Origin of the sequence: Micromonospora phaseoli (genome assembly GCF_900109115.1) — a bacterium.
GTDB lineage: Bacteria > Actinomycetota > Actinomycetes > Mycobacteriales > Micromonosporaceae > Micromonospora > Micromonospora phaseoli.
The window spans coordinates 205,865-261,706 of the sequence record NZ_FNYV01000003.1; the positions used below are offsets into that span (position 1 = coordinate 205,865).

The window sequence follows — 55,842 nt, forward strand, 5'->3', positions numbered from 1 at the left end:
GTGCTGGTCGCCGATCCGGGCCGGCGGCAGCAGCCCCGGCACCGAGGCGGAGGCGAGCACGGCCGGCACCACCAGCCCGCTGACGAACCAGTGCTCGGCGGCCCGCTCGATGTTCGCCGCACAGCACCGGAACGGGACCGCCAGGTCGGCGAAGGTGGTCTCCGCGCCCAGCTCGCTCTCCAGCAGCTTGCGCAGCGGCCGGGGCGAGTGCAGGTGCGTACGGGCGGCGAAGCGCCGCAGCTGCCGGGCCACCGAGTCGCCGTACACCTCGCTTGCCTCCGGCGAGGCCCAGAGCCGTACCAGCCGGTCGGTCACCGCCTCGGACGGGTCGGCGGCGACCAGCGCGCCGTTCACCGCCCCGATCGACGTGCCGAGCACGATGTCCGGTCGGATCCCGGCCCGGAACAGGGCGCGCAACATGCCCACCTCGACCGCGCCCAGGACACCGCCGCCCCCGAGCACGAAAGCCACCGGTCCGTGCGCCATGTCGTTCATCCTGGCACGCCCGCGCCCAGCGGACCCGTCCGCGCTTCCCGCCCTCGGTATCGAGCGGGTCGACCCGATCGAAGGGCACGCATGGTTTCCGGGGCGGCACCCGCCGCGCGCGGGCCCGTTGACAGGGAGGGAACATTCGCGCAACCTGATACCGCTTCCACCGGAGAGGCAGGTGCGACCCGTGAAGCCAGCACTGCAGCCCGGCCGGTTGCTGGCCACCCGATACCGGCTGATCGACCAGATCGGCGCGGGCGGCATGTCGGTGATCTGGCGAGCCCACGACGAGGTGCTCGACCGGGTGGTGGCACTGAAGGTGCTCGCCCCGTCGCTGGCCGCCGACGTCCGGTTCCGCGACATGGTCCGCGAGGAGGCCCGAGCCGCCGCGCAGCTCGTCCACCCGAACGTCACCTCGGTGCACGACTACGGCGAGACGGTCTCGCCGGACGGCTCCATCACCTCGTTCGTGGTGATGGAGCTGCTCTCCGGTGAGGAGTTGGAGTTCCGGCTCACCGAGGGACCGCTGCCGTGGCCCGAGGCGGTGCAGGTCGGCGTTCAGGTCGCCGACGCGCTCGCCGCCGCCCATCGGCTGGGCATCGTGCACCGGGACGTCACCACCGCCAACGTGATGATGACGCAGGTTGGCGCGAAGGTGCTCGACTTCGGCATCGCCACCCGGATCGGCGCACCCGACGACGACGAGGACGGCGCCACCTTCGGCACCCCCGCGTACGTCGCACCCGAACGGCTTGACGGCGCACCGGCCCAGCCGGCGACCGACGTCTACTCGCTGGGGGTGTTGCTGCACGAGACACTGACCGGCCGGGTGCCGTATCCGGCGGACACCTGGGACGAACTCAGCGCCGCACTGGCCACCGGCGTACCGCCCACCCTCACCGAGGTACCGGGCCTGCCGCCGGTGGTGGCCGAGATCTGCCTGCGCTGCCTGTCCCGCGACCCGGCCGACCGGCCGACCGCCCGACAGGTGGCCACTGTGCTGCGTGACCAGATGCTGCCCGCCGATCCGCAGGCCAGCACTATGCTCGCCCCGACCATCACCCTTCCCGCGGTGGAAACCGCCCGGGCCACGGCCGCCGTGGGCCCCGCCTCGACCGCGACCGCCTCGACCGCGACTCGCTCGGCCACCGCAACCAAAGCATCAGACCCCGCCGCGAGCTCGGACGGGGCCATCGGCGGCCCGGACGGAACCATGGGTGGCCCGGACGGAACCGAGGGGGGCACGGACGGAACCGACGGCGGACGGCGCAGGCGGCGTCCGGTGCTCGTCGCAGCGGGCGTCGCGGTGTTGATCGGGGCGGCCCTGACGGTGTCTGCGCTGCTGCCGGACGACAACTCCTCGCCGCACACGCTGCCGAGCACCGGTCCGACGGCGACCGGCGGGCCGGCCCTGCCGGACGCCACCCCGAGCGTGCAGCCGTCCGTGGCGTCGCCGAGCGCGTCACCCCAACCGCCGGCGGCGACCGCCGTACCGAGCCCGCCCGGCACCGGGGACACCCTGATCGAGGCTGCGAACCGGTTGGAAGCGGTGATCGGTGCCGGGCTCGCCGACGGCGGCATCCGCGACGATGTCGGCGTCGACCTGCGCAACGAGCTGCGCAACCTCACCCAGGCAGTGGCCGGCGGGGAGGGCGAGCTGGGTCCTGGGGTGGCCCGGTTGCGGGAGAAGGTCGCCACCCGGCTGAGCGAGGACGGGCTGAGCCCGGCGTACGCCCGACAGTTGGACGCGGCGATCACCGCGCTCGGCGCCGCGCAGGTCTGACGGCGCGGCCCAGCTCAGGCGGGTCTGACCCGGGCCGGTTCACACACCGCCGTTCTCGGTGTCGCGGCGACCAGGAACCGCCGGTACACCGCCTCGTACTCGGCGGCCATCCGTTCCACGGAGAAGGTCCGGGCCACATGCGCCACGCAGTCCGCCGGGTCGAGGCCGGCCGTGGCCCGCAACGCCGCCGGCAACTCGTCCGGCCGCTCGCAGATCAGCCCGGTCACCCCGGGGCGGACCAGTTCCGGCACCGCGCCCCGGTTCAACGCCACCACGGGCGTCCCGGAGGCCATCGCCTCCAGCATCACGATGCCGAACGGCTCCTCCCACTGGATCGGCATCACCAGGCAGCGCGCCTCGGCCAGCAGCAGCAGCACGGTCTCCCGGTCGGCGTCGAGCACGACCCGGACGTCCGGTCCGAGCAGCGGTCTGATCACCTCGTGGTAGTAGCGCCGCTCGGCGGGTTCGCTGCACTTGCCGGCCAGCACCAGCGGCAGGCCGGCCGCTCGGCAGGCGCGGATGGCCAGCTCCGGCCCCTTGTCCGGGCTGAACCGGGCCAGCCACAGCACCGGCCCGTGGCCGGAGGTGTTCTTACGCGGGAAGTCGCCGACATCCATCGCGTTGTGCACGGTGCCGACCCAGGGCAGGTGAGGGTTCAGCCCGCGCTGGGCATGCGAGATCGCCACCAGGCCGACTCCCCGGTCGGTGTCGCTGAGCACCGTGCCGTACTCGCCCACCGGGTTACCGTGCACGGTCGCCACGGTGGGCACCTGCCGCCGCCCCGCGACCAGCGGGCCGATCGTGGTGTGGTCGTGCACGATGTCGAAGTCCACGGCGCTGACCAGGTGGTTCACCCGGGCCAGGTGGGCCAGTTCGGGAAGGGCCTCACCGAGCCGGTCGTACTGCAGCTCGTCGAGCGTGGCGAGATAGTCGCCGGAGGTGCCGTGCGCCTCACCGGCGCCCATCAGCGTCACCGCGTGCCCCCGGACGACCAGGGCGTCCACCAGCCCGGCCACGACCTGCTCCAGCCCTCCGTAACCCGGTGGCGGCACCGACAGCCAGGGCGGCACCACCATCGCGATCCGCAACCGGCCATCCCGCGGAACGTTGTCGGCCACGTGCCCCTCCCCGTCGCTCTCCGGTGGCGTCGGACCCGATCCGCCGTACGGCAGGCGGGTCAGAGCGTCTTCCCGGTCCCGACAGGGGCAAACCACCCCGGGAGGCCGCCGACCGGCGGGATGAGCCGGGTTCACCCGGATCGGGTGAACCCGGAAAGGAGGAAGGGCGGCGGGTGGTGCGGCCAACCCCCTTGGCCGCACCGCCCGCCGCCCCGGAGGGAGGAAGCAGGTTCTTCGTTACGACGCTTCGAGGAGCGTCACGGTTGCCGTCGCTTCGGCACCATTTCGCTGGTACGTCACCTCGACCTGGTCACCGACCTTGCCGGCCTGTACGGCGGCGACCAGGTCGCTGGAGTCATTGATCACCTTGTCGCCGAACCGGGTGATCACATCGCCCTGTTGCAGTCCGGCCCGCTCGGCGGCGCTACCCGGATTCACCGCACCGACCAGCGCGCCGCCGTCGGGCGCGGCGTTCACGCTCACCCCGAGCGTCGGGTGGCTGATCTTCTCGCCCCGCTGGAGCTTGTCCGCGACGTCCTTGGCCTTGTTGCTCGGGATGGCGAAGCCCACCCCGATGTTGCCGGTGTTGCCCTGCCCAGCGGTGGCGATCGCGGTGTTGATGCCGATCACCTCACCCCGGGTGTTGACCAGTGCACCGCCGGAGTTGCCCGGGTTGATCGGGGCGTCGGTCTGCAGCAGCCCCGAGATCGAGCTGACCGCCTGGCCGGGGAGCTGCTGTCCGCTACCGGCCTGGATGGTGCGGTCCCGGGCGCTGAGAATGCCCGCGGTGACCGAGCCCTGCAGCCCCAACGGGCTGCCCAGGGCGAGCACCTGGTCGCCGACCTGCATCGCGTCGCTGTCGCCGAAGGTGGCCGGCTGGAGATCACTCAGACCGTTCGCCTTCAGCACCGCGAGGTCGGTCTTCGGGTCGGTGCCGACGAGCTGGGCCTCGGCATTGGTGCCGTCGGCGAAGATCACCCGGACGGTGTCACCGCCCCCCGCGACCACATGGTTGTTGGTCAGCACGTAGCCGTCGGCGCTGAGGACCACACCGGACCCCTCACCGCTGCCGGTGCTGATGGAGACGACGCTGTCCTGCACCGACGCGGCGATGCGCGGCAGATCGGCGCCGTCGATGACCGGCGCGGCGCTGTAGGTGCGGGTGATCCCACCACCGTCGTTCACGGCGAGGGCCAGCGCGCCGCCGGCGACACCACTGCCGAGCATCAGCGCGAACACCGCGACGCCGGCACCGGCCAGCTTGGCGATCCGGCCGGGACGCAGCCCGCCCGACGGGGCAGGCCCCCACGGCGCCGGCTGCCCCGGATAGCCGCCGGGCGACCCGGGCGACTGCGCCGGGTATCCCGGGTACCCCGGGTGCGATGTCGGCTGCGCGCCGGGGGCGCTCGGTGCGCCGGTCGACTGTGCGCCGCTCCAGTTGGGCTGCTGGCCCGGGTACCAGGGCGGGCCCGGATGACGCGGGCCGGGCTGGCCAGGGTGCCCGGACTGGTATGGGTACTGGTGCGGATACTGGTGCCCGCCGGCCGGCGCCCAGGTGGCCTGCCCGGAGACCGGCTGCGACGGCGGGGGCGAGCCCGCGACGGGCAGGCCCTGCCGGGTCGGCTCGTCCGGGCCGCCGGCACCGGACGCCGGCGAGTCGACGGCACTGACCGCAACGGTCGGTGCCTCGGCGGTGGGGGTGGCACCGGACGCCGGAGTGGACGGGGAGTCGGACCGCGCGTAATCGGCGCGGGACAGCTCGGGTTGCGACGGCTCGGCGTCGGTGGGGGCCGGCCGGCGCGGGTCGGACTCGTACTCGGTCATGTCCCTACCTTCTCCCATCGCTCTTGGACCCGCCTTAGGCTGGCCTGAGCATTAGCTGAAAGTCACTCCTGCTCGCTGTCTGTGGCCGGTGCGAGCGGCAGGCGGACCCGGAACGTGGAACCACCGCCCGGCGTCTCGGTCACCTCGACCGTGCCCTGGTGCACCGTCACCAGGGCCGCGACGATCGCCAGGCCGAGGCCGGTGCCGGTGTTGCCGCCGATTCTGCGGGTCCGCGAGGCGTCCGCCCGGTAGAAGCGTTCGAACACCCGTTCCGCCTGCTCGCCGGTGAGCCCCGGGCCGGTGTCGCTCACCTCGATCACCGCCAGGTTGCCCGGCTCGGCGCGCAGCCGCAGCGTCACCGCCGCCTCGGTCGGCGTGTGCCGCAGCGCGTTGGTCATCAGATTGCCGATCACCTGGCGCAGCCGCGCGTCGTCGCCGCGAACCACCAACGGGCCGGAACCGGGCTCGATCTCCAGCTCGATCCGCCGGTCCGGCGCCATGGCGCGGGCCGCCTGCAACGCGTCGGCGGCCAGCACCGGCAGCTCCACCGGGGCGAGCGAGAGCGGGCGTTCGCGGTCCAGCCGGGCGAGCAGCAGCAGGTCCTCCACCAGCAGACCCATCCGGGCCGCCTCGTCCTCGATCCGACGTAGCAGGTCGGAGGTCTGCTCGGGTTCCCGGGCGGCACCCTGGCGGTACAGCTCGGCGAAGCCCCGGATGGTGGTCAGCGGCGTACGCAGCTCATGTGAGGCGTCCGCGACGAACTGCCGCATCCGTTCCTCGGAGCGACGGGCTCGCGCCTCGGAGGCTCGGGCGCCCTCGGCGGCCTCCCGGGCGACGGCCTCGGCGGACCGGGCCGCGAACTCCGACGCCGCGCGGGCGGTGAAGGCCATCTCGATCTGGCTGAGCATCGCGTTCAGCGCGCGGGACAACCGCCCCAGCTCCGAGGTCGGGCAGGGCTCCCCGTCCTCCGGGTCGGGCACCCGTCGGCTGAGGTCACCGCCGGCGATGGCGGCGGCGGTACGTTCGATCTCCACCAACGGTTTGAGGCTGGTCCGGACGATCGCCGCGCCGATCGAGGCGAGCAGGACCAGCACCGCCCCGCCGACCAGCAGGTCGATGTAGATCAGCCGCTTGACCGCTCGGTCCACGTCGGTGAGGTGCTGCCCAATCGCCGCCCACTGCCCGTTCGGCAGCTCGGTGTAGAGCATCCGCCAGCGCACCTCGCTGCCCCGAGCCCGCGTGTCGAACGGCTTACCGGACTTCTGCTCGAAGCCGGCGGCGTTGTCGGGCCAGGGCGGCAGGTCAGCGGTATCGAACCGCCGGCTGTCGAAGCCATATCCCTCGACGAGGCCGGTACTGCGGTTGGTGACCACCACGAGGTAGTCGGTGGGAATGCCGAGCGTGCCCTGCTGGGCCGTGATCACGGCGCTCTCGATGTTGAGGGCAGCGCCCGACAACTCGGCATCCACCTGGTCGACCAGGTAGCTGCGGAGGAAGATCGTGGTCAGCGAGGCGATCACCAGCAGCGCGGCGGCGACCAGGGCGAGGACGGCCGCGACCAGCTTGACCCGCAGCGGTACCGAGCGGAGTCGGAGCTTGCCCTGCTGTAACGGGTTCACGCCGCTGGCTTGCGCAGGACGTATCCGACGCCGCGCAGGGTGTGGATCAGCCGGGGCTCGGTGTTGTCGATCTTCCGGCGCAGGTACGAGATGTACGACTCGACGATGTTGTCGTCGCCCCGGAAGTCGTAGTTCCAGACGTGGTCGAGGATCTGCGCCTTGGACAGCACCCGGTTGGCGTTGAGCATCAGGTAGCGCAGCAACTTGAACTCGGTCGGCGAGAGCTGGACCCGCTGGCCGGCCCGGTACACCTCGTGGGTCTCCTCGTCCAGCTCCAGGTCGGCGAAGGTGAGCCGGGCGGGGGCCTGCTCGCCGGTGCTGGTCCGCCGCAGCACCGCCCTGATCCGGGCGGTCAACTCCTCCAGGCTGAACGGCTTGGTGACGTAGTCGTCGCCACCGAGAGTGAGGCCGCGGATCTTGTCGTCGGTGGCGTCCCGGGCGGTGAGGAAGACCACCGGGGTACGCGTGCCGCCCTCGCGCATCATCCGGATCACCTCGAACCCGTCGAGATCCGGCAGCATCACGTCGAGCACCACGAGGTCGGGGCGATGGTCCCGGGCCGCGCTGAGCGCGGCGCTGCCACTGGTGGCGGTGGCCACGTCGAAACCCGCGAAGCGCAGACTCGCGGAGAGCAGTTCGAGGATGTTGGGATCGTCCTCGACGACGAGCAGTCGCGCCTCGGTCTGGGTAGCGGCCATGCCGCCCATCATCCGCGCGGTCGCTGCGCCCGCGCTGGGCGGATACTGAAAATAACCTGTGAGCAGCTGTGCTGCCTCTGTCAGGCAGCCAGCCGCAGCTCCCGGGCCGTCGTCGCCGACGAGGCCGGCGAGGCCGACGGTACCGCGGACGACGGCACGAGATGCACGGCCGACTCGGCGACCCGGGCGAGCGCCCGGCGGTCGGCGGAGCGCCCGGGGTGCAGCGGCGCGCCGATCTCGACGCTGACCGTCAACTCCCGGACGGCGAGCAGCCGGCGCACCGACCGCAGCAGAGTCTCGTCGCCGACGAAGGCCGTTGCGGTGGTCATTTCGCCGGTCACCGCGCAGCGGTAGCCGATCCGCAGTGGCACGACGGGTGCGCCGGCGTCGATCGCCGCCTGGAACATCGCCGGCCGGAACCCGCTGGACGGGCGGCAGCCGGCGTCCGCACCACACCAGGTGGTCCCCTCGGGGAAGACAGCGACCGACCGGCCCGCACCCAGTGCCGCGGCGACCCGGTCCACCGTGGCGGGCAGTTCGCGCGGGCGGGAGCGGTCCACGAAGACGGTGCCGGCCGCGCGGGCCAGCAGTCCGACCAACGGCCACCGGCCCACCTCGCGCTTGGCCACCAGCCGGGCCGGGGAGATCGCCAACACCGCCAGGATGTCCCACCAGGAGACATGGTTGGCGACCAGCAACGCACGTCGCCGGGGCAGCCGACCACGCACCTCTAGGCGTACCCCGCAGGCCCGCGCCGTGGCCCGCGCCCAGCCGCGCAGCGCGACCTGCCGTTCGCGGGCGGGCAGCACCGGAAGCAGCGGCACCAGCCCGACCCCGAGCCCCACCATCGCGAGCAGGGCGGCGGCCCGACCCAGTTGCCGGGCCACCGACACCGCCGGCGACCGGCCGGGCAGCGGCAGGCAGGCGGGCCCGCAGCCGGACATCGGCCGCCACAGCGGGTGCGCCGGCGTGGTCATGGCTGCCCGCCGAGGAAGTGCCGCAGGTAGCGGGGGTTCATCCGGTCCATGGAGAGCAGCACGTAGAAGTCGGCCACCCCGAAGTCCGGGTCGTACGTCGGCTCACCGCAGACCCAGGCGCCGAGCCGGAGGTACCCGCGCAGCAGCGGGGGGACCAGGTTCACCGATCCGGCGACCGCTTCACGCGGCACGCCCGGCTCGGCGAACCAGGGCCGCAACGGTCGTACCCGCAGCGGCGGCGGCGCCAGGTGCTTCGCCCGTGTCCGGGACCACACGTCGGCGACGGCGAGACCGCCGTCGGCCACCGGCACGGAGGCGCACCCACCGAGCCAGCGCAGCCCGCGCAGGTGCAGGTAGCGGGTGATGCCGGCCCACATCAGGTTGATCACCGCACCGGTCCGGTGTGCGGGATGCACGCACGAACGACCCGCCTCGACCAGCTGCGTACGCAGCGGGTCGAGGGCGGTCAGGTCGAACTCGCCGTCGGCGTAGCGCCGGCTGGTCCGACCCGGTGGCAGCAGGCGGTACGTCCCGACCACCTCGCCGGTGCTCTCCTGCCGCACCAACAGGTGGTCGCAGTACGGGTCGTGGGCGTCCCGGTCGAGGCCGGCCGCGTCCGGGGACACGGTGGCGCCCAGCTCGCCGGCGAACACCTGGTGACGCAGGCGTTGCGCGGCCTCGACCTGGCTGGGTTCGTCGGCGATCGAGAGGGTGTAGCCGCTGGTCGTCAGTGCTACGTCCGCGGCGGGCAGAACGGCCATGCCCCTTGTGTAACGCCCAGTGGGTTGCCGGCCCTGGTGGCCAGCGGTGTCGATCCGGTGAACGCCGGCCGGCGACCGGTGGCCGACCCGCCCGCGATGCCCGTGCGGGGAGCGTGCGAGGCTGCCGGTGTCCCGGCGACGAGGCCGGGTGGCACGGCGGAGGGAAACCCGATGATCATCGAGGCGTGCTTCAACGGGCCACCCGGATCCGGCAACGGCGGCTGGAGCGCCGGTGTCTTCGCCACCGCGTACGGCGGGCCGGGTCTCCTCGAGGTGACCCTGCGCCGACCGCCGCCGCTGGACACCCCGCTCGCGCTGGTGGACGGCGAGGTGCGCGACCCGGCCGGCGAGGTGGTCGCCCGGCTGCGCCCGGCGGCGGAGTTCGACGACGACCCGGTGCCGCCGGTCGACCTGTCGACCGCCCGCGCCGCCTCGGCCGCGTACCCGGGGCTGGTGGACCACCCGTTTCCCGGCTGCTACGTCTGCGGCCCGGACCGCGCCGACGGCCTGCGGATCTTTCCCGGACGCCTGCCGGACGGCCGGACGGCCGCGTCGGTGCGGGTACCGCAGCAGGTCGACGCCGCCATGGTCTGGGCCGTCCTGGACTGTCCCGGCGGCTGGGCGGTGATCGACGCCGGCCGCCCGTACGTGCTCGGCCGGATCGCGGCGCGGATCGAGGCGCTGCCCCGCCCCGGCGACGAGTGCGTGGTCACCGGCGCGGTGATGGCTGTCGAGGGCCGCAAGGCGCAGGTGGCGACCAGCCTGTACGCCCCGGACGATGCCCTGCTCGGCCGCGCCCGGGCCACCTGGATCGCGGTGTAGGCATCGCCGTCGATCGGCTCGTACCTGGGGATGAGGCGACTCCTGCCTGAGGCGGATCACGATCTCCAGAGCGAGCCCGATTGATTTGGTTGACCAGTACCGTCACGCTGTGCAACGGCGCATTCCGGCGCCAACACGGGAGGAGAACGATGACCGACGGGCAGTCAAGCCCCACCAATGACGCGCAGATCGTGGTTTCCGGCCTGACCAAGCAGTACAAGAACGTGCTCGCGGTCAACAATCTGTCGTTCACGGTCGAACCGGGTCGGGTCACCGGCTTCCTCGGCCCGAACGGCGCGGGCAAGACCACTACCCTGCGCATGCTGCTGAACCTGGTCACCCCGACCGCCGGCACGGCGACCATCGGCGGCCGCCGGTACCCCGACCTGGCCGACCCGCTACGGCACGTCGGCGCGGTGCTGGAGGCGTCCAGCGCCCACAAGGGCCGTACCGGCGTCAACCACCTGCGGGTGATCTCCGCAGCCGCCGGGCTGCCCCGGCAGCGGGCCGACGAGGCGTTGGCCCTGGTCGGGCTCACCCCGGCGGCGAAGCGCAAGTTCAAGGGCTACTCACTGGGCATGAAGCAGCGGCTCGGTATCGCCGCCGCGATGCTCGGCGACCCCCGGGTGCTGATCCTCGACGAGCCGGCCAACGGGTTGGACCCGGAGGGCATCCGGTGGATGCGCGGGTTCCTCAAGGGCCTGGCCGCCGAGGGCCGCACCGTACTGGTCTCCAGCCACCTGCTCTCGGAGATGCAGCTACTGGCCGACGACGTGGTGATCATCGCGGCCGGGCAGCTGGTCCGGCAGGGCACGGTCGACCAGGTGATCGGCTCGATGGCGCAGGGCGTCCGGGTGCGGGTCCGCACCCCGCAGGCCGACGCGCTGACCGCCGCGTTGGCGCAGGGGCCGGCCACGGTCGAGGCCGACGGTCAGGGCGCGCTCCTGATCGCCGGGGTGGACGCCCCGACGGTGGGCCGGGCGGCGCTGACCGCCGGGGTGGAGCTGCACGAGCTGACCACTGAACGACCCGACCTGGAACGCGTGTTCCTGGAGCTGACGGCCGGAAAGGCGGGCATCCGATGAGCAACCTCGTCCGCGCCGAACTACTCAAGATCCGTACGACCAGCACCTGGTGGTGGCTGGCCATCGGGGCGTTCCTGTCGATCGCCCTGGCCTTCGCCTTCAACGCCTGGCTGGCCAGCGAGACCCTCAGCGGCGGCGGTGAGGAGTTCGGCTACACCGGGGACGCCGCCTCCGCGCCGGCCCAGGCGGCGAACCTCTACACCTCCGGCCAGTACCTCGGCCTGATGTTCGTGATGCTCATCGGCATCCTCATGGTCACCAACGAGTTCTTCCACCAGACCGCGACGACGACGTTCCTGGCCACCCCGCGACGCACCTCGGTGATCGTCAGCAAGCTCATCGCGGCCAGCCTGCTCGGCTTCGCCTTCTGGCTGGTCACCACGGTGATCGACCTGGCCGCCGGTGCGGTGTTCCTGTCGCTCAACGACTACGGCACGCAGCTCGGCGAGTGGGAGGTCCACCGGGCACTGCTGCTCAACCTGATGGCGTACGCCATCTGGACGGTGCTCGGTGTGGGCATCGGCACCCTGATCACCAACCAGCTGGGCGCGGTGATCACCGCCTCGGTGCTGTACCTGATCGGTACCCAGGTGGTGGGTCTGCTCTTCCTGCTGCTGTCGAACCTGCTGGACAACATGGCCGTGATGAAGTGGCAGGTGGTCTGGCCAGCCGCCGCGTCCCAGATCATGATTACGCCGGGCGAGAACGAGATGCTGCCCGCCTGGTGGGTCGGCGCGCTCGTGCTGGTGGGCTATGCCGTGGTCAGCGGCGTGGCCGGAATCCTGATCACCCGGCGGCGCGACATCTCCTGATTTCGGGGCCGCGAGCGGCCGACGGGCCTGGTTCACCGGTGGACGACCGACGAACCGGGCCCGTCGGCCCTCGGACGGACCCGCCGGAGCGGACCCGCCGGCCGTGGCAGCGAGCAACGGGATACCCAGCGCTTACCGAACTTCCGGCATCTATTGTGAATCGGACCACGCGACGGAGGCGGAAATGCCTTGCGGCCCGGTACGGCGTAGCCTGGGAAACCACCCGTGCGCGTCCGTCCCGACGTCACCGGACCCCACCGCGTGATACCCAAACCCGCGTGAAAGAGGCGATTACCGGCCGTGTCGACCCAGCAGACTTCGCAGGAGAACCCACTGGCGGGTTTCGGCCCGAACGAGTGGATCGTCGAGGAGATGTACCAGCGCTACCTCGCCGACCCCACCAGCGTCGACCCGGCCTGGCACGACTTCTTCGCCGACTACCGGCCCGGCCCGGGCACCGCCCGGGCAGCCGACGGTGACGGTGACGGCCAGTCAGCCGCCACCACAGCCGAACCGAAGGAAACAGCCCCGGCCAAGGCCCAACCCGCCGCCAAGAGCGCGCCGGCCACCAAGAGCGCGCCGGCCACCAAGGCCGAGCCGACCGTTGCGGCGACCCCAGCCAAGACCGAGAGCCGCCCCTCGCCCGCCCCGGCGAAGGCCAAGCCGGCGGCCGCCAAGGCCGAGCCGGCAAAGAGTCGGCCGGTGCAGACCGCACCGACCGCCGCCGGGCCGCAGACCACGCCGTTGCGCGGGGTCGCCGCCAAGATCGTGCAGAACATGGACGCCTCCCTGGCGGTGCCGACCGCGACCAGCGTCCGCGCCGTGCCGGCCAAGCTCCTGGTCGACAACCGCATCGTGATCAACAACCACCTCGCACGAGGCCGCGGTGGCAAGGTCAGCTTCACCCACCTGGTCGGCTACGCCCTGGTGCGGGCACTGGTCGCCCACCCGGAGATGAACAACTCCTTCGCCGAGGTCGACGGCAAGCCGGCGATGGTCCGCCCGGAGCACGTCAACCTGGGCATCGCCATCGACCTGACCAAGCCCGACGGCAGCCGCAACCTGGTGGTCCCCTCCATCAAGGGCTGCGAGAAGATGGACTTCCGGCAGTTCTGGCAGGCGTACGAGGACGTCGTCCGACGCGCCCGCCGCAACGAGCTGACCATGGAGGACTACTCCGGCACCACCATCTCGCTGACCAACCCCGGCGGCATCGGCACGGTGCACTCCATGCCGCGACTGATGCAGGCGCAGAGCGCGATCATCGGGGTCGGCGCCATGGAGTATCCGGCGCCGTACCAGGGCATGAGCGAGGCCACCCTGGCCGAGCTGGCGGTCAGCAAGGTCATCACGCTGACCAGCACCTACGACCACCGGATCATCCAGGGCGCCCAGTCCGGCGAGTTCCTCAAGGCAATGCACGAGCTGATGCTCGGTGAGCACGGCTTCTACGACCAGATCTTCACCTCGCTGCGCATCCCCTACGAGCCGGTGCGCTGGATGCGCGATGTCGCGGTCGACAGCGAGGGCCAGATCAACAAGACCGCTCGGGTGCACGAGCTGATCCACTCGTACCGGGTTCGCGGCCACCTGATGGCCGACACCGACCCGCTGGAGTTCAAGATCCGCAAGCACCCGGATCTGGACGTCCTCCAGCACGGGCTGACCCTCTGGGACCTGGACCGCACCTTCCCCGTCAACGGCTTCGCCGGCCGGCAGCGGATGCGGCTGCGCGAGATCCTCGGCGTGCTGCGCGACTCGTACTGCCGACGGCTCGGCATCGAGTACATGCACATCCAGGACCCGGCGGAGCGCCGTTGGATCCAGGAGCGGGTCGAGCGCAAGTACGAGAAGCCGCCGGCCGACGAGCAGAAGCACGTGCTGAACCGGCTCAACGCCGCCGAGGCGTTCGAGACCTTCCTGCAGACCAAGTACGTCGGCCAGAAGCGCTTCTCGCTGGAGGGTGGCGAGTCGCTGATCCCGCTGCTCGGCGAGGTGCTGGAGGCGTCCGCCGAGGGCGGGCTGGACGAGGTCGTCATCGGCATGGCCCACCGGGGCCGGCTCAACGTGCTGGCCAACATCGTCGGCAAGCCGTACGAGAAGATCTTCTCGGAGTTCGAGGGGCACCTGGACCCGCGCTCCACCCAGGGCTCGGGCGACGTGAAGTACCACCTCGGCCAGAACGGCAAGTTCACCACCCCGGGCGGCGACCACTCGGTCAAGGTCTCGGTGGTGGCGAACCCGTCCCACCTGGAGGCCGTCGACCCGGTGCTGGAAGGCATCGTGCGGGCCAAGCAGGACCGCATCGACCTCAAGCTGGAGGGCTACACCGTGCTGCCGCTGGCGGTGCACGGCGACGCGGCCTTCGCCGGCCAGGGCGTGGTGGCCGAGACGCTCAACCTCTCCCAGCTGCGCGGTTACCGCACCGGCGGGACGGTGCACGTGGTGGTCAACAACCAGGTGGGCTTCACCACCGCCCCGGAGTACAGCCGCTCCAGCCTCTACAGCACCGACGTGGCCCGGATGATCCAGGCGCCGATCTTCCACGTCAACGGCGACGACCCGGAGGCCGTGGTCCGGGTGGCCCGGCTGGCCTTCGAGTACCGGCAGGCATTCAACAAGGACGTCGTGATCGACCTGGTCTGCTACCGGCGACGCGGGCACAACGAGGGGGACGACCCCTCGATGTCCAACCCCCAGATGTACCGGATCATCGACTCGAAGCGCTCGGTCCGCAAGCTCTACACCGAGGAGCTGATCGGGCGGGGCGACATCACCGTGGAGGATGCCGAGGAGCTGCTGCGCGACTACCAGTCGCAGCTGGAGCGGGTCTTCAAGGCCACCCGCGACGCGGCCAGCGCGCCGCGCCAGGTCAGCCGGCCGCCGCGGCAGGACGAGCCGGAGCCGCAGGTGCAGACGGCGACCGAGGCGTCGGTCGTCAAGGCCATCGGCGAGGCGCACGTCAACCTGCCCGAGGGCTTCACCCCGCACAAGCGGATCCAGCAACTGCTCGACCGGCGGGCCCGGATGGCCGTCGAGGGAAACATCGACTGGGGCTTCGGCGAGATCATCGCCTTCGGCGCGCTGCTGCACGACGGGGTGACCGTCCGGCTCGCCGGGCAGGACTCCCGTCGGGGCACCTTCGTGCAGCGGCACGCCTCCGTGGTCGACGCGGAGACCGGCGACGACTACCTGCCGTTGAAGGCGCTGACCGGCGACGGCGAGCGCTCCCGGTTCTTCGTGCACGACTCGCTGCTGTCCGAGTACGCCGCGATGGGCTTCGAGTACGGCTACTCCGTGGAGAACCTCGACGCGTTGGTCTGCTGGGAGGCTCAGTTCGGCGACTTCGTCAACGGGGCCCAATCGGTGATCGACGAGTTCATCTCCTCCGGCGAGGTGAAGTGGGGCCAGCGCTCCGCGGTCACCCTGCTGCTGCCGCACGGTCACGAGGGACAGGGCCCGGACCACACCTCCGGTCGCCCGGAGCGGTTCCTCCAGCTCTGCGCCGAGGACAACATGCGGGTGGCCATCCCGACCACGCCGGCGAACTACTTCCACCTGCTGCGGCGCCAGGCCCTCTCGCCGAAGCGCAAGCCGCTGGTGGTGTTCACCCCGAAGTCGCTGCTGCGGCACAAGCTCTGCGTCTCCTCGGTGGAGGACTTCACCACCGGCACCTTCGCCCCCGTGCTGGCCGACCAGGCCGCTCCGGCCCCGGAGCAGGTCAAGCGGGTGCTGCTCTGCTCCGGCAAGGTCTACTACGACCTGTTCCAGGCCCGGCAGGAGCGTGGCGTCAGCGACACCGCGATCCTCCGGCTGGAGCAGCTCTACCCGATGCCGGTGGAGGAGATCCGGGCCGCCCTCGCCCAGTACCCGAACGCGGAGGACTTCGCCTGGGTGCAGGAGGAACCGGCCAACCAGGGCGCGTGGTCGTTCGTCGCGCTCAACCTGCTGGAGCACCTCGACGGGGTCCGGCTCCGCCGCATCTCCCGGCCGGCCGCCGCCGCTCCGGCCGTCGGCTCGGCCAAGATGCACGAGGTCGAGCAGGCCGCCCTCATCGAGGCTGCTCTCCCCCGGCCCTGACGCCATCAGACGCGCGCTGGGGCGGACCACCCGAGACGGGGTCCGCCCCAGCGGCATGTTCGAGGAGATCATGTGTACTTCACCGACCGCGGCATCGAGGAGCTGGTCCAGCGCCGAGGCGACGAGGAGGTCACCCTGGAGTGGCTCGGCGAGCGGCTGCGTGACTTCGTCGACCTGAACCCCGAGTTCGAGACCCCGATCGAGCGCTTCGCCACCTGGCTCGCCCGCCTCGACGACCCCGACGACGAGTAGCCGGAGCACCCGGTAGCGTGGCGGCCATGCCGCGCAGCTCCCGCAGATCCGCCCTGGTGGCGGGGGTCGCGCTGACCTTCCTGCTCTCCGGATGCGGCACCGAGGCAGCCGGGGAGCCGCCGACCGGGACGTCCAGCGCCGGCGGTTCGGCGGTGCCGCTGCCGCCCGTCTTCTACCTCGACCCGCACGGTGCAGCCGCGTTGCAGGTCACCGAGTGGGAGCGGGAGGGACGGGCCGAGGAGGCCGCGACGCTGCGCCGAATCAGCACCCGCCCGACCGCCCGTTGGCTGGTCGGCGACTCCGAGGCGGTGGCCGAGGAGGTGTCGAACTTCCTGGCCGGGGCGAGCCGCTCCGGCCAGACCCCGGTGCTCGTCACCCACAACATCCCGCAGCGCGACTGCGCTCGGCAGGGCTCGGGCGGCGCCGGGTCGGCCGAGGCGTACCAGGACTGGATCCGACGGGTGGCCAGCGGGGTGCAGGGACGCCCGGTCACGATCATCCTCGAACCGGGCGCGGTACCGGACGCGGTGCAGCGGTGCGTCGACGACGTCGACATGCGACTCGCGCTGTTGCGTGACGCGGTCGCGGTGCTCGGCAGCACCGGCAGCGCCCGGATCTACCTGGACGCCGGCCACCCGGCCTGGATCAAGGACACCGCCCGGTTGGCGGCGGCCCTGCGCCGAGCCGGCGTCGACGAGGCCGACGGGTTCGCGCTCAACGTCGCCAACTTCATCGGTACGCCACAGAACGTGACCTACGGCCACCAACTTTCCGACGCCCTCGGCGGCACGGCCACGTTCGTCGTCGACACGAGCCGCAACGGCAGGGGCGCGTACCCGCGCGAGCACGTACGCTCCGCGCCGAGCTGGTGCAATCCGCCGGGCCGGGCGCTCGGCGCGGACCCCACCACCGACACCGGTCTGGACCGGGTCGACGCCCTGCTCTGGATCAAGTATCCGGGCGAGTCCGACGGTGCCTGCCGCCCGGGCGAGCCGCCCAGCGGCGCCTGGTGGCCCGAGTACGCCCTCGGTCTCGCCGAGCGCGCCGGCTGAGGAGCGCCGGGCACGCTCCGGTGAGGCTGAGGGGCCGGGCACGCTCCGGCGAAGCTGGGGGGCGCGGGACCGAGGTCAGCGGCGGACCTGCCGGACGGCGGCGGTGCCGGTCGGGACGGGCACCGGTGGCCGGGGGCTCCCCGGCCCGCCGGGCTGCTCCAGCCCGGTGCGGGTCAGCTTCTGCCAGCCCAGCCGGCCCCCGGTCAGCGCGGTGGCCACCGACTGGAGCAACACCAGGTACATGAGTTGGCGGTAGACGAACTGCTGCAACGGCAGCACCCAGAGGACGCCGAGTTTCTCCTTGTCGAGGCGGAACGCCACGATCGCGGTGAGGAACTGCAACCCGAGCATGGCCAGCCAGGCCAACGCCGTCTCGGTCCGGTTCAGGAAGATCAGGCCGTAGATGGCAAGCAGGTCGATGACCGGCGCGGTCAGCGGCAGCAACACCCCGAACAGGGTCAGGAACGCCAGGCAGCGACGGCTGAACCGGCCGGAGGCGCCCTTGTCGAGCACCGAGCGGCGGTGCTTCCACATCGCCTGCATGGTGCCGTAGCTCCACCGGTACCGCTGCTTCCACAGCTGACCGAAGCTGGTCGGCGCCTCGGTCCAGGCACGGGCACTCTCCTCGTACACCACCTTCCAGCCGGCCCGGCCCAGGGCCATGGTGATGTCGGTGTCCTCGGCCAGCGTGTCGTCGGTCATCCCGCCGGCGTACTCCAGGGCCGCGCGGCGGAACGCGCCGATCGCACCGGGAATGGTGGGCATGCACCGCAGCGTCTCGTAGAGGCGGCGGTCGAGGTTGAAGCCGATCACGTACTCGATGTGCTGCCACTTGGCGATCATGCCGCGCCGGTTGCCCACCTTGACGTTGCCGGCGACCGCACCCACCTGCGGGTCGCCGAAGGGCTGGACCAGGCGGCGGAGCGCGTCGGGCTCGAAGACGGTGTCCCCGTCGACCATCACGATCAGGTCGTGCCGGGCGAGGGCGACGCCGGTGTTCAGCGCGCTGGGCTTGCCGCCGTTGGGCTTGCGGACCACGCGTACGTTCGGCAGGCCGAGACCGGCGGCGATGTCGGCGGTGCCGTCGGTCGATCCGTCGTCGACCACCACCACCTCGATCCCGCCAGGGTGGTCGCCCGCCGCGAGCGAGCGGACCGCCGCGGCGATCCCCTCCTTCTCGTTGTACGCGGGCACGATCACCGAGACCGGCTCGGTGACCGGCGGCCCCCAGGCGAAGTCCCGGCGACGCCGCTGGCGGGCGTGCCGCAGCGCCAGCACGAACAGCAGCACGGTACGGCCGATGGTGAGCGCGCCGACGAGGAGGAAGAGCCCACCGAAGAGAGCGAAGGTGCCGTCGGCGGCACGGACCGCCGTGATCAGCACCTGGCCGCGCCGGCGCTCTCCGGCCGACGCCGCCACCGGACCGGCCTCGGTCCCGGTGACGCCGGCATCGACCAGCGCCAGGTTCAGCCCGCCGCTGACCGTGGTGAAGGTGTAACCCCGCTCCTTCATCATCGGGATGTACCGCTCCAACGCCTCGATGGTCTGGGAGCGGTCGCCGCCGGAGTCGTGCCAGAGGGTGATCGCGCCGGAGTAGCCCTGCGGGGTGGTCCGCTCGATCATCCCGTCCGGGCCCTGCCGTTCCCAGTCCCGGCTGTCCAGGTCGTTGACGACCGAGAGGTAGCCGAGTTCACCGGCCTGTTGCAGGATCGGCCAGTCCTGGTTGACGAAGGCGTCCGCCCGGGACGAGTACGGAAACCGCAACAGGTTGGTCCGGATGCCGGTGGCCCCGGCGATGGCGAGCTGGGTCTGGGTGTACTCCATCCGGCGCTGCCAGCCGGGGATCTCGGTGAGGTGCGGGTGGGTGAAGGTGTGCACACCGAGTTCGTGTCCGTTCGCGGCCAGTGTGCGGACCATCTCCGGGTTACGGACGACCTGGTTGCCGAGGACGAAGAAGGTGCCGGGCACCTGGTGCTTGTCCAGCACCCGCATCACCTCGGGGGTCCACCGTGGGTCCGGGCCGTCGTCGAAGGTGAGCGCGATGGTCCGGGCCGGCAGTCGGTACGACTGCGGGCGGTCGGCGGTGGTGTTGACGATCGGTCCACCTCCGAGGATCTCGTCGGGGACGTCGACCTGGCCGCTGCCGGTGATGTTCTCCGCCCGGTAGTCGGGGATGAACGAGCCATTGGCGTACGCCTGGACGAAGAGGATGCCGCCGAGCAGCACGAAGACCATCGCGTAGATCGTCAGGCTCGGACGGGGAACGAGTCGCCGGGCGCGGGCCGCCGGGCTCTGCCGGACCTGCCGCCGTGGCCGGTCCGGCGGGCCGGAGGGGGCGTGGTGTCCCGGTCGGCCGGGCGGGTACGGGTGGCTCATCAGGGGGTGGTTGCCTCACTCGGTTCGGCCGGTTCCGGCGACGGCGACGCCGTGGGCGTCGGGCTGTTCGGGGCCGGGTCGCTGGCCGGCGGTGCGCTCCGGGAGGGACTGCGTGACGGCGTACCGCTGGGTCGGGCAGTGGTCGGCGTCGGCGTCGGGGACGGGCGCAGGGAGGCAGTGGCCGAGGTCGCAGCGGTGCTGGGCGCGGTGGAGGGAGCGGGCGCGGGGGGCTGCGGCGCGACCGGGATGGACGACGGGGCGGCCGTGAGCGACGCCGAGGGCGTGGCCGCCGGGGAGGGGGGCGGCGGCTGCCAGGTCTCGGCGGGCTCGACGAACGGGATGATCGTCTCCGGGCGGACCGGCCCGCCGGCGAAGCTGATGCCGACCATCGCCGTGTAAACCAGTCCCGCCAGGCCGAGAAAGTAGGCGCTGCGGCGCAGCCATCGTTGCCGTCGACCACTCGGATCGACGAAGACGGGGGGTGGCTCCGGTGCGACAGGAATGATCTGTGTTGGTCCCTCCACCTGCGCAAGCTTAAAGGTGAATACCTTTCACTTTCTTGCCCAGGTGTCCTATCTGACATGCGAAAACGGCGAGACCATCCCTAGTTGGTTGTCGAGTGACAATCACCCGGACCGAGTAGGTTGGCCGCATGGCCCGCAGCGTCTACCTCACCAGCGTGGGATCCGGCGGCGGCAAGTCGATGATCGCGCTCGGCCTCGCCGAACTGCTCTCCCGGCAGGTCGAGCGGATCGGCGTGTTCCGGCCGTTGGTGCCGTCGACCGGACCCGATCACATCATCGCCCTGCTCAGCGAGCGTTACCGCGTGGACATTACCCCTTCTGACCTGGCCGGAGCCACATACGCCGAGGCCACCGCCCTGGTCTCGAACGGACGGCGGGAAGAACTGATCTCACGGGTGGTCCAGCGCTACCGTGCGGTCGAGCAGCAGTGCGCGGCCGTCGTGGTGGTCGGTAGCGACTTCGCCGACTCCAGCGACGGCGCTCCCTCCCGTGAACTGGCCTTCAACGCCCGGCTGGCGACCGAGTTCGGCAGCGTGGTGGTGCCGGTCGTGGACGGGTACGGCCAGTCGCCGGAGGCGATCGCGGCGGCGGCCCGCGGGGCGTACTTCGATCTCGTGGACCTCGGCGCGACAGTGCTGGCGGTGATCGCCAACCGGGTACCCGAGCCGATGACCCTGCCCGAGCTGCCGGTGCCCGCGTACGCGATCCCGGAGGTGCCGAGCGTGTCGGCGCCGACGGTGGCCGAGGTGGCCGCCGCGCTCGGCGCGACGCTGCTCGCCGGCGACGAGGCAGCCCTCGGCCGCGACGTGCTCGACTACGTCGTCGGCGCGGCGCACGTGCCGACGCTGCTGGAACACCTGACCGACGGCTGCCTGGTGATCACCCCCGGCGACCGGGACGACCTGCTGGTGGCGTCGAGCGCCGCGCACGTCGCCGGCCAGGTCTCGGTGGCCGGGCTGGTCCTCACCCTCGGCGAACAGCCGGATCCCCGGGCGCTGCGGCTCTTCGAGGGGTTGAACACCGGCCTCGCGGTGCTCAGCGTGGCCAGCGACAGCTACGACACGGTCGCCGCGTCCAGCCGGATCGAGGGGCGGCCCAGCGCGGCCAACGCCCGCAAGGTGGAGGCCGCCCTCGGCGCCTTCGAGGCCAACGTGGACACCGATGACCTGGCCCGCAGGCTCGCGGTCAGCCGCTCGAAGCGGGTCACCCCGCTGATGTTCGAGTACGACCTGATCGACCGGGCCCGCACCCGGCGTCGCCACCTGGTCCTGCCGGAGGGCACCGAGGAACGGATTCTGCGCGCCGCGGAGATCCTGCTCCGCCGGGGGGTGGCCGACCTCACCCTGCTCGGCAACCCCGACGACGTGGCACGGCGTACCCGGGAACTGGGCGTCGACATCGCCGGAGCGGCCGTGGCCGACCCGGCGACCAGCCCGCTGCGGGAGGAGTTCGCCCAGGCGTACGCGGAGCTGCGCGCCCACCGGGGGGTGACCGTCGAGTTGGCGCACGACATCGTGGCGCAGCCGAACTACTTCGGCACGATGATGGTGTGGGCCGGCCACGCCGACGGCATGGTCTCCGGCGCCACGCACACCACCGCGGCGACCATCCGGCCCGCGTTCGAGATCATCAAGAACCTGCCGGGGGTCTCCGTCGCCTCCAGCGTCTTCTTCATGCTGCTCGCCGACCGGGTGCTGGTGTACGGCGACTGCGCCGTCAACCGCGACCCGGACGCCGCCCAGCTCGCCGACATCGCGATCTCCTCGGCGGACACCGCGGCCCGGTTCGGCATCGAACCCCGGGTGGCGATGCTGTCGTACTCGACCGGCAGCTCGGGTGCGGGAGAGGACGTGGAGAAGGTCGCGGAAGCCACCGCGCTGGTCCGTCAGCGTCGACCCGAGCTGGCCGTGGAGGGCCCGATCCAGTACGACGCCGCCATCGACCCGGCCGTGGCGGCGATGAAGCTGCCCGGCAGTGCGGTCGCCGGGCGGGCCACGGTCTTCATCTTCCCGGACCTGAACACGGGCAACAACACGTACAAGGCGGTGCAGCGCTCGGCCGGGGCGGTCGCCGTCGGGCCGGTGATGCAGGGCCTGCGCCGGCCGGTCAACGATCTCTCCCGAGGGGCCACCGTGCCGGACATCGTGAACACCGTGGCGATCACCGCCATCCAGGCCGCCGCGCTCGCCGAGGCGTCATGAGCAAGGTACTCGTGCTCAACTGCGGATCGTCGTCGGTGAAGTACCGGCTGTACGACGACGACCACGTCCTCGACAAGGGCGTCGTCGAACGGGTCGGCGAGCCCGGCGGCGGTCCGGCCGACCACGCCGGCGCGGTCCGGCAGATCCTGGCCGGGCTGGACCTGACCGGGCTCGCCGCCGTGGGCCACCGGGTGGTGCACGGCGGCCGGCGGTTCACCACACCGACCCTGGTCGACGACGCGGTGCTGGCCGCCATCACCGACCTGGTGCCGCTGGCGCCGCTGCACAACCCGGCGAACCTGGCCGGCATCGCGATGGCCCGCGAGGCACTGCCGGGGGTGCCGCAGGTGGCCGTCTTCGACACGGCGTTCCACCACACACTGCCGGAATCCGCCGCCACGTACGCGATCGACCGGGACATCGCGCAGCGGTACGGCATCCGGCGGTACGGATTCCACGGCACCTCGCACGCGTACGTCTCCCGGCGGACCGCGGAGCTGCTGGGTCGCCCGTACGCCGAGGTCAACACGATCACCCTGCACCTGGGCAACGGGGCCAGCGCCTGCGCCGTCGCCGGTGGGCGCAGCATCGCCACCTCGATGGGCATGTCCCCGCTGGAGGGCCTGGTGATGGGTACCCGCAGCGGCGACCTCGATCCCACCGTCGTGTTCCACCTGCGTCGCGAGGGCGGGATGGGCGTCGACGAGATCGACGACCTGCTCAACCACCGCAGTGGCCTGCTGGGGCTGACCGGGGCCAACGACATGCGAGAGGTGCTCGCCCGGCGGGCGGCCGGGGACGAGGCGGCGATGCTCGCCTTCGACATCTACTGCCGTCGGCTCACCGGTTACGTGGGGGCGTACTACGCCCTGCTCGGCCGGGTGGACGCGGTCACCTTCACCGCCGGTGTCGGCGAGCACTCCGGGCCGGTGCGCGCGGCCGCACTGGCCGGACTGGGTCGGCTCGGTGTCGCCGTCGACCCGGAGCGCAACGCGGGCAGCGGCGACCGGTTCATCTCACCGGACGGTGCGCAGGTCGCGGTCTGCGTCGTCAGCACCGACGAGGAGCGGGAGATCGCCCGGGCCGCCCGGGCGGTGGTCTCCGACGGCAACTGACCACCCGGGCGGGCGGGTCAGCCGAAGGCGAGCCAGGTGGCGAGGGCGATCAGCACCACCGCGACGACGGCTGCCCCGACGATCAGGTTGGTACGCGACGCCGTCTCCGCCGGAGCCTCCGGGTTGGCGAAGGCGCGGAACGCTTCGGTGTTGCCGCTCGGGTCGGTGTAGTTCTCAGCCATGCCGGGAACCTTAGCGAAACCGGTCCACCCCGGCCGCCCCATGCCTGGCGTACGCGCCGGCGGGTGGCGGGTGCCGGGTGGCGGGTGCCGGGTGGCGGCGAGGCACAATCGGAGCCATGTCGCGTCGCGCCGCCTCAGTCCTGATCGCCAGCACGCTGGTCGCCAGCACGCTGGTCGGGTGTTCCACCGACCGTGGGCCCGCCGAGGGGGCTGATCCACCCGCCCCGCAGGCCACCGCCTCCGCACCACCGGCGGCCCCCCCGGCGCCGGCGATTCCCGCCGGCAGCGCGCCGGAACGCGCCTTCGCGGTCGGCGTACGGCAGCTCAAGCTGACCCGCGACGGCGACCGGTCACTGCCGGTGACCATCTGGTACCCGGCATCCGGTCGGGCGGGGGGTGAGCCGGTGGACTCGGCGCAGGGCGCGGACGGAAAGTTCCCGGTCGTCATGTTCAGCCACGGCCTGGGCGGTCGGCCGACCGACTACGCCGCCCTGCTGACGCGCTGGGCGGCAGCCGGTTTCGTGGTGGCCGCGCCGACGTTCCCCAACACCTCCCGACGTGGCGACGGCAACAACGTGCTCGACGTGCTCAACCAACCCGCCGACGTGTCGTACGCCCTGACCCGGGTGCTCGCCCTCGACGGACGCGACGGCGATCCGTTGCGCGGCCGGCTGGCCACCGACCGGGTCGCCGCCGCCGGCCACTCCGCAGGCGGCGTGACCACCATCGGGCTGTTCACCGCCGGCCGGGACGAGCGGCTGGCCGCCGGGATCGTCTTCGCCGGCACCGCCGTCGGGGTGGGTACCGCCTTCGCCGGTGCCACCGCGCCGCAACTGTTCGTGCATGGCGAGGCCGACGAGGTGGTGCAGTACTCCGCCGGCAAGGCGGTGTACGACAAGGTGCCCTGGCCGAAGGCGATGTTGAGCCTGCCGGACGGCGACCACGGCCGGGACCTGCTGCGCGACGGTGACGGCGCTTCGCTGCGGGTGGTCGCCGACACCACCATCGAGTTCCTGCGCTGGACGCTCTACGGCGACGCGGCGGCCAAGGAACGCATCCCCACCGCCAGCGCCGGCGGCGACATCGCCACCCTCGACAACCACCTGTAGCCGAAGGAAGGGCCCCTGCTTAACGCCTCAGGTAGAGCAGGGGCCCCCGCTTAACACTTCGCCTCACGCGGTGTGGTCGACGACGATCTTGCCGAAGACGTCCCCGGAGTGCAGGCGGGCGAACGCGTCAGCGACCCGGCGCAACGGCACCACGCTGTCCACCACCGGGCGGACCCCCCGCTCGGCGCAGAAGGCCAGCAGGTCGGTCAGCTCGCCCGGGGTACCCATCGAGGTGCCCAGGATCTCCAGCTGCATGGCGAAGACCCGACGCAGGTTGACCTTCGGCTCGTGCCCGGCCGTCGCACCGGAGACCACGATCCGCGCCCCCGGGGCGGCCGACTTCAGCGAGTGGTCGAAGGTGGCCGCGCCGACCGTCTCGATCACCACGTCGACCCGCTCGGGTAGCCGTGCGCCGGGCTCGACGGCGGTCGCCCCCAGCTCGGCGATCCGCGTCCGCTTGGCGGCGTCGCGGCTGGCCGCGTACACCCGCTTGCCCATGGCGACGGCGAGCGCGACCGCCGCGGTGGCCACGCCACCCCCGGCGCCCTGGACCAGGACGGCCTCGGCCTCGTCGACCCGACCCTTCGCGGTGAGCATCCGCCACGCGGTGAGCCAGGCCGTCGGCAGGCAGGCAGCGTCGGTCGCCGCCAGCCCCGCCGGCAGCGGCAGCAGGTTCGACCGGGGTACGGCCACCCGCTCGGCCAGGGTGCCGGGAAAGTGCTCGGAGAGGATGGACATTCCGCGCGGGTCACCGGGGGTGGGCACCACCGGGTAGACGACCACCTCGTTGCCGTCCGGGTCGACCCCGGCCGCGTCGCAGCCGAGGATCATCGGCAGCTGCTCGGTGCGGAGCCCGACCCCCCGCAGCGACCACAGGTCGTGGTGATTGAGCGAGCTGGCTGTGACGCGCAACGTCACCCAGTCGTCGTCGGGCAGGCTCGGCTCGGGCCGCTCACCGACGGTGAGCGCGGCGAGCGGGTCGGCGTCGTCGAAACGGGAGGCGAAGGCGGCAAGCATGATCCGCACCGTAACAAGGTGAGCCGCTGTTAAGAAGGGCCCCCTCTACTACCGGAGGCGTTAAGAGGGGGCCCTTCCTTGCACGTCAGGCGCGGGCGACGCCGTCGCGGCGGGCGGCCTCGGCGACCGCTTCGGCGACGGCGGGGGCGACCCGGGGGTCGAGCGGCGAGGGCACGATCGCCTCCGGGGTCAGCGCCTCGGCCACCACGGAGGCGATGGCGTCGGCCGCCGCGACCTTCATGGCGTCGGTGATCCGGCTGGCCCGGGCCTGCATCGCGCCCCGGAAGACGCCCGGGAAGGCCAGCACGTTGTTGATCTGGTTCGGGTAGTCGCTGCGGCCGGTGGCGACCACCGCGACGTGCCGCGCGGCGATCTCCGGAGGCACCTCCGGGGTGGGGTTGGCCAGTGCGAACACGATCCCGCCCGGGGCCATCCCGGCCACCGCCTGCTCGGGGATCTGCCCGCCGGAGACGCCGATCAGTACGTCGGCGTCGCGCAGCGCCTCGGTGATGTCGCCCTGTCGACCGTCGGCGTTGGTCAGCTCGGCGAGTTCGGCCTTGGTGCCGGTCAGACCGGTGCGCTGCCGGGAGATGATGCCTCGGGAGTCACAGACCACCACGCGCTGCGGGTCCACACCGCCGGCCACCAGCATCCTGGTCACCGCGACCCCGGCGGCACCGGCGCCGCTGACGGCCACCCGCAGGTCGCCGAGTTTGCGGTTGAGCAGCGTCGCGGCGTTACGCAGCGCGGCCAGCACGACGATCGCGGTGCCGTGCTGGTCGTCGTGGAAGACCGGGATGTCCAGCGCCTCGTCGAGCCGGCGCTCCACCTCGAAGCAGCGCGGCGCGCTGATGTCCTCAAGGTTGATGCCACCGAACGACGGGGCGAGCGCCTTGACCGTCGCGACGATCTCGTCGACGTCCTGCGTGTCCAGGCAGACCGGTACCGCGTCGATCCCGCCGAACTGCTTGAACAGGACGGCCTTGCCCTCCATCACCGGCAGCGCGGCTCTCGGACCGATGTTGCCGAGACCGAGTACCGCCGAGCCGTCGGTGACGACCGCGACGGCGCGCGAGGCCCAGGTGTAGTCGTGGGCCAGGGTCGGGTCGGCGGCGATCGCCTCGCAGACCCGGGCCACACCCGGGGTGTACGCGAGGGAGAGGTCGTCCCGGCTGGTCAGCGGGACCGTCGAGACAATGGCCATCTTGCCGCCCCGGTGCAGTTGGAAGACGGGATCAGCAGGGTCCACGGTGGACGAAGACATGGTGACTCCAGGAAAGTCGAGCAGCTGGACCAGCCGGTCGGGCGCACGGTGAGGCGAGCGAGCGGCGGCGCGCGGTGCGGGGGGTCACCCGGGCACTTCCGAGCATAGTCACGCCCAGGGGGGCGGTATGTGAGCAGGGTCATAACCGATCTGACGGCACCCGGCCGGGCCGGGGCCAGTAGCGGGCCACCACCCGGCCCTGCACGTCGGCCACGCCGTATGCCCGGGAGTCGTCGGTGACCAGGCTGTTGTCCCCGGAGAGCCACCATCCGCCGCCGGCCGGACGGACCGCCCGCTTGACCACCAGCAGGTCGGGGCGGGTGCGGAAGACCGCGATCACCACGTCGCCGGGCCGGATCGCCCGGCCACCGCGGCGAACCAGCACCGCGTCGCCGTGCCGCAGCGTCGGCGCCATGGACGGGCCGGTCACCAGCACGGCCGACAGGGGCCACCGCAGCCGGGACGCGGGCACGGGTTTCACCTCCAGCAGCCTCGGGGACCACCGTCCAGGAGTAATGTCGTCTTGGATCATCGCAAACTTCCCATGGAGGATCCCGATGCGACTTCCACGCATCCTTGCGCCCCGCGTGACCGCGAGCGCCCACTGTGACCTGCCCTGTGGGGTCTACGACCCGGCGCAAGCCCGGATCGAGGCCGAGTCGGTAAAAATGATCTGCGAGAAGTACCAGGCCAACACCGACCCCGAGTTCCGTACCCGGGCCATCCTGATCAAGGAGCAGCGGGCCGAGTTGGTCAAGCACCACCTCTGGGTGCTGTGGACCGACTACTTCAAGCCCCCGCACTTCGAGAAGTACCCGAACCTGCACCAGCTGTTCAACGAGGCCACCAAGCTGGCCGGCGCGGCCGGCGCCAAGGGCGCCACCGACCCGACCAAGGCGGACGAGCTGCTGCAGAAGATCGACGAGATCTCGAAGATCTTCTGGGAGACCAAGCAGGCGTGACGTCGCCCGCGTACGGCAACTGCGTCGGCGGCCGACGCGTCCTCACCGGGACGCGCCGGCCGCCGATGCGCCCCAGGCCCTCCGGCCACGTCCGCACCGGGCCGTGCGGCCCCGTCCGACCGCCGCGCTGACCGCCGCGACCGGCCGGCTGCCGGAGCGGGTAGAGTCCCCGATCGGGGGGATGAGTGGTGACTCAACTGACCGGCCAACTGACGACCGACGATGATGTCGTGCACCTCACCGTGCCTGCGGAGGGCGGCTATCTCAGCGTGCTCCGCACCGCCACGGCCGGCCTCGCGGCTCGTCTCCAGTTCGCCCTCGACGAGATCGAGGATCTGCGCATCGCGGTGGACGAGGCCTGCGCCATGCTGCTCGCCATCGCCGCGCCGGGTGCCGAACTCGACTGCCGCTTCTCGGTGACCGAGGATGCGCTGACCGTCGAGGTGACCGTGCCGACGGTGCCGGGCGCCAAGCTTCCGGCGGAGTCGTCGTTCGCGTGGAAGGTGCTCACCGCGCTGACCACGTCGGCGACGGCGGGCGCGACCGACGGCCGGGCCACCATCTCGCTGCTCACCCGGCGTGCCTCCGGCTGGTGAGGGTTTTCCCGCCGGTCACCTCACTCGAAGCCCAGCGCCCGGGTGGTGGGCGGGCTCACCAGTAGCCAGGTGACGCCGACCCCGAGCGCGATCAGCGGGACACCGAGCCAGCCGAGCCCGCCCTGGATCATGAACCAGCCGATCGGCAGCAGCATCAGTTGGAGCACGATGGCGGGCGCTCGGGCACCCGCCCGACGCCGCGACAGCGCGTTACCCAGCGCCCAGAGGGCCACCGCGACGCCGATGGCGAAGGCCGTGACCATCAGCGCCGACGTCAGGTCGGTGGCTTCGGCGGTGAGATCGGCGAAGACCAGCCAGGCGGCGACCAGCCCGACGGCGACCGCCTGACCCCACAACAGCCGGACTGCCCAACGGAGGGTGACTGGGGCCAGGGCGGGGTCGATGGTCACGCGGTCACGATACCGGTGAGGTGCCGGAGTACAGTGCCGCCCATGCGGGCCGTCCTGCTGGTCAATCCGAAGGCCACCACCACCAGCGAGCGCGCGCGGGACGTACTGGTCCGCGCGCTGCGTAGCGAGGTCGACCTTTCCGTGCGCTACACCCGCCGGCGTGGCCACGCCACCACGCTGGCCCGGGAGGCCGCCGAGGAGGGCGTCGACGCGGTGGTCACCCTCGGCGGCGACGGGACGGTCAACGAGGTGGTCAACGGGCTGATGACGGCGACCACCGCCGGCGGCGAGGCGCCGAGCGCCGAGCGGTTGCCGGCCCTGGCCACCGTGCCGGGTGGCTCGACCAACGTCTTCGCCCGGGCGCTCGGCCTACCGCGCGAGTGGCCGGAGGGCGCCAGCATGATCCTGGAGGGTCTGCGGCTGGGCCGGCACCGGACGATCGGGCTCGGCCGGGCCGACGACCGCTACTTCACTTTCTGTGCCGGCTTCGGGCTCGACGCGGCGGTGATCCACCGGGTCGAGGAGGCGCGCCGCCGCGGGCGGGTGCCGTCTCCCGCGCTCTACTTCCGGGCCTTCTCGGCGCAGCTTCTCGTCGGGGCCGAGCGGCGGCACCCGGCGATCCAGTTGGAGCGTCCGGGCGAGACGGCAGAGGGCGATCTGGCGACGATCATCGTGCAGAACACCGCTCCGTGGACGTACATCGGGGACCGGGAGGTCAACCCGAATCCGGAGGCGTCGTTCGATCTCGGGCTGGACGTGCTGGCACTGCGCCAGCTAGGCGTTGCCAGTACGACACGTACAGTCACGCAGTTCTTCTCCGCCACGCCCAATCCGCGCGGTCGTCAGGTGCTTCGGCTACACGACGTGGGCGAGTTCACGCTGGTCGCGAGCCGTCCACAGGCGTTTCAGCTCGATGGCGACTATCTTGGCGAGCGGGAAAAAGTCAGATTCACCTCCGTTCCGGCCGCACTCAGAGTAATCTGTTAGGTCTCCGGTACCACCGGCGTGAGTTGGTCGGCGTGACCCCCGCGTGCGACGACCACGACACCCGGACGGATGCCGGAAATGTCAGCAATGCGCGGCGGACTGTACTATATTGATCCTCGACTGTGATACGCCGGGTAGCCGGAGTGATCTGGAACCCGGACAAAAGGGTTGTGGGCTTGCTCACCGTCCGGAGTTTTTCTGAGCGTCACCCTTGACATCACGTAAGTTCGTGAAAGTATTCACAAGCGAACTTGAGTTACCGGGACATTGCCTGGATATGCTCGGCAGGTTGAGCGGTTCCAGCAGGCCCCCGGGCGCCAACAGCCTGCTCACGCACTGCCCAATGGTGAACGCGAACCGTCACCGCCGGCATTGCGGATGCATATAGGAAAAGCACCAACAAGCAATATCTGCCACCCATCCAGAATGAGGAGTGTTGCCGCCATGGACTGGCGTCACCATGCTGTCTGCCGCGACGAGGACCCGGAGCTGTTCTTCCCGATCGGGACGTCCGGTCCGGCTCTCCTGCAGGTCGAGCAGGCCAAGGCCGTCTGCCGGCGCTGCTCCGTGACCGACCAGTGCCTGCAGTGGGCGCTCGAGTCCGGTCAGGACGCTGGCGTCTGGGGCGGGATGAGCGAGGAGGAACGGCGCGCTGTCAAGCGTCGCGGCGGCCTCCGGGTGCTGCGCGCTCACTCCGCCTGACCATCACACCCACACAAAGCGACACGCCCCGGCCGGCACCGCCCGCCCGGGGCGTTCTGCTGTCCGCCGACGAGTGGCCGGGCGGTCACCGGTCACGCGGTCCGCGCCGCGTCGGCGGCTCAGCCACCGGCACACGGTTGCGCATCCACCCGGCGCAGCACCAGGTCGACCAGTTCCGGCGCGTCCGTCAGCGGGGCCGCCACCGCCACCGCGCCCGCCTCTCCGGCCGCCACCATCACCGCGTCATGGAACAGCCCGGGCGCCAGGAAGTACGCCGCCACCGCCACCCGCCGTGCGCCACCCGCCCGCAGTCGCGCCACCGCGACGTCGACGGCCGGTGGTGCCGCTGAGGCGTACGAGACGCGCGTCCGGGTGCCCAGGGCCGCGCCCAGCGCCTCGGCCACCCGGCCGACGGACCCCCGCGCCCCGGCATCACGGGTCCCGGCGGCGGCCAGCACCAGAGCGTCGAACCGGCCCGGGCGCGCCTCGGCCAGCCGCCGCCGCAGACCGGCCAGCAGCGCCGGATCCGCCTCGGTACCCACCGGGCCGAGCACGTCGGTGACCCGCACCCTGATCGGCGAACCGGCCTGGTGAGCCGCCGCCACCGCCGCCGGAATGTCCACTCGACGGTGGTACGCGGCGGTCAGCAGCAGCGGCACCAGGGTCACCCCGGAGTGCCCCGCCGCAGCCAGTCCGCGCAATGCCTCCGTCGGGCCGGGCTCGGTATGGTCGAGCCAACTTGCCAGCACCGGGGTACCGGGGCGGGCCGCGGCGACCGCACGGGCCAGCGCCCTGGTCGCCTCGGCCGCCCGCGGATCCCGGCTGCCGTGGGCGACCAGCAGCAGCGGCTCGCCGGCGGCCCCGGGCCCGCCGGATCGGACGAGGCCGGCACCGGTCAGACGTGCAGACCGCACTCGGTCTTCTCGAACATGGCCCAGCGACCGGCGCGCGCATCCTCGCCCGCGCCCGTCCGCCGGGTGCACGGCCAGCAGCCGATCGAGCCGTAGCCGCGCCGGAACAGCTCGTTGACCGGCACGTTCCAGCGGGAGATGTAGGCGTCGACGTCCGCCTGCGTCCAGGCCGCGATCGGGTTGACCTTCACCTTGCCCCGGCGCGGGTCGAACGCCACCACCGGCGTGTTGGCACGGGTCGGCGACTCGTCGCGACGCAGGCCGGCCGCCCAGGCGTCGTAGCCGGTCAGCGCCCGCTCCAGGGGCTCCACCTTGCGCAGCTGGCAGCACTCGTCGGGTGACTTGTTGAACAGCCGCGGCCCGTACTCGCCGTCCTGTTGGCCCACGGTGAGACGCGGTCGGATGGAACGGACGTTCACCGGCAGCGTGCGGGCCACCTCGTCGCGGACCGCCAGCGTCTCCGGGAAGTGCAGTCCGGTGTCCAGGAAGACCACGTCCACCCCGGGCGCCACCCGGGAGACCAGGTGGGCGAGCACCGCGTCAGCCATCGAACTGGTGACGCAGAACCGGTCGCCGAACGTCTGGAAGGCCCACCGGGCGATCTCCGTCGCGGGCGCGCCCTCCAGCTCCCGGCCGGCCCGTTCGGCCAACTCGCGCAGCTCGTCGCGGCCACGTCGGGCCGGATCGGCGGGAGCCGGGGCACCCGTGTCGACCAGTCCCAGCCCGGCCGCGGAGACCAGGGCGCTCACCGGGTCACCGCCCGGGAGAGCAGGCCGGCGAAGCGGACCGTGAACACCCGCGTGCAGGCGTGGCACTCCCAGGCACCGTGCCCGGTCTCGCTCGGGCGCAGATCCTCCTCACCGCAGTACGGGCAGTACAGCGGGGCTGCTCGGGTTTCGCCGCTCATCGCAGTTCCTCCTCGTCGACCCTGATCACCCAGTTGGCGAACGTCTCGCCCTCGGTCCGGCCGGCCAGGTAGCGCAGGGCCAACCGCTCGACATACTCGGGAAGCTCCTCGGCGGTCGTCTTCAGGCCACGCAGCTTGCGCCCGAAGCCGGACGTCCGGCCCTCGGCCATGCCCAACCCACCGCCGAGGTGCACCTGGAAGCCCTCCACCTGACGGCCGTCGGGGCCGGTCACCAGCTGACCCTTGAGGCCGATGTCGGCGACCTGGGTCCGGGCGCAGGCGTTCGGACAGCCGTTGATGTGGATGGAGATGTCCGCGTCGAAGTCGCGCAGTCGCTGCTCCAGCCGGGCCACCAGATCCTCGCCGAGCGCCTTGGTCTCGACGATCGCGAGCTTGCAGTACTCGATGCCGGTGCAGGCCATGGTGCCGCGCCGCCAGGCCGACGGACGGGCCTCAAGGCCGATCCCGCGCAGCCCGTCGACCAGCGACTCCGTCCGCCCCGGCGGCACGTCGAGCACCAGCAGCTTCTGGTACGGGGTGAGTCGCACCCGGCCGCTGCCGTGCGCCTCGACCACGTCCGCGAGCTGGGCCAGCTGGCTGCCGGACACCCGCCCGACCACCGGAGCGGCACCGACGTAGTTGCGGCCGTCACGCTGAACGTGCACGCCGATGTGGTCGATCGGCTTGTCCGGCAGCTCCGGGGCGGGCCCGTCGAGCATCGTCCGGCCCAGGTACTCCTTCTCCAGCACCTCGCGGAACTTCGCCACACCCCAGTCGGCGACCAGGAACTTCAGCCGGGCCCGGTGCCGCAGCCGGCGGTAGCCGTAGTCGCGGAAGATGCCGACCACCCCGGCCCAGACGTCGGGCACCTCGGCCAGCGGCACCCAGACGCCGAGCCGTTGGGCCAGCATCGGGTTGGTGGACAGCCCGCCGCCGACCCACAGGTCGAAGCCCGGGCCGTGGTCCGGATGATCGACACCGAGGAAGGCGATGTCGTTCGCCTCGTACGGGGTGTCCACCAGCCACGAGATCGACGACTTGAACTTGCGGGGCAGGTTGGAGTACTGCTTGTCGCCGACGTACCGCCGGACGATCTCGTCGATCGCGGAGGTGGGGTCGACCAGCTCGGCCTCGGCCACCCCGGCGACCGGGCTGCCCAGCACGATGCGGGGGCAGTCGCCGCACGCCTCGGTGGTCTGCAGCCCGACGGACTCCAGCCGCCGCCAGATCTCCGGCATGTCCTCGACCCGGATCCAGTGGTACTGGATGTTCTGCCGGTCGGTGATGTCGGCGGTGTCCCGGGCGAACTCCCGGGAGATCTCGGCGATCATCCGCAGCTGCGCCAGGTCGAGCTGGCCGCCGTCGACGCGTACCCGCAGCATGAAGTACTCGTCTTCCAGCTCGTGCGGCTCCAGCACGGCGGTACGCCCACCGTCGATGCCCGCCTTGCGCTGGGTGTAGAGCCCCCACCAGCGGAACCGGCCGCGCAGGTCCTGCGGGTCGATGGAGGCGAAGCCACGGTGGGCGTAGATGTTCTCGATCCGGTCCCGCACGTTGAGCGGGTCGTCGTCCTTCTTGATCCGCTCGTTGGGGTTGAGTGGCTCCCGGTGCCCGAGCGCCCACTGGCCCTCGCCACGGGGGCGTCGGGGCGTCCGAGCCGGGCGCCCCGGAGCATCCCCGGAGCGGGCCGGAATCTCACTGACTGCCATCGCGGCGTCCTCCGTTTGTCTGCTGTGCCTCGGTTGGCTACGCGGACGCGACGACCGGATTCCGGAGGGGCCGTGGGACGGCGATGTCTTGACCGGCCGGCGCGCTGCGTGCCCGGGCAGAAATGGTCTCGGGCGTCGTCAGTGAGCCGGACAGATGGCGCTGCGTACGCGGCCGTAATCAACGTGGCGGCGAGCCACGAAGCGGCGGACCACAGCGGCAGTCATGAGCGTCATGTTGCCACACCAGGCACCGGGCGGCCAATGAGCACGTGCGGGATCCCACATCACGGGCGGTCGCTGTGGCCACCCGGAGCGCGACCGTGTGGCAGGCTCACAACATGGGGGATTTGTCCGGTAGGTCGATTCCGACCGCCGGAACGGGCGTCCGGCTGAGCGGGACGCGGTTGCGCTCGCTGCCGGTGTGGCTGGCCCCGGCGGGCGTAGCTCTGGTGGTGACGCTGGTCGGACTCGACGACGCCCAGCCGTGGCGCGACGAGTTGGCGACCTGGAGCGCCGCCACCCGGGGAACCGCCGGCCTGCTCCGGCTGGCTGGCACCATCGACGCCGCCGCCGGCCCGTACTACCTGCTCATGCACGCCTGGGTGGCGGTGGCCGGCGACTCGGTGGCCGCGCTGCGCCTGCCGTCCGCGCTGGCGATGGCCCTGGCTGCCGGTCTGACCGCGGCGCTCGGGGCACGACTGTGGGACGCCCGGGTCGGCACCCTCGCCGGGCTGCTGTTCGCGGTGCTCCCCGGCACCTCCCGGTACGCCCAGGAGGCCCGGCCCTACGCCCTGGCCACCGCGCTCGCCGTGCTGAGCACCCTGTTGCTGGTCGACGCGCTGCGCCACCCCGGCTGGCGCCGTTGGACCGGCTACGCCGCCGCGACCACCGCCCTCGGGCTGACCCATCTGGTCGCGCTGACCCTGCTCGCCGCCCACGCGGTCGCCGTGCTCAGCCCCGCGGTCCGGTGCGCCCTCGGAGCCGGCCGGACGCAGAGCGCAGACGAGGAGCAGGGGCTGCCGCGCGACCGGCCGGTCCGGTACTGGTTGGCCGCGCTGGTGCCGGTGGCGGTGGCGGTAGCCCCCCTGGCCCTGCTGGCCCGGGGCCAGCGGGCACGGCAGCTCGACTGGGTGGACACCACCCGGCCCGCAGACCTGGCGGCGCTGGCCGGCGGGGTGGCGCAGAGCGGCGTGGTCGGTGGCGCACTGGTCGGGCTCGCCGCGCTCGGTGCCGTCCGAGCCGGTCGCCGCGGGCTGTTGCCGACGAGTTGCGTCCTGCTGCCGGTGCTGCTGCTCTTCCTCGCCGGGCTGGTCGTGCCCCTCTGGGTACCGCGGTATCTGGTCTTCGTGGTGCCCTTCGGCTGCCTGCTGGCCGGCGTCGCGCTGGCCACGGTCCGGTTGCCGGCCGCACTGGTCGTGGTGGCCCTGACCGGACTGCTCGGCGTACCTGACCAGATGGCGTTGCGCCGCACCCACGAGTGGCCGCGCAGCGCGGCGGTCGACTACCGGGGCGCGGCCCGGATCGTCGCGGACGGTCAGCGCCCCGGCGACGTGATCGTCTACTCGCCCCGGGACAGCTGGCTCTTCCTCGACCTCGGTCTCGGCTACCACCTCGGCGGCCGGCTCCCACGGGACGCGCTGCTGGCGCAGCGGCAGCGGCAGCGGGGCGACCTGTGGGCCACCGAATGCGACCGGCCGGCGGAGTGCCTGTCCGGCGCCGACCGGGTCTGGCTGGTGCTGGCTGGTCGCCGGGACGATCCGCTGGCAGCCGTACCCGGGGCCAAGGGGGACGCGCTGCGCGCGGGTTTCACGGTCACTCAGGTCTGGCCGCACCCCGGCCTCACCGTGGCCCTGCTCACCCGCTGACCCAGCACCGGAGTGGGGTCAGACGGCGGAGCGGCCGTCGGGGGTGGCGGTGCGGGCCAGCGGGACGGCCAGAAATGCCTCGGTGCCGCCGTCAGCCCCGGGACGCAGCTCGATGCTGCCGCGCAGTTCGCCGGTGACCAGCGCCCGGACGATCTGCAGCCCCAGCTTGCCGTCGCCCTCGGCGTCGAAACCGGCCGGCAGCCCCCGCCCGTTGTCGGCGACGGTCACGTGCAGCATCTTGCGGAACCGGTGGGCCGACACCACCACCTCGGGCACCGCCGTCCGCTCCCCCTCCCCGGTCGCCGCCGGCCCGAGATCGGCAGCAGGCACAGAGCCGGCAGCCGCAGGGCCGGCAGCAGGCACAGAGCCGGCAGCAGGCACGGTACCGGGTGTCAGGTCTTCGGCGGCCGGCGGGAAACCGTGTTCGACGGCGTTGAGCAGCAGCTCGTTGAGGACCATCACCAGCGAGGTGGCGATCTCCGCCGGCAGTACGCCGAAGGTGCCCTTGCGCCGCATTCCGACGGTCACCTCGGTCGCCGCCACCTCGGTCGCCGCGTTGGCCACCCGGTCAACGATCCCGTCGAACTCGACCACCTCGTCACTGGACATGGAGAGCGTCTCGTGCACCAGGGCGATCGACGCCACCCGCCGCACGGATTCCTCCAGGGCCACCCGCGCCTCGGGCATCGAGACCCGGCGAGCCTGCAACCGCAGCAGTGCCGCGACGGTCTGCAGGTTGTTCTTCACCCGGTGGTGGATCTCCCGGATGGTGGCGTCCTTGGTGATCAGGGCGCGGTCGCGGCGGCGTACCTCGGTGATGTCGCGGACCAGCACCAGCGCGCCGATCGGCACTCCGGCGGGCATCAGCGGCAGGGCCCGGGTGAGCATGGTCGCACCGCGCGCGTCGATCTCCCGCCGGGGCGGCGCCTCGCCGCGCAACGCGGCGAGGATGCCGTTCGCGGCGTCCGTGCCCTCCAGGGGATCGCCGGCCAGCCGGCGGTGCAGCACCGCGAGATCCTCGCCCACCAGATGGGAGGCGTGGCCCAACCGGCGGTACGCCGACTGCGCGTTCGGGCTGGCGTAGGTGACCTTGCCGCCGGCGTCCAGCCGGACCAGTCCGTCGCCGACCCGCGGAGCCGAGGTCGTCTCCCCCGGGTGCCGGGGCGGCGGGAAGGTGCCGTCGGCGATCATCTGCGCCAGGTCGTCGGCCGTGGTCAGGTAGTTCAGCTCCAGCTGGCTGGGGGTACGGGCGGTGGACAGGTTGGTGTCCCGGCCCACCACGGCGATCACCTCGCCGGATTCGCCGTCGGCGGTACGCAGCCGGACCGGGATGGCCTCGTGCCGGGCGGGCACGTCGCCGTACCAGACCGGGTCGCCCTCCCGCCAGATCCGCCCCTGCCGGTAGGCGACCTCCAGGTGCGCCACCTCCGGCCCGCCGACGATCCGTCCCACCTGGTCGTCCTGGTACGCGGTGGGTGCGGTGGTCGGGCGGACCTGGGCCACGCAGAGGAAACTGCCCTCGTCGTCCACCGGTACCCAGAGCAGCAGATCCGCGAAGGAGAGGTCGGACAGCAACTGCCAGTCACCGGCGATGCGGTGCAGGTGGTCGATGTCGGCCCGGCGTAGAAGGGTGTGCTCCTCGGCGAGATCGCGCAGCGTTGACACGCCGACCAGGGTGCCACGCCGGGGGTCACATCGTCGCGGTGACCTTCTTCAACCCCCGCGGCGCGTCCGGGTTCTCGCCCCGGGCCAGGGCCAGCGCCAGCGCCAGCCGCTGCAACGGCAGGATGTCCAGCAGCGGCGCGTACCGCTCGTCGACCTCGGGCACGGGGATGCGGGTGGCGCCGTCGACCTCGGCGGAGCCGACCACGACCACGTCGGCGCGTCGCTCGCCGAGCCGGGGCAGCACCTCACCCATCGCCCGTCCACCCGGCCCCGAGCCGACCACCGCCAGCACCGGCACGTCCGGGTCGGTCATGGCGAGCGGGCCGTGCAGCAGGTCGGCGCCGGAGAAGGCCAGCGCCGGCAGGTACGAGGTCTCCATCAGCTTGAGCGCCGCCTCCCGCGCGGTCGGGTACGCGTACCCCCGGCCGGTGGTGACCAGTTGGGCGGCGAAGCGGTAGCGCGGCGCGAGCTGCGCGGCGGTGGGGTCGGCCAGGGTGCGGGCGGCCAGCTCGGGCAGGGCGGCCAGGTCCTGGCGTACCTCGGCGGGCAACGCGCCGTCGCCGGCCCGGACCCCCTCCACCAGCATCAGCAGGGCAAGCAGTTCGGCGGTGTACGTCTTGGTGGCGGCCACCGCCCGCTCGTGCCCGGCGGCGATGTCCACGGCGAGGTCGGCGGTGGTGGCCAGCGGTGAGTCCGGCGCGTTGGTGACCGCCAGGGTGAGCGCGCCCGAGTCCCGGGCGGCCCGGAGTACCTCGGCCAGGTCGGGCGAGCCGCCACTCTGGCTGACCCCGACGACCAGGGCGTCGGAGAGGTCCGGCCGGGCGCCGAAGAGGGTGACGGCGCTCGGCGAGGCGAGGCCGGCTGGCAGACCGAGGCGGATCTCGGTGAGGTAGGCGGCGTAGAGGGCGGCGTGGTCGGAGGTGCCCCGCGCGGTGAACACCACGTGCCGGGGGCGGCGCTCGGCGACCGCCGCGGCCACCCGGGCGATCGAAGCGGCGTGCTCGGTGGAGAGCAACCGCTCGTAACCGGCCGGCTGCTCGTCGATGTCGGCGGCCATGCCGCTACCTGGGCGCGTCACGAAGTCCCCTCCCCTGCGCGATAGGCGCGCGTTTGCTGCTCAGTCTTGCACCTTTTCCTCATTCCGAGCAATTGAACGAGCAGAAATGCGCAGTGGATCACCAAAATTGGGTGGCGTCACCTACGCTGACCCGACCTCACCGCGCAACCGGTACCGACGAGTGGAAGGACGACGTGGCCGAGGGAACGGACGACCGGGCGTTGCCGGCGACGGAGGAACTGGCCCTGGCCCGGCGGGCCCTGGACTCCGGCGAGCTGGCGCACGCCGCTGAGCATGTCGCGGCCGCGCTGGCCCGCGCCCCGACCCTGCCCGAGGTACACGAGACCCTCGCCCACCTCGCCGCGGCCAGCGGAGACGGCGGGGTCGGCCTGTTCCCGTTGCAACACCACACCTTCGTCGGCGCGGTCGTCGCCCGCGCGCACCTGCTCGCCGCGGCCGGCCGCCCGGCCGAGGGCCTTGATCTTCTGGTCGCGGCCACCGCGCACGCACCCCGGGCGGACTGGGCCGGGGTGCCCTGGGTGACCTCACCGGAGTTGGCCGAGCGGCTCGGCCCCGACGCCGCGGCGCGGGTGTTGATGCAGGTCTGCGCCGCCGCCCCCGATCCGGTGCCGCCCTCGGACCGGACGGCGCTGGCGGCCTATCTCACGCTGGCCCGTAACGCGGTCACCGTCCATCCGGAGCACGGCCTGCTGCTGGGCACCGCGTCCGCGCTGGCCCGGCGGGTCGGCGAGGTACCGCTCGCGGTGCGCTGGGCCAGCCGGGGCGTACGCGCGACGCCGTCGAAGATGGGCGAGGTCTGGTTCGGGTACGCCCTACGCAGCGCCGGCCGGACCCGCGAGGCGCTCGCCGCACTGCGCCGGGCCGTCGACCACGACCCGGACGACCTGGCGGTGTACGCCGACATCGCCGGCACGCTGGCCGACCACGGGCGGCTGGCGGAGGCGCTGAGCTGGATCGAGCGCGCGCTGGCCCGCAACCCGTCCTTCGACTGTGCGGTGCACACCGCCCACCGGCTCAGGTTCCAGCACGACGGTGAGGTGCGGCACCTGGTCGGCCTCGCCGACTTCATCCGCGATCATCCCGACGACTCGCACGAGCACAGCGACCTGGCCGAGTGCTGCCGCGGTCGACCATGGCTGGGGCAGCTCACTCCGGTCGCGCCGCCCGCGAGACCGGGTGCCGAGGGGCGGCCGGGCCCGGTACGCCCGACGCCGCAGCCACCCTCGGCGGAGGCGGCGCGCCGGCTGCGCGAACTCGCCCATCCGGCCTGGCCGCACCCGCCGGCGGCATACGACGCCGCGGTCGGCCTGGCCACCCTCGACCTGCCCGATCTGCTCGGTCTGCTGGTCCATCCACCCGACACCCCGAAGACCGCGCTGGGTCAGGTGCTCTCCGGCCAGGACCCGGCGCTGTGGGTGCGCTGCGTGCAGGTCTGGGCCTGCCTCGGCCTGCTGCACCACCGCACCGACGAACCCTGGGCTGGCTCGACCCGGCGGCGCGTGCTGGTGGACCTGGCCCGCGACCCGGACGAGGCAGCCGGCGAGGCGGCCCTGTTCGCCCTGGTGACCGCCGCCTGGGTCGACCCGTCCGTCCGACCCGACGTGGCCCAGGTGGTCGCCGGGCGGCTCGCCGCGGTGGCCAAGGCGGCCCGGGTACAGCCGGTACCGGCCGCCCCCTCGCTGGCCCACCTGGCGCTGGCCACCCCCGACCTGGACCGGGACACCGTCATCCTGGCTCAGGAGTTGGCCGGCCTGCGCGGCGGACGGCGCCGCCACCGGCTGCGCCGTTTGCTGCGCCGCCTGCTGCATCCGCTCCGGCCCCGCCTACCCGGCCCGCCACCGCCCTGACTGTGACAGCCCGGCACCGCCCGACGCAGCCCGGCACCGGGCAGCCGGCACCGCACGACGCAGCCCGGCGCGACGCGGATGGCGATGTTAAGAGGGGGCCCTTCCTATACGCCAGGCGTTAAGAAGGGCCCCTTCCTTTCACGTCAGCGGGCGAGGGCGGTCTCGGCCTGCTCCTCGGGGCTGGCAGCCTCGGTGTCGTTGCTGGTACGCAGCGGAATCTCCCGGATGAACCAGGCGAGCAGCGGGACCACCACGGCGAAGAGCACCGCCCATCCGAAGACGTGCGAGATCGCGTCGGCGAGGCCGCCCAGGACCAGTTCCCGGGCCTGCGCCGGCAGCTCCTTGAGCTGCTCGATGTTCATCGCGGCCCCGGCCTCGCCGCCGCCGCTGAAGGCGTCGCCGGCCGTCGAGCCGGCGAGCCGGTTGGCGAAGATGGCGCCGAACAGCGAGATGCCGAACGAGCCACCGATGGAGCGGAAGAAGGTGGCCGCACCGCTGGCCGCACCGAGGTCCTTCTGCGCGACGCTGTTCTGCGCGATCAGCATGGACGTCTGCATGAGGAAGCCCATGCCGGCGCCGAGCACGAGCATGTAGAGCGACGACTGCACCTTGCTGGTGTCCACGTCCAGCAGGCTCAGCAGGGCGAGCCCGACGGCCATCACCCCGCCGCCGACGATCGGGAAGATCCGGTACCGCCCGGTCCGGGTGATCGCCCGGCCGACGACCAGCGAGACCACCAGCATGCCGAACATCAGGGGCAGCAGCAGCAGGCCGGAGTTGGTGGCCGAGGCGCCCTGCACGGTCTGCTGGTAGAGCGGCAGGAAGTTCATCGCGCCGAACATCGCGAAGCCGAGCAGAAAGCCGATCACCGAGATGAGGGCGAAGTTCCGGTTGGCGAAGAGCCGCAGCGGCAGGATCGGCTCCGGGACCCGCCGCTCGACGAACCCGAAGAGCACCAGCGCCGCCACGGCCAGTACGGCGAGACCGAGGATCTGCGGTGAGGCCCAGGCGTACTCGTTGCCGCCCCAGGTGGTGATCAACACGATCCCGGTGATACCCACCGACAGCAGTGCGGCGCCGAGCCAGTCGATGCGGTGCTCGGTGCGGTACTTGGGCAGGTGCATGGTGGTGATGAGCAGTACCAGCGCCACACCGCCCAGCGGCAGGTTGACGTAGAACGCCCAGCGCCAGGAGAGGTGGTCGGTGATGAAGCCGCCGACCAGCGGGCCGGCGACCATCGCGATCGCCATGATCCCGGCGATCATGCCCTGGTAGCGGCCGCGCTCGCGGGGCGGCACCAGGTCGCCGATGATCGCCATGACGCCGACCATCAGGCCGCCGGCGCCCAGACCCTGGACGGCCCGGAAGCCGATCAACTGGACCATGCCGTCGTCGGGACCGCCGAGGAACCCCGAACCGGCCATGCCGCAGAGCGCGGAGCCGACCAGGAAGATCACCACGGCGGTGAGGAAGACCGCCTTGCGGCCGTAGAGGTCGCCGAGCTTGCCCCAGATGGGGGTGGAGACGGTGGTGCCCAGCACGTACGCGGTGACCACCCAGGTGAAGTGGTTGAGCCCGCCGAACTCCCCCACGATGCGCGGCAGGGCAGTGCTGACGATCATATTGTCGAGCATCGCCAGCATCATGGCGATCATCAGACCGAAGAGCACGACCCGGATGTTGGGTCGTACGACAGTCTGGGTCTGTTCGGCCATCGGTAAGCTCTCCCCCCGAGACGCGGCGCACTTACTTGCCGCCCGGCTAGCAACCTTACTAGCCGGACGGTAAGTTGGACAGGCGACGACAGTCAAGCTGATTGGGTGATGCGAGTGAGCCAGGGCACAGGCGGCACGCGAGAGCGGATCAAGGCCGTCGCGCTGGAGCTCTTCACCGAGCAGGGCTACGAGGCGACGTCACTGCGCGAGGTAGCCGAGCGGCTCGGCGTCACCAAGGCCGCGCTCTACTACCACTTCAAGAGCAAGGACGAGATCGTCACCAGCGTGGTCTCCGATCGACTGGACCGGATGGACGCCCTGATCGCCTGGGCCGAGAACCAGCCGGCCACCCGGGCCACCCGCCGCGCCGTCATCGAGCGGTACGCCGACGCCATGTTCAGCGGCGAGGAGCCCTCGGTGATGCGCTTCTTCGAGCAGAACCAGACGGCGCTGAAGAGCCTCTCCGCCGGTCGGGAGCTGCGCGGCCGGATGTTCCAGCTGGCCGCCGTGCTCTCCCACGGCGACGAGTCCCCCGCCGCCCAGCTCCGTGCCGTGCTCGCCCTGTTCGCCGTGCACAGCAGCTGGTTCGCCGTACGCACGCCGAACATCACCGACGCCGAGCGCAAGCGGGTGGCGCTGGAGGTAGCCGACGAACTGCTCGCCGCGATCGCCGCCCCGCCGCCCACCGCGCCCTAGGCGGGCGGCGGGGCGAGGGGTAGGCGGAGCGCCAGCAGGTCCACGCCGGGCAGCGGAGTCCAGTCCTGCTCCGGTACGCGGACGAAGCCGCGCCGGCGGTAGAGCTGGTGGGCGGCCTCGGCGTGACCGGCGCGTACACAGATCATCAGTGCCGTGCAGCCCAGCTCGACCGCCCGCGCGACGCACGCCTCGACCAGCGCCGCGCCGGTGCCCCGGCCCTGCGCCGCCGGATCGACCGCCAGCATCCGGAACTCGGCCTCGCCCGGGACGCACAGCTCGGCGTACCGGGTGCCCGGCAGGACGAAGGTGACCGAGCCCCGCAGCTGCCCGGTCACCGGGTCGACGGCGACCAGGATCTCGCCGTGCTCCGCCCGGCCGGCCACGTCGGCCAGCACCTCGGCGTAGCCGGCCTCACCCTTGAGCTGGCCGTCGGCCTCGTACGCCGCGACGGTGAGTCGGGCCACCGCGGCGAAGTCGTCCGGTCCGGCCGCACGGACCAGCACGCCGGTCAACCGATCACCGCGATCAGGTCACCGTCCTGCACCACGTCGCCCTCGTTCACCGCGAGCTGCTGCACCACGCCCTCGGACTCGGCGATCACCGGGATCTCCATCTTCATCGACTCCAGGATCACCAGCGTGTCCCCCTCGGACACGGTGTCCCCGGCCGACGCGACGACCTTCCAGACGTTCGCCACCATCTCGGCGCGGATCTCCTCGGCCATCTCCCGGCCCCTTCTCTCGCGACTGCCTGCGACGTATCCAATCACGAGTGGGCCGCCGGTGGGCGTGGAGCGGCTGCCCGGGGCGGCTGGATCCACCGGTTCGCCGGCCCCGCGAGCGGTCCACCCCCGTCGACCGCACTAACATCAGCGGGTCAGGCCCTGACGCCGGGAGAAGGACCGCGCGCCCGCATCGGGGTCGTACGCAGACGATCCGGCCATCACGAGGAGATCAGCATGGCGAAGAAGTCCCGCAAGAAGAAGGCCCGCAAGAAGAACGCCGCCAACCACGGCAAGCGTCCCAACTCCTGAGGCGGCGGACGACGGACACGCCGGTGGCCCGGGTCAGTCTCGACCCGGGCCACCGGCGTACGTCGTATCGGGGCACGGGAACCTCGTCCCGGTGCCGGCCGGTCACCGCACCTGGTCCGACAGCGGCCGGACCACCTGGATCAGTCGGTCAGCTCCCGCGACTCGCTGCTCTCGAACACGACCAGCTCGCTGATCCGTACCCGTAGCCGCTCACGCAGCTCGTCCGGCGCGGACTCGTTGCCGCAGCACCGGGCGACGAGCGCCTTGACCTCCTGCTCGATGCCGTACTCCCGCAGGCACGGGCCGCACTCGTCGAGATGGTGCCGGATCAGCGTCCGACGCTCCTGCGCGCACTCCAGGTCGAGGTAGAGGTAGACCTCGGCGATGACCTGACGACAATCTGTCTCGTGCGGTTCCCCACAGCTCACGTCACACCTCCCCGCCGGCGGCGGCGGTCGAACTCCGGGCCGGCTGGGCGGCGGAGAAGCCCCGCTCCGCGGCGTAGCCCTCAAGCAGCTTGCGCAGATTACGCCGCCCGCGGTGCAACCGCGACATCACGGTGCCGATCGGCGTACCCATGATGTCGGCGACCTCCTTGTAGGAGAACCCCTCGACATCGGTCAGGTAGACCGCCAGCCGGAACTCCTCCGGCAGCTGCTGGAGGGCATCCTTGACGTCGCTGTCGGCCAGCCGGTCGAGCGCCTCGGTCTCGGCGGACCGCAGCCCGCTGGAGGTGTGTGACTCCGCCTCGGCGAGCTGCCAGTCGGTGATCTCCTCGGTGGGCGCCTGGATCGGCTGCCGCTGCCGCTTCCGGTAGGAGTTGATGTACGTGTTGGTCAGGATCCGGTAGAGCCAGGCCTTGAGGTTCGTGCCCTGCTCGAACTGGTGGAAGGCCGCGTACGCCTTCAGGTAGGTCTCCTGGACCAGGTCCTCGGCATCCGCTGGATTACGCGTCATCCGTAGGCCGGCCGCGTACAGCTGATCGACGAATGGCATCGCGTCCCGCTCGAACCGGGCCCTGCGCTCGTCCGTCTTCTCGGTGGTCAACCGCACATCCCCTCGGGTCGGATGCTTCTTCGCCGAGGATACGCGTACGGACCTACCGGGAGATTCGGTTCCGACGGGTGTGCCCGTCGCCACCTCGACCGGTGGTACCGCCGCCGGCCAGTCGGGACCGGCCAGCAGCTGCCTGAGCTGCCGTGCGTCCCGATCGTCACGTTCCCGGTTCCGGATCTCGGTCGGCACCGGCCACCCCCTCGCGCAGTGAAGCCTCTCCGACCTCGCCCTGTGGTCCGTCGTGGGCACAGGGGCCCACGCGGGTCAGGCTGGAGAAAGCTCAGTGGTTGTCCGAGGTGTTCAACACGCGCCGAGGGCCGGGACATTCCGTCCCGCCCAGCGTTCCTGGTCCCGGCCGCGGCGGTGCGACCGAGGCTGGGACCAGGAAGGGCCTGGGAGCCCGGTGTCACCGCCCCGATCGGGCACGGCGACGCCATCGGGTGCAACGAACCGGCGCGCCCGGCGGAAACGGCGCTGGCACGGCAGGCGGCCCGGGCGGGCGGGCGGCGGAGGGCTCAGTCCCGGGCCCAACCACGCTCGCGCAGCCAGCCGACCACCAGTGCCGCCGTGCCGGTCGGGTCGCCGCGCAGGTCGTGCCGCTCGCCCGGCCGGACCACCACCCGTACGCCGGGGCCTGGCTCCGGCACGCCGAACGGGTCCCGGTCGCCGTTGACCACCAGGGTCGGCAGCCCGGTGCACAGCTCCCCGGCCCGGCTGCGCTCTGGTCGACCGGGTGGATGCAGCGGAAAGGCGAGGGCCAGCACACCGGCGGCCCCCACGGCCGCCGCGGTCCGGCAGGCCACCCGCGCGCCGCTGGAGCGCCCACCCACCACCAGGGGTACGCCCGGACAACGCCCCCGGAGCACGGCCAGCACGGCGGTCCACGCCTCGTCGAGGTGCCCGGCCGGGGCCGGCGCGCGTCGACCGGCGACCCGGTAGGGCTGGGTCACCCGGGCCACGGCCACTGCGGCGGTCAACGCCGCGTCGCGGAGCGTCAGCAGGTCAGGGGCGTCGACGTCACCGCCCGCCCCGTGGCCGAGCACCAGCAGCGCCCGGGCCGGGTCGGCCGGTGAGACGAGGTCGACCCGCGCCGGACCGCGCGGCGTCTCGATGAGGTGATCGTGCGGCACCTCTTCATTGAACCGTGCGCAGCCCTCACCTGCCCCTGCGGCTCGTCGACGCAGGGGTCCGGGCGTCACCGGCCCACCGGGCGGGCCCGGCGACCGGCGACGCCTCAGCTCAGTGGAACCAGGGTGAGCAGCCGGTCGCGCACCGGCGGGCCGGCCTCACCGGCTGCTTCAGGGTCGGGTTGCACCTCGCCGCGCCAGGCCACCAGCATCGCCCGCCGCTCCCGTGGGGTGGTCCCACCCCACACGCCGTGGCAGTCGCCGACCTCCAACGCCCAGGCCAGACAGGAACCCTGCACATCGCAGCTGCGACAGAGGGCCACCGCCGCGTCGGCCGGCTCGTTCGGCGCCGGAAAGAACGTTTCCGGGTCGACACTCTGACAAGTGCCCCTGGTACGCCAGGCTTCGTCCTGTCGCCGCTCGCGCAACGCCCGCAGCAGTCGCGGATCACGCCGCGCTGCGGCCACCTCGTGTGGACGGGGCATACGCGCCCGTGTCATCCACCCACCTCCCCCGTGGGACCAGCAAGATCGATGAGCGTCGTTGACCCGACGTCGACGACACCCATCACCGGCGCTGTGTTCTATCGCACTTACCCATGCCGGGACAAGTCTCTGCCGAGAAGTTGGCGCAACGACCGAGTCATTTTTCGCCCGCAACCGCAGCAAATCACTCTCGACAATGCGCGGTGCGTAATCAGAACAGCGTCAGGTCCTGCGGCTCGGCGCCACCGGCCGGAGACACCCGGGCGGTCAGTTCGGGGCCGTCGTTGCGGACGTCGCCCACCGCCGGCCCGACCGGCCGCACCTCCAGCCGGGCCAGCCAGCTCAGTGGGGGCGGGACGAGCAGCTCCGCGTCGCCACCATCGGCGGCCAGCCAGGTCGCCCACTGCTCGGGCGGCATCAGCAGGGGCATCCGGTCGTGCACCTCGGCCAGTTCGCCGAGCGCGGCAGTGGTCAGCACGCTGCAGGTCAACAGCGACCTGTCCGGCCCGTCCCAGACCGACCAGATGCCGGCGAAGGCGAGCACCGAGCCGTCGCGCGGAGTCATGTAGTACGGCTGTTTGGTCCCGCCGGGCAGTCGCACCCACTCGTACCAGCCGTCGGCCGGGACCAGGCACCGCCGGCGGGCGAAGGCGGGAGCGTACGCCCGGCTGGTGGCGACCGTCTCGGCGCGGGCGTTGATCATGCGGGCCGCGCCGGCGGGCGACCGGGACCACGGCGGCACCAACCCCCACCTGCCGAGCGAGAGCGCGCGGTGCCCGGCGGGGCTGACCCGGACCAGCGGCACGGGATCGGTCGGCGCCACGTTGTGGTCGGCCACGAGACCGCCCCCGGTCTCGTCGGCGGACTCGAACAGGCCGCTCAGGTCACCCGCGCTCCGGGTCGTGGCGTACCTCCCGCACATGCCGCATACGCTAGCGCGCCGCCGGCCCGTCGGTTGTCCCGCCAACCGGGAGCGCCGCCCGGCAGCCGCCAACACCCGGCACGACACGGCAGAATGTAGCTGTGCGGAACCTGACCGCGACCCGGCCGCTACAGCCGTGGACCGCCCCGACCGCCAGCGACCCGGTGTCGGCGTCGCTGCGCCTGCCCGGGTCCAAGTCGATCACCAATCGCGCCCTGGTGCTCAGCGCCCTTGCCGCCGGCCCGTCGACCCTGGCCCGGCCGCTGCGGGCCCGGGACACCGAGCTGATGGCGGCGGCGCTACGGGCGATGGGCGCCCACGTGTCGATCGCCGACGACGAGCGCTGGCTGGTCCGGCCGCACCGACTGGTCGGCCCGGCGCACGTCGATGTCGGGCTCGCGGGCACCATCATGCGCTTCGTGCCGCCGGTGGCGGGACTCACCGAGGGTCAGGTCACCTTCGACGGTGACCCGCAGGCCCGCAACCGCCCGCTCGGGCCGCTCATCGAGGCGCTGCGCTCCCTCGGGGTACGCATCGACACCACCGGCCCCGGCAGCCTGCCGCTGGTGGTCCTGGGTGCCGGCCGGGTCACCGGTGGCGAGGTGGTCATCGACGCCTCTGCCTCCAGCCAGCTGGTCACCGGGCTGCTGCTCGCCGCGCCGCGCTTCGACCGCGGGCTGGTGGTCCGGCACGTCGGCCCGCCCGTACCGTCCGCGCCGCACCTGCGGATGACCGTGCAGATGCTGCGGTCCGCCGGCGCGGCGGTCGACGACAGCACCCCCGATGTCTGGGTGGTCGAGCCGGGCCCGCTGACCGGGCGCAGCTGGGAGATCGAGCCGGACCTCTCCGGTGCGGTGCCGTTCTTCGCCGCCGCCCTGGTCACCGGCGGTGAGATGACGCTGCGCGGCTGGCCGCCGCAGGGCAGCGCCCAGCCGGTGGAGCGGCTCCGCTCACTGCTGCAGCAGATGGGCGCGGAGGTCGCGTTCACCACCGAGGGGCTCACCGTGCGGGGCACCGGGACGGTACGCGGCCTGCGCGCCGACCTGTCGGACGTCAGCGAGCTGACTCCCGCCCTCACCGCGCTGGCGATGCTCGCCGACTCCCCCTCGGTGTTCACCGGGGTCGGCCACATCCGGGGGCACGAGACCGACCGGCTGGCCGCGCTGGCCCGGGAGTTCACCGGGCTCGGCGCGGACATCACCGAGTCGTCCGACGGGCTGGAGATCCGGCCCCGGCCACTGCGCGGCGGGACGTTCCGCACCTACCACGACCACCGGATGGCGCACGCGGCGGCGGTGGCCGGTCTCGCCGTACCCGGCATCGAGTTGGACGACGTGGCGTGCACCTCGAAGACCATGCCCGAGTTTCCGGCGCTATGGTCAGCAGTGGTGACCGGCAAGAGCTGAGCGAAGACGAAGGGACGGCCCTGGCGACCAGGCGGGAGTACGACGAGGACGACGTACGGGTCCGGCCCGGTAGGTCCTCCCGTCCGCGTACCCGCACCCGGCCGCAGCACTCCGACGCGAAGGACGGCTTCGTCATCGCGGTGGACCGCGGCCGATACACCTGTGTCTCGGCCGGAGCCGGGCCCGACGATCCCACCGTCACCGCGATGCGCGCCCGTGAACTGGGACGCAAGTCGGTCGTGGTCGGTGACCGGGTCGGTCTGGTCGGCGACACCTCCGGCGCGGCCGGCGCACTGGCCCGCATCGTCCGGATCGAGCCACGCCGGTCGGTGCTGCGGCGTACCGCCGAGGACGACGCCAGCACCGCCGAGGGACGACTGGAGCGGGTGGTGGTCGCCAACGCCGACCAGCTCGTGATCGTCAGCGCGCTGGCCGACCCGCCGCCGCGTACCGGGTTCATCGACCGTTGCCTGGTCGCCGCGTACGACGCGGGCATCGAGCCGCTGCTCTGCCTGACCAAGGCGGACCTGGCCGGCCCCGAAGCGGTCCTCGACTACTACACCGAGCTGGAGCTGAGGCACGTGCTCATCCGGCCGGACTCACCGCTGGACGAGCTGCGCAGCCTGCTCGCCGGGCGGATCTCGGTGCTCGTCGGGCACTCCGGGGTCGGCAAGTCGACGCTGGTCAACCGCCTGGTGCCGGAGGCGGACCGGGCGGTCGGCACGGTCAGCGCGATCGGTCGGGGCCGGCACACCTCGACCAGCGCGGTGGCGCTGCGACTGCCCGCCCTGCCCGACGCGGCCGACGACCCGGGCTGGATCGTCGACACCCCCGGCGTCCGCAGCTTCGGCCTGGCACACGTCTCGGCCGAGAGCCTGCTGCACGGCTTCCCGGACCTGGTCGAGGCGACCGTCGACTGCCCGGCGAACTGCCCGCACACGGTCGACGAGATCGACTGCGCCCTGACGGCGTGGGTCGCCGACGGCCGCGCCGATCCGCGCCGGCTGGCCTCGTACCGCCGGTTGCTGGTCTCCCGGGCCGGCGAGACCGACCCGCGCGGCGAGGCCCATTCGCGCGGACGGGCGGAGTGAGCCGGCCCCCGGGACCGGTCCGGCTGCGGCGTCGCTACCGTGTCCGGCATGACCGGGTACGCCGATGACCTCGCCCTCGCCCACCGGCTCGCCGACGCCGCCGACGCCATCTCGACGGCCCGGTTCCGCGCGCTCGACCTGCGGGTCGAGTCGAAGCCCGACCTGACGCCGGTCTCCGACGCGGACACCGCCGTGGAACGCGGGATCCGCACCCTGCTCGCCGAGCACCGCCCCGGCGACGGGCTGCTCGGCGAGGAGTACGGCGCGACTCCCGCCGCCGGAGCACGGCAGTGGGTGGTGGACCCGATCGACGGCACCAAGAACTTCGTCCGGGGCGTACCGATCTGGGCCACCCTGATCGCACTGCTGGAGGACGGCCGACCGGTCGCCGGGCTGGTCTCCGCGCCGGCGCTGGGCCGCCGCTGGTGGGCGGCGCGCGGCACCGGTGCGTACGCGGGCCCGGACGCCACCCGGGGCGAACCGATCCGGGTCTCCGGGGTGACGAAGTTGGCCGATGCCAGCCTTTGTTACTCCTCGTTGGGTGGTTGGGAGGAGGTCGGCCGGCTGGAGCCGGTGCTCCAGCTGATGCGGGACACCTGGCGCAGCCGGGCCTACGGCGACTTCTACGGTTACATGCTGCTGGCCGAGGGCGCACTGGACGTCATGATCGAGCCTGAGCTGTCGCTCTGGGACGTGGCCGCACTGGTACCCATCGTGACCGAAGCCGGGGGCACGTTCACCGATCTGGCGGGCCTGCCGGCCCCTGCCGACGGCGAGAACAGCGCCGTGGCCAGCAACGGCGCACTGCACCGCGAAATCCTCGATCGCCTCGTTCCACCGGCCGCGCGCTGACGCCCGGTAACCTCTATCCTCGCCAGGTGGCTACCTCGGGTTGGTGTTTCCTCGCGGCGATGATCGTCGCGTACGGCGTAGCCAATCTGTTGCAGTCGATCGCTGCCGCCCGCACCACCGTGCATCACACCTTCGATCCCGGTCTGCTGCTGCGCCTCGCCGGGCACCGCACCTATCTGGTCGGAGTGGCGTGTCAGGTGGCCGGGTTCGTGCTGGCCTTCCTGGCCCGGCGGGACCTGCCGCTGTTCCTGGTGCAGGCGAGTGTGGCGGCCGGGCTCGGGGTGACCGCCATCCTCGGCGTGGTCGTGCTGAAGTGGCGGCTGCCGATGGCCGAGGTCGCCCTCCTGGTGCTGCTCTTCGCCGGAATCAGCGCACTGGTGCTCTCCGCCCGGCCGGCACCGTCGAAGGCCCTGGGCACCGCGGGCATGGTCGCCCTGCTGCTGACCCTGGCGGTCATCGCGGTCGCGGGCATCTTCGCGGTCCGGCTGCACGGCGTGCCCGGCTCGGTGGCGCTCGGCTCGCTGGCCGGTCTGGCCTTCTCCGCCGCGGCGGTGGCCGCCCGACCGCTGGCCTCCGCGCCGAGCTGGGACGCGTTCCTCGCCGACCCGCTGCTCTACCTGCTCGTCGTCCACTCCGTGGTGGGTCAACTACTGCTCGGGCTGGCGATGCAGCGAGGCTCCACCATGGCGGCGGTCGCCGCCATGGACGCGGCCGGCGCCGTGCCCGCCGCCATCGTCGGTCTGCTGCTGCTCAACGACAAGATCTGGCCGGGGCGGGAATGGCTCGCCGGCGTCGGCTTCCTGGTCACCCTCGCCGCCGTCATCGGACTCACCCGGTACGCCGCACCACAGCACCAGCACGCCATCGCCCGGGAGACGACCCGGGCGATGGTCGGCACCGGTCCGCCGCGGCCATCACCGCAGCCCGACGGACCGGTCACGCCACCGCCCGACGGACCGGAGTGGACGGTCGCGCGCGCGGCCAACGGGGTGAGCGGTCGGACTCAGGCCGCCTCGACCGGTTTGCGTCGGCCGACCACCCGCTCGTAGAGCCGCTCCAAGGCGCTGGCGGTGCGTTCCCAGGTGTAGCTGCACCGGACCCGGTCCACCGCGGCATGCCCGTACGCGAACCGGCCCGCGTTGTCGGTGAGCAGCCGGCGCAACGTCATCCCGAGGGTGCGAATGTCACCCGGCGGCACCAGCTTGCCGGTCACCTCGTCGACCACGGCATCGGCGATGCCGCCCATGGCGTAGCCGACCACCGGTACGCCGCAGGCCATCGCCTCCAGCGACACCCGGCCGGCCGAGGAGTAGTGCGGGGTGCAGGCCACCACGTCGGCCGAGCGGTACCAGGTGGCCATCTGCTCGTGTGGCACCGCACCCACCAGGTGCACCTGATCGCCCACTCCGATTCGTTCGGCCAGCTCGCGCAGCCGACGCGCCTCGGCGTGGTTGGCCAGCCGGTCGGCCGGCGGTCCTCCGGCGATCACCAGCTCCGCGTCGCCGACCAGCCGCATCGCCCGGATCAGGTCATCCTGGCCGTGTCCCGCGGAGAGCCCACCCACCGACAGGATTCGGGGCCGTCGGTCGCGCGGAGCGGCCTCACCGTCGGGGTGGAACCGTTCGGTGTCCACACCGGTGGGGACCATGGCGACGGAGGCGCGCTGCAGACCCATCCGGGTCAGCTCGTCGACCTCGTCGTTGCACTGGGCGACCGCGACGTCCACGGCGCGGGTCAGCGCCCGCTCCAGCGGGATGCGGGTGCCGGGTCCGTCGTACTGCGAGCCGAGGTGACGCAGCTGCTCCATGCCGAGCGAGTGGAACGTCTGCACCACGGGAATGTTGGTCTCCCGGACGGCGTGCGCGGCGGCCAGCCCGCCGACCCAGTAGTGGCCGTGCACCACCTCCGGCGCCCAGTCGCCGGACCAGCGCTCGGCCAGCCACTGGCCGAACGCGGCAACGTAGGGCACCAGCTCGGCGGTGGGTATCGGGGCCACCGGCCCCACCGGGGCCCGCTCCACGCGGTAGCCGTCCCGGGTGGTGGTCTCAGCGGCGTCCGGATCGTCCCGGCGGGTGTAGACCCGGACGTCGTGACCCCGCCCCGCCAGCTCGGCGGCGACCCGTGCGATGTGCTGGTAGGTGCCGACGACGGTGCCGTCGTCGGACGGCGGCGCAGCGGCGTGGGCACAGACGAGGCCGACGCGCATGGGTCACCTCCATGCGGATGGTGCGGTGGTCTCCGGTCAGAGCGTCCCATTAACCGGGGTCCGACGAGCCGAAACATCGCAGATCGGGGGTGTGCTCGGCGGCATGACCCGGACACTGCGGGGTACCGATGAGGAATGCCCCTCGCCCGAAGGCTCGCCGACGCGACCGTGGTGATCACCGGTGCCTCCAGCGGTATCGGCACGGCGACCGCGTACGCCCTGGCCCGTCGCGGGAGCACCGTCGTGCTGGCCGCCCGCACCGAGCCGGCCCTGCGCGAGGTGGCCCGGCACTGTCGTGAGCTGGGCGGGCGCACCCTGGTCGTACCCACCGACGTGACGGACCCGGCCGCGGTGCATCGACTGGCGGCCACCGCTGCGGCGGAGTTCGGCCGGATCGACGCCTGGATCAACAACGCGGCGGTCGGCACGGTCGGGCTCTTCGACGAGATCCCGCTGGCCGAACTCCGCCGGGTGCTGGAGGTGAACCTCCTCGGCACCGCGCACGGCATGCGGGCCGCCCTGCCGCATCTCGGTGCGGCCGGTGGCGGCGTCCTGGTCAACAACGCCTCGGTGCTGGCCGAGGTGGCGATGCCGTACCAGTCCGCCTACAACGCCGCCAAGCACGGCATCCGCGGGCTGGCCGACACGGTCCGGCAGGAGCTACGGATCACCGGCCGCAGCGCCATCTCGGTCTGCACCGTGCTGCCCGCCACCATCGACACACCCTTCTTCCGGCACGCCGCCAACCACAGCGGCCGGCAGCTTGTGCCGCCTCCGCCGCTCTACCCCCCGGAGGTGGTCGCGGAGACGATCGTCCGGCTGCTGTACCGGCCCCGACGGGAGGCGTACGCCGGCGGGGCCGCCCGGCTGATCGGCCTGCAGTGGCGGCTCGCTCCGGCACTGGCCGAACGGATCCTCGGCTGGTACGCCCAGCGCACCCAGTTCGGGCCGGCGCCCGAGTGGGAGAGCACCGGGAACGTCTTCCAGCCCGACGGTACGGCGATGCCGGAGGGCGGCTGGCACGGCCGGCGCCGGCAGCTGGTCCGGATCACCGCCTTCGGGCTCGCCGCCGCCGGCACCGCCGTGGGGACGGTCGCCGCGATGACCCGCCGCGCCCGCTCCCCCCGCTGACCGGTTACCGCCGGATCCACGCGGGGGCGGGAGGCGGTACGGCGGGATCGGCGGGGGCGGGACCGGTTACGGCGGGAGGGCAGCGGGTAGTGGTCAGTCATGCGCGACGACGAGTACCCGACCCCCGTCTCCGATCCGGAGGCCGACGGCCTGCCCGACACCGCCGATGACGACTCGACGGCCGGCGACGACGTGCTGACCGGCCGCGAGGCGGACGGCCCGGCACCGGCTCAGCTGCCCGGCGACCGCACTCCGGTGGCCGTGGACGAGTTCGGCACCACCGCCGCCGAGCAGCTCGACGGCGAGTCGCTGGACTACAAACTCGACCGGGAGCAGTTCGAGATCCCGGTCGACGATCCGCTGGCCGGCCCGGTGGACCCGGACATCGCGGCCGAGGCGGACAGTCGGGAACAGGCGGCGCAGGCGCAGCTCGACGCCGACGTCATCGACCCCGGACCCACCTCCGACCCGAACTCCCCGGTCTCGCTCTACGACCACGGCCAGCTGGGCAGCGTGGCCGATGCCACGGTGGGCCGGCTGGTCGAACCGGACGAGGGTGCGCACACCGACCAGGAGACCGATTCGATCGCGTATGACGCGGGTGCCGCCGGCGGCGGAGCCAGCGCCGAGGAGTTGGCCGTGCACGAGACCCGGCCACCGCACTCGGTCTGACCGGGCGCAGACGAACGGTTCAGTCGTCCAGGCCGCGCTCGATCGCGTACCGGGTGAGTTCGACCCGGTTGTGCAGCTGAAGCTTGCCGAGCGTGTTCTGCACGTGGTTCTGCACCGTGCGGTGTGACAACCCGAGCCGCTCGGCGATCTGCCGGTACGACATCCCCTTGGCCACCAGGCGCAGCACCTCGGTCTCCCGGTCGGTGAGCCGGGGTGCCGCGTCCGCCGTGCCCGCCGCCGCGCCCTGCCCGGCGGCGGCCAGCCTGCGGTACTCACCGAGCACCAGCCCGGCCAGCCCGGGAGTGAAGACCGGCTCCCCCGCCGCGGTACGACGCACCGCCTCCAGGAACTCCGCCAGGGCAGCGGATTTCAGCAGGTAGCCGGTAGCCCCGGCCTTCACCGCGTCCAGCACGCCCTGCTGCTCACCACTGGCGGAGAGCATCAGCACCCGCACCTCCGGCCGGGCCGCGCGCAGTCCACGGATCACCTCGACCCCGGATATGTCCGGCAGCTGCAGGTCGAGCACCACCACGTCGGGCCGGGCGGCGGCGACCACCCGGATCGCCTGGCGGCCCTCACCGCAGACGGCCACCACCTGGTGGCCCGCCTCGGCGAGGTCACGGGCCACACCCTGCCGCCACATCGGGTGGT

At 72.4% G+C, this 55,842-nt stretch carries 54 protein-coding genes (2 of these 54 only partly in view); 25 read left to right on the forward strand and 29 right to left on the reverse strand.

Going from position 1 to position 55,842, the window contains the following annotated elements; genetic code table 11:
- On the reverse strand, positions 1–486 hold the 5' portion of the coding sequence (locus BMY89_RS09240) for a patatin-like phospholipase family protein (protein ID WP_092378040.1). 345 nt of this gene lie to the left of the window's left edge; only the first 486 of its 831 coding nucleotides appear in the window; its start codon is at positions 484–486; its stop codon lies off the left edge, out of view.
- A gap of 190 nt (positions 487–676) precedes the next feature.
- Here BMY89_RS09240 and BMY89_RS09245 point away from each other — a divergent pair, with 190 nt between their 5' ends.
- Positions 677–2,272, forward strand: coding sequence for a serine/threonine-protein kinase (locus BMY89_RS09245; protein WP_232521154.1), 1,596 nt, complete (start codon positions 677–679; stop codon positions 2,270–2,272).
- Positions 2,273–2,286: 14 nt separating this feature from the next.
- Here the strand turns inward: BMY89_RS09245 and BMY89_RS09250 are convergent, their stop codons facing one another.
- The 6 genes from BMY89_RS09250 to BMY89_RS09275 all read right to left on the reverse strand — a co-directional run bounded on the left by BMY89_RS09250 (position 2,287) and on the right by BMY89_RS09275 (position 9,269).
- Positions 2,287–3,348, reverse strand: coding sequence for a glycosyltransferase family 4 protein (locus tag BMY89_RS09250; RefSeq protein ID WP_092379186.1), 1,062 nt, complete (start codon positions 3,346–3,348; stop codon positions 2,287–2,289).
- 279 nt (positions 3,349–3,627) lie between these two features.
- Positions 3,628–5,214, reverse strand: coding sequence for a trypsin-like peptidase domain-containing protein (locus tag BMY89_RS09255; RefSeq protein ID WP_092378044.1), 1,587 nt, complete (start codon positions 5,212–5,214; stop codon positions 3,628–3,630).
- A gap of 62 nt (positions 5,215–5,276) precedes the next feature.
- Entirely contained in the window at positions 5,277–6,833 is a 1,557-nt protein-coding gene (locus BMY89_RS09260) for a HAMP domain-containing sensor histidine kinase (RefSeq protein ID WP_092378047.1), read from the reverse strand.
- Entirely contained in the window at positions 6,830–7,531 is a 702-nt protein-coding gene (locus BMY89_RS09265) for a response regulator transcription factor (RefSeq protein WP_092379189.1), read from the reverse strand. Before BMY89_RS09265 ends, BMY89_RS09260 begins: the two co-directional genes overlap by 4 nt.
- Before the next feature lie 80 nt (positions 7,532–7,611).
- Entirely contained in the window at positions 7,612–8,508 is an 897-nt protein-coding gene (locus BMY89_RS09270) for a lysophospholipid acyltransferase family protein (protein WP_092378051.1), read from the reverse strand.
- Complete coding sequence (locus BMY89_RS09275; protein WP_092378054.1) at positions 8,505–9,269, reverse strand: GNAT family N-acetyltransferase; 765 nt, start codon at positions 9,267–9,269, stop codon at positions 8,505–8,507. Before BMY89_RS09275 ends, BMY89_RS09270 begins: the two co-directional genes overlap by 4 nt.
- Positions 9,270–9,440: 171 nt before the next feature.
- On the opposite strand from BMY89_RS09275, the gene BMY89_RS09280 reads away from it, so the two are divergent.
- The 6 genes from BMY89_RS09280 (at position 9,441) to BMY89_RS09305 (ending at position 17,372) form a co-directional block, all read left to right on the forward strand.
- Positions 9,441–10,091 carry a hotdog family protein gene (locus BMY89_RS09280; RefSeq protein WP_092379192.1) on the forward strand — a complete coding sequence of 217 codons (651 nt, stop codon included), beginning with the start codon at positions 9,441–9,443 and terminating at the stop codon, positions 10,089–10,091.
- A 149-nt stretch (positions 10,092–10,240) separates the two neighbouring features.
- A complete protein-coding gene (locus BMY89_RS09285) occupies positions 10,241–11,176 on the forward strand; it encodes an ABC transporter ATP-binding protein (protein WP_092378057.1) in 936 nt (311 codons plus the stop codon).
- A complete protein-coding gene (locus BMY89_RS09290) occupies positions 11,173–11,988 on the forward strand; it encodes an ABC transporter permease (protein ID WP_092378059.1) in 816 nt (271 codons plus the stop codon). Before BMY89_RS09285 ends, BMY89_RS09290 begins: the two co-directional genes overlap by 4 nt.
- 300 nt (positions 11,989–12,288) lie before the next feature.
- Positions 12,289–16,068, forward strand: a complete 3,780-nt coding sequence (locus BMY89_RS09295) for a multifunctional oxoglutarate decarboxylase/oxoglutarate dehydrogenase thiamine pyrophosphate-binding subunit/dihydrolipoyllysine-residue succinyltransferase subunit (protein WP_092378062.1) — start codon at positions 12,289–12,291, stop codon at positions 16,066–16,068.
- A gap of 72 nt (positions 16,069–16,140) precedes the next feature.
- Entirely contained in the window at positions 16,141–16,320 is a 180-nt protein-coding gene (locus BMY89_RS09300) for a DUF6104 family protein (RefSeq protein WP_092378065.1), read from the forward strand.
- 26 nt (positions 16,321–16,346) lie between these two features.
- Complete coding sequence (locus tag BMY89_RS09305; protein WP_092378068.1) at positions 16,347–17,372, forward strand: glycoside hydrolase family 6 protein; 1,026 nt, start codon at positions 16,347–16,349, stop codon at positions 17,370–17,372.
- A gap of 75 nt (positions 17,373–17,447) precedes the next feature.
- Here the strand turns inward: BMY89_RS09305 and BMY89_RS09310 are convergent, their stop codons facing one another.
- On the reverse strand, positions 17,448–19,748 hold the full coding sequence (locus BMY89_RS09310; RefSeq protein ID WP_092378071.1) for a bifunctional polysaccharide deacetylase/glycosyltransferase family 2 protein: 2,301 nt from the start codon (positions 19,746–19,748) through the stop codon (positions 17,448–17,450).
- 6 nt (positions 19,749–19,754) lie between these two features.
- Here BMY89_RS09310 and BMY89_RS09315 point away from each other — a divergent pair, with 6 nt between their 5' ends.
- The 3 genes from BMY89_RS09315 (at position 19,755) to BMY89_RS09325 (ending at position 23,588) form a co-directional block, all read left to right on the forward strand.
- A complete protein-coding gene (locus BMY89_RS09315; protein WP_092378074.1) occupies positions 19,755–20,147 on the forward strand; it encodes a hypothetical protein in 393 nt (130 codons plus the stop codon).
- A 253-nt stretch (positions 20,148–20,400) separates the two neighbouring features.
- Complete coding sequence (gene pta, locus BMY89_RS09320) at positions 20,401–22,473, forward strand: phosphate acetyltransferase (RefSeq protein ID WP_092378076.1); 2,073 nt, start codon at positions 20,401–20,403, stop codon at positions 22,471–22,473.
- Positions 22,470–23,588, forward strand: coding sequence for an acetate/propionate family kinase (locus BMY89_RS09325; protein ID WP_092378079.1), 1,119 nt, complete (start codon positions 22,470–22,472; stop codon positions 23,586–23,588). Before pta ends, BMY89_RS09325 begins: the two co-directional genes overlap by 4 nt.
- 17 nt (positions 23,589–23,605) lie before the next feature.
- On the opposite strand, the gene BMY89_RS30295 is transcribed toward BMY89_RS09325, so the two are convergent.
- Positions 23,606–23,770: a hypothetical protein gene (locus BMY89_RS30295; protein WP_170147617.1), complete on the reverse strand. Its 165-nt coding sequence runs from the start codon at positions 23,768–23,770 to the stop codon at positions 23,606–23,608.
- A gap of 116 nt (positions 23,771–23,886) precedes the next feature.
- Between BMY89_RS30295 and BMY89_RS09330 the strand changes: the two genes are divergently transcribed.
- Positions 23,887–24,879, forward strand: a complete 993-nt coding sequence (locus BMY89_RS09330; protein ID WP_092378082.1) for an alpha/beta hydrolase family protein — start codon at positions 23,887–23,889, stop codon at positions 24,877–24,879.
- A gap of 63 nt (positions 24,880–24,942) precedes the next feature.
- Here BMY89_RS09330 and BMY89_RS09335 read toward each other — a convergent pair whose 3' ends face one another.
- From BMY89_RS09335 to BMY89_RS09345, 3 genes are all read right to left on the reverse strand, one after another.
- Positions 24,943–25,905: a zinc-binding dehydrogenase gene (locus BMY89_RS09335; protein WP_092378085.1), complete on the reverse strand. Its 963-nt coding sequence runs from the start codon at positions 25,903–25,905 to the stop codon at positions 24,943–24,945.
- A gap of 76 nt (positions 25,906–25,981) precedes the next feature.
- Complete coding sequence (locus tag BMY89_RS09340; RefSeq protein ID WP_092378090.1) at positions 25,982–27,160, reverse strand: NAD(P)-dependent malic enzyme; 1,179 nt, start codon at positions 27,158–27,160, stop codon at positions 25,982–25,984.
- Positions 27,161–27,299: 139 nt separating this feature from the next.
- Positions 27,300–27,692 carry a S24/S26 family peptidase gene (locus BMY89_RS09345; RefSeq protein WP_092378093.1) on the reverse strand — a complete coding sequence of 131 codons (393 nt, stop codon included), beginning with the start codon at positions 27,690–27,692 and terminating at the stop codon, positions 27,300–27,302.
- Positions 27,693–27,717: 25 nt separating this feature from the next.
- On the opposite strand from BMY89_RS09345, the gene sodN reads away from it, so the two are divergent.
- Both sodN and BMY89_RS09355 read left to right on the forward strand, forming a co-directional pair.
- Positions 27,718–28,122 carry a superoxide dismutase, Ni gene (gene sodN / locus BMY89_RS09350; protein ID WP_092378096.1) on the forward strand — a complete coding sequence of 135 codons (405 nt, stop codon included), beginning with the start codon at positions 27,718–27,720 and terminating at the stop codon, positions 28,120–28,122.
- 188 nt (positions 28,123–28,310) lie between these two features.
- Positions 28,311–28,718 carry an ATP-binding protein gene (locus tag BMY89_RS09355; RefSeq protein WP_092378099.1) on the forward strand — a complete coding sequence of 136 codons (408 nt, stop codon included), beginning with the start codon at positions 28,311–28,313 and terminating at the stop codon, positions 28,716–28,718.
- A gap of 20 nt (positions 28,719–28,738) precedes the next feature.
- Here the strand turns inward: BMY89_RS09355 and BMY89_RS09360 are convergent, their stop codons facing one another.
- On the reverse strand, positions 28,739–29,128 hold the full coding sequence (locus BMY89_RS09360; protein WP_092378103.1) for a hypothetical protein: 390 nt from the start codon (positions 29,126–29,128) through the stop codon (positions 28,739–28,741).
- 42 nt (positions 29,129–29,170) lie between these two features.
- Here BMY89_RS09360 and BMY89_RS09365 point away from each other — a divergent pair, with 42 nt between their 5' ends.
- Together BMY89_RS09365 and BMY89_RS09370 are read left to right on the forward strand one after the other, a co-directional pair.
- Positions 29,171–30,115, forward strand: a complete 945-nt coding sequence (locus BMY89_RS09365) for a diacylglycerol/lipid kinase family protein (protein ID WP_092378106.1) — start codon at positions 29,171–29,173, stop codon at positions 30,113–30,115.
- 444 nt (positions 30,116–30,559) lie between these two features.
- Positions 30,560–30,817 carry a WhiB family transcriptional regulator gene (locus BMY89_RS09370; protein WP_007072794.1) on the forward strand — a complete coding sequence of 86 codons (258 nt, stop codon included), beginning with the start codon at positions 30,560–30,562 and terminating at the stop codon, positions 30,815–30,817.
- A gap of 119 nt (positions 30,818–30,936) precedes the next feature.
- Here the strand turns inward: BMY89_RS09370 and BMY89_RS09375 are convergent, their stop codons facing one another.
- Genes BMY89_RS09375 through BMY89_RS09385 form a run of 4 tightly spaced genes read right to left on the reverse strand, consistent with a single transcriptional unit; the run spans position 30,937 to position 34,344 of the window.
- On the reverse strand, positions 30,937–31,731 hold the full coding sequence (locus tag BMY89_RS09375; RefSeq protein ID WP_372433304.1) for a sirohydrochlorin chelatase: 795 nt from the start codon (positions 31,729–31,731) through the stop codon (positions 30,937–30,939).
- Positions 31,713–32,477 carry a phosphoadenylyl-sulfate reductase gene (locus tag BMY89_RS09380; RefSeq protein ID WP_092378109.1) on the reverse strand — a complete coding sequence of 255 codons (765 nt, stop codon included), beginning with the start codon at positions 32,475–32,477 and terminating at the stop codon, positions 31,713–31,715. Before BMY89_RS09380 ends, BMY89_RS09375 begins: the two co-directional genes overlap by 19 nt.
- On the reverse strand, positions 32,474–32,635 hold the full coding sequence (locus BMY89_RS30300; protein WP_170147618.1) for a hypothetical protein: 162 nt from the start codon (positions 32,633–32,635) through the stop codon (positions 32,474–32,476). Before BMY89_RS30300 ends, BMY89_RS09380 begins: the two co-directional genes overlap by 4 nt.
- The gene (locus BMY89_RS09385; RefSeq protein ID WP_092378111.1) at positions 32,632–34,344 is read right to left on the reverse strand and encodes a nitrite/sulfite reductase; all 1,713 of its coding nucleotides are present in this window, start codon (positions 34,342–34,344) and stop codon (positions 32,632–32,634) included. The genes BMY89_RS30300 and BMY89_RS09385 overlap by 4 nt, the downstream gene beginning before the upstream one ends.
- Before the next feature lie 338 nt (positions 34,345–34,682).
- On the opposite strand from BMY89_RS09385, the gene BMY89_RS09390 reads away from it, so the two are divergent.
- The gene (locus BMY89_RS09390) at positions 34,683–36,209 is read left to right on the forward strand and encodes a glycosyltransferase family 39 protein (protein ID WP_092379198.1); all 1,527 of its coding nucleotides are present in this window, start codon (positions 34,683–34,685) and stop codon (positions 36,207–36,209) included.
- An 18-nt stretch (positions 36,210–36,227) separates the two neighbouring features.
- Here the strand turns inward: BMY89_RS09390 and BMY89_RS09395 are convergent, their stop codons facing one another.
- Together BMY89_RS09395 and BMY89_RS09400 are read right to left on the reverse strand one after the other, a co-directional pair.
- On the reverse strand, positions 36,228–37,874 hold the full coding sequence (locus BMY89_RS09395) for a PAS domain-containing sensor histidine kinase (protein ID WP_092378113.1): 1,647 nt from the start codon (positions 37,872–37,874) through the stop codon (positions 36,228–36,230).
- Positions 37,875–37,899: 25 nt separating this feature from the next.
- Positions 37,900–38,931: an SIS domain-containing protein gene (locus tag BMY89_RS09400; protein WP_092378116.1), complete on the reverse strand. Its 1,032-nt coding sequence runs from the start codon at positions 38,929–38,931 to the stop codon at positions 37,900–37,902.
- Between the two features lie 194 nt (positions 38,932–39,125).
- On the opposite strand from BMY89_RS09400, the gene BMY89_RS09405 reads away from it, so the two are divergent.
- Complete coding sequence (locus BMY89_RS09405) at positions 39,126–40,799, forward strand: tetratricopeptide repeat protein (RefSeq protein ID WP_092378121.1); 1,674 nt, start codon at positions 39,126–39,128, stop codon at positions 40,797–40,799.
- A 143-nt stretch (positions 40,800–40,942) separates the two neighbouring features.
- Here BMY89_RS09405 and BMY89_RS09410 read toward each other — a convergent pair whose 3' ends face one another.
- Positions 40,943–42,610, reverse strand: a complete 1,668-nt coding sequence (locus BMY89_RS09410) for an MDR family MFS transporter (protein ID WP_332455097.1) — start codon at positions 42,608–42,610, stop codon at positions 40,943–40,945.
- A 12-nt stretch (positions 42,611–42,622) separates the two neighbouring features.
- Here BMY89_RS09410 and BMY89_RS09415 point away from each other — a divergent pair, with 12 nt between their 5' ends.
- On the forward strand, positions 42,623–43,210 hold the full coding sequence (locus BMY89_RS09415) for a TetR/AcrR family transcriptional regulator (protein ID WP_092378128.1): 588 nt from the start codon (positions 42,623–42,625) through the stop codon (positions 43,208–43,210).
- Here the strand turns inward: BMY89_RS09415 and BMY89_RS09420 are convergent.
- Positions 43,207–43,722, reverse strand: a complete 516-nt coding sequence (locus tag BMY89_RS09420) for a GNAT family N-acetyltransferase (protein WP_092378131.1) — start codon at positions 43,720–43,722, stop codon at positions 43,207–43,209. The genes BMY89_RS09415 and BMY89_RS09420 overlap by 4 nt on opposite strands.
- Entirely contained in the window at positions 43,719–43,934 is a 216-nt protein-coding gene (locus BMY89_RS09425) for a biotin/lipoyl-binding carrier protein (protein WP_092378133.1), read from the reverse strand. Before BMY89_RS09425 ends, BMY89_RS09420 begins: the two co-directional genes overlap by 4 nt.
- Before the next feature lie 234 nt (positions 43,935–44,168).
- Between BMY89_RS09425 and BMY89_RS31525 the strand changes: the two genes are divergently transcribed.
- Positions 44,169–44,243: a 50S ribosomal protein bL37 gene (locus tag BMY89_RS31525; RefSeq protein ID WP_372433306.1), complete on the forward strand. Its 75-nt coding sequence runs from the start codon at positions 44,169–44,171 to the stop codon at positions 44,241–44,243.
- Positions 44,244–44,383: 140 nt separating this feature from the next.
- Here BMY89_RS31525 and rsrA read toward each other — a convergent pair whose 3' ends face one another.
- The 5 genes from rsrA to BMY89_RS09450 all read right to left on the reverse strand — a co-directional run bounded on the left by rsrA (position 44,384) and on the right by BMY89_RS09450 (position 47,833).
- Positions 44,384–44,671, reverse strand: a complete 288-nt coding sequence (gene rsrA, locus BMY89_RS09430) for a mycothiol system anti-sigma-R factor (RefSeq protein ID WP_092378135.1) — start codon at positions 44,669–44,671, stop codon at positions 44,384–44,386.
- A 1-nt stretch (position 44,672) separates the two neighbouring features.
- Complete coding sequence (locus tag BMY89_RS09435; protein WP_170147619.1) at positions 44,673–45,488, reverse strand: sigma-70 family RNA polymerase sigma factor; 816 nt, start codon at positions 45,486–45,488, stop codon at positions 44,673–44,675.
- Between the two features lie 326 nt (positions 45,489–45,814).
- Positions 45,815–46,429 carry an alpha/beta hydrolase family protein gene (locus tag BMY89_RS09440; protein ID WP_092378138.1) on the reverse strand — a complete coding sequence of 205 codons (615 nt, stop codon included), beginning with the start codon at positions 46,427–46,429 and terminating at the stop codon, positions 45,815–45,817.
- A gap of 104 nt (positions 46,430–46,533) precedes the next feature.
- Positions 46,534–46,926: a WhiB family transcriptional regulator gene (locus BMY89_RS09445; protein WP_092378141.1), complete on the reverse strand. Its 393-nt coding sequence runs from the start codon at positions 46,924–46,926 to the stop codon at positions 46,534–46,536.
- 196 nt (positions 46,927–47,122) lie between these two features.
- Positions 47,123–47,833, reverse strand: coding sequence for an SOS response-associated peptidase (locus tag BMY89_RS09450; protein ID WP_092378143.1), 711 nt, complete (start codon positions 47,831–47,833; stop codon positions 47,123–47,125).
- Positions 47,834–47,934: 101 nt separating this feature from the next.
- Here BMY89_RS09450 and aroA point away from each other — a divergent pair, with 101 nt between their 5' ends.
- Genes aroA through BMY89_RS09470 form a run of 4 tightly spaced genes read left to right on the forward strand, consistent with a single transcriptional unit; the run spans position 47,935 to position 52,231 of the window.
- Entirely contained in the window at positions 47,935–49,239 is a 1,305-nt protein-coding gene (gene aroA / locus BMY89_RS09455) for a 3-phosphoshikimate 1-carboxyvinyltransferase (RefSeq protein WP_092378146.1), read from the forward strand.
- The gene (gene rsgA / locus BMY89_RS09460; protein ID WP_092378149.1) at positions 49,209–50,330 is read left to right on the forward strand and encodes a ribosome small subunit-dependent GTPase A; all 1,122 of its coding nucleotides are present in this window, start codon (positions 49,209–49,211) and stop codon (positions 50,328–50,330) included. Before aroA ends, rsgA begins: the two co-directional genes overlap by 31 nt.
- Positions 50,331–50,378: 48 nt before the next feature.
- Positions 50,379–51,182, forward strand: coding sequence for a histidinol-phosphatase (hisN, locus tag BMY89_RS09465; protein ID WP_092378151.1), 804 nt, complete (start codon positions 50,379–50,381; stop codon positions 51,180–51,182).
- 59 nt (positions 51,183–51,241) lie between these two features.
- Positions 51,242–52,231, forward strand: coding sequence for a hypothetical protein (locus BMY89_RS09470; protein WP_092378153.1), 990 nt, complete (start codon positions 51,242–51,244; stop codon positions 52,229–52,231).
- On the opposite strand, the gene BMY89_RS09475 is transcribed toward BMY89_RS09470, so the two are convergent.
- A complete protein-coding gene (locus tag BMY89_RS09475) occupies positions 52,186–53,388 on the reverse strand; it encodes a glycosyltransferase (protein ID WP_092378156.1) in 1,203 nt (400 codons plus the stop codon). The two genes, BMY89_RS09470 and BMY89_RS09475, sit on opposite strands and share 46 nt — an antisense overlap.
- Before the next feature lie 135 nt (positions 53,389–53,523).
- Between BMY89_RS09475 and BMY89_RS09480 the strand changes: the two genes are divergently transcribed.
- Positions 53,524–54,519: an SDR family oxidoreductase gene (locus BMY89_RS09480; RefSeq protein WP_092378159.1), complete on the forward strand. Its 996-nt coding sequence runs from the start codon at positions 53,524–53,526 to the stop codon at positions 54,517–54,519.
- Positions 54,520–54,618: 99 nt separating this feature from the next.
- On the forward strand, positions 54,619–55,191 hold the full coding sequence (locus tag BMY89_RS09485; protein WP_092378161.1) for a DUF5709 domain-containing protein: 573 nt from the start codon (positions 54,619–54,621) through the stop codon (positions 55,189–55,191).
- A gap of 19 nt (positions 55,192–55,210) precedes the next feature.
- Here the strand turns inward: BMY89_RS09485 and BMY89_RS09490 are convergent, their stop codons facing one another.
- On the reverse strand, positions 55,211–55,842 hold the 3' portion of the coding sequence (locus tag BMY89_RS09490; RefSeq protein ID WP_092378163.1) for a response regulator. 31 nt of this gene lie beyond the right edge of the window; the window shows 632 of its 663 coding nt (coding positions 32–663); the start codon falls outside the window, past its right edge; its stop codon occupies positions 55,211–55,213.

What these genes read in the sequence shown, in the direction of transcription:
- BMY89_RS09480 (WP_092378159.1), top strand. Translation starts at nt 53,524, where the DNA reads ATGCCCCTCGCCCGAAGGCTCGCCGACGCGACCGTGGTGATCACCGGT.
- BMY89_RS09280 (WP_092379192.1), top strand. Translation starts at nt 9,441, where the DNA reads ATGATCATCGAGGCGTGCTTCAACGGGCCACCCGGATCCGGCAACGGC.
- BMY89_RS09370 (WP_007072794.1), top strand. Translation starts at nt 30,560, where the DNA reads ATGGACTGGCGTCACCATGCTGTCTGCCGCGACGAGGACCCGGAGCTG.
- BMY89_RS09285 (WP_092378057.1), top strand. Translation starts at nt 10,241, where the DNA reads ATGACCGACGGGCAGTCAAGCCCCACCAATGACGCGCAGATCGTGGTT.
- BMY89_RS09325 (WP_092378079.1), top strand. Translation starts at nt 22,470, where the DNA reads ATGAGCAAGGTACTCGTGCTCAACTGCGGATCGTCGTCGGTGAAGTAC.
- BMY89_RS09275 (WP_092378054.1), bottom strand. Translation starts at nt 9,269, where the DNA reads ATGGCCGTTCTGCCCGCCGCGGACGTAGCACTGACGACCAGCGGCTAC.
- BMY89_RS09250 (WP_092379186.1), bottom strand. Translation starts at nt 3,348, where the DNA reads ATGGTGGTGCCGCCCTGGCTGTCGGTGCCGCCACCGGGTTACGGAGGG.
- BMY89_RS09255 (WP_092378044.1), bottom strand. Translation starts at nt 5,214, where the DNA reads ATGACCGAGTACGAGTCCGACCCGCGCCGGCCGGCCCCCACCGACGCC.
- BMY89_RS09475 (WP_092378156.1), bottom strand. Translation starts at nt 53,388, where the DNA reads ATGCGCGTCGGCCTCGTCTGTGCCCACGCCGCTGCGCCGCCGTCCGAC.
- BMY89_RS09450 (WP_092378143.1), bottom strand. Translation starts at nt 47,833, where the DNA reads ATGTGCGGGAGGTACGCCACGACCCGGAGCGCGGGTGACCTGAGCGGC.
- BMY89_RS09310 (WP_092378071.1), bottom strand. Translation starts at nt 19,748, where the DNA reads ATGAGCCACCCGTACCCGCCCGGCCGACCGGGACACCACGCCCCCTCC.
- BMY89_RS09445 (WP_092378141.1), bottom strand. Translation starts at nt 46,926, where the DNA reads ATGACACGGGCGCGTATGCCCCGTCCACACGAGGTGGCCGCAGCGCGG.
- BMY89_RS09365 (WP_092378106.1), top strand. Translation starts at nt 29,171, where the DNA reads ATGCGGGCCGTCCTGCTGGTCAATCCGAAGGCCACCACCACCAGCGAG.
- BMY89_RS09330 (WP_092378082.1), top strand. Translation starts at nt 23,887, where the DNA reads ATGTCGCGTCGCGCCGCCTCAGTCCTGATCGCCAGCACGCTGGTCGCC.
- hisN (WP_092378151.1), top strand. Translation starts at nt 50,379, where the DNA reads ATGACCGGGTACGCCGATGACCTCGCCCTCGCCCACCGGCTCGCCGAC.
- BMY89_RS09290 (WP_092378059.1), top strand. Translation starts at nt 11,173, where the DNA reads ATGAGCAACCTCGTCCGCGCCGAACTACTCAAGATCCGTACGACCAGC.
- sodN (WP_092378096.1), top strand. Translation starts at nt 27,718, where the DNA reads ATGCGACTTCCACGCATCCTTGCGCCCCGCGTGACCGCGAGCGCCCAC.
- BMY89_RS09425 (WP_092378133.1), bottom strand. Translation starts at nt 43,934, where the DNA reads ATGGCCGAGGAGATCCGCGCCGAGATGGTGGCGAACGTCTGGAAGGTC.
- BMY89_RS09385 (WP_092378111.1), bottom strand. Translation starts at nt 34,344, where the DNA reads ATGGCAGTCAGTGAGATTCCGGCCCGCTCCGGGGATGCTCCGGGGCGC.
- BMY89_RS09390 (WP_092379198.1), top strand. Translation starts at nt 34,683, where the DNA reads ATGGGGGATTTGTCCGGTAGGTCGATTCCGACCGCCGGAACGGGCGTC.
- BMY89_RS09305 (WP_092378068.1), top strand. Translation starts at nt 16,347, where the DNA reads ATGCCGCGCAGCTCCCGCAGATCCGCCCTGGTGGCGGGGGTCGCGCTG.
- BMY89_RS09270 (WP_092378051.1), bottom strand. Translation starts at nt 8,508, where the DNA reads ATGACCACGCCGGCGCACCCGCTGTGGCGGCCGATGTCCGGCTGCGGG.
- BMY89_RS09485 (WP_092378161.1), top strand. Translation starts at nt 54,619, where the DNA reads ATGCGCGACGACGAGTACCCGACCCCCGTCTCCGATCCGGAGGCCGAC.
- BMY89_RS09265 (WP_092379189.1), bottom strand. Translation starts at nt 7,531, where the DNA reads ATGGCCGCTACCCAGACCGAGGCGCGACTGCTCGTCGTCGAGGACGAT.
- rsgA (WP_092378149.1), top strand. Translation starts at nt 49,209, where the DNA reads ATGGTCAGCAGTGGTGACCGGCAAGAGCTGAGCGAAGACGAAGGGACG.
- BMY89_RS09415 (WP_092378128.1), top strand. Translation starts at nt 42,623, where the DNA reads ATGCGAGTGAGCCAGGGCACAGGCGGCACGCGAGAGCGGATCAAGGCC.
- BMY89_RS09400 (WP_092378116.1), bottom strand. Translation starts at nt 38,931, where the DNA reads ATGGCCGCCGACATCGACGAGCAGCCGGCCGGTTACGAGCGGTTGCTC.
- BMY89_RS30300 (WP_170147618.1), bottom strand. Translation starts at nt 32,635, where the DNA reads ATGAGCGGCGAAACCCGAGCAGCCCCGCTGTACTGCCCGTACTGCGGT.
- BMY89_RS09470 (WP_092378153.1), top strand. Translation starts at nt 51,242, where the DNA reads ATGATCGTCGCGTACGGCGTAGCCAATCTGTTGCAGTCGATCGCTGCC.
- BMY89_RS09340 (WP_092378090.1), bottom strand. Translation starts at nt 27,160, where the DNA reads ATGTCTTCGTCCACCGTGGACCCTGCTGATCCCGTCTTCCAACTGCAC.
- pta (WP_092378076.1), top strand. Translation starts at nt 20,401, where the DNA reads ATGGCCCGCAGCGTCTACCTCACCAGCGTGGGATCCGGCGGCGGCAAG.
- BMY89_RS09345 (WP_092378093.1), bottom strand. Translation starts at nt 27,692, where the DNA reads ATGATCCAAGACGACATTACTCCTGGACGGTGGTCCCCGAGGCTGCTG.
- BMY89_RS30295 (WP_170147617.1), bottom strand. Translation starts at nt 23,770, where the DNA reads ATGGCTGAGAACTACACCGACCCGAGCGGCAACACCGAAGCGTTCCGC.